The following is a 49,800-nucleotide window of genomic DNA, read 5'->3' on the forward strand; positions in this document are numbered from 1 at the left end:
AGCAGATGCTGGCGATCGCCCGCATCCTGCGCACCGGTGCCAGCCTGATCCTGCTGGACGAGCCGACCGAAGGGCTGGCTCCCGTCATCATCGAGCAGATCGGCGTGGCGGTGCGGGCGCTCAAGGCCCGCGGCTTCACCATCGTCCTGGTCGAACAGAATTTCCGCTTCGCCGCCACCATCGCCGACCGCCATTACGTCATGGAGGAAGGGCATGTGGTGGACATGATCCCCAACGACCGGCTCCACGCCAACATGGACAAGCTCCACACCTATCTCGGCGTGTGAGCGGGAGACGAGAGACCCACCATGTCCCATCTGCTCGGCATTCCGCCGCAGGCCCTGTTCGGCCAGCTGCTGCTCGGCCTGATCAACGGCTCCTTCTATGCGCTGCTCAGCCTCGGGCTGGCGGTGATCTTCGGCATGCTCAACGTCGTCAACATGGCGCATGGCGCCTTGTACATGGTCGGCGCCTTCGTGGCGTGGCTGCTGCTGAGCCATGCCGGCATCGGCTATTGGGGGGCGCTGGTGCTGGCGCCCCTGGTGGTCGGCGCCGTCGGGCTGGTGCTGGAACGCACGATGCTGCGCCGGCTCTACAAGGTCGACCATCTCTATGGGCTGCTGCTGACCTTCGGGCTGGCGCTGATCTTCGAGGGCGCCTTCCGCCACCAGTATGGCGTGTCGGGCCAGCCCTATCCGATCCCGGACCTGCTGAAGGGCGGCACCAACCTGGGCTTCATGTATCTGCCGACATATCGCGGCTGGGTGGTGGCGGCCTCGCTGCTGGTGTGCCTGGGCACCTGGTTCGCCATCGAGCGGACCAGGCTGGGGGCGTATCTGCGCGCGGCGACGGAGAACCCGACGCTGGTGCAGGCCTTCGGCATCAATGTGCCGGTGATGGTGTCGCTGACCTACGGCTTCGGGGTGGCGCTGGCCGGTCTGGCCGGGGTGCTGGCGGCGCCGATCTACCAGGTGTCGCCGCTGATGGGCTCCAACATCATCATCGTGGTGTTCGCGGTGGTGGTGATCGGCGGCATGGGCTCGATCCTCGGCGCCATCGTGACCGGGCTGGGGCTGGGGCTGCTGGAGGGGCTGACCAAGGTGGTCTACCCGGAGGCCTCCAACATCGTGGTGTTCGTGATCATGGCCGTGGTGCTGATGGTGAAGCCGGCCGGCCTGTTCGGACGGGAGAGATAAGCGATGAGCATGCAAACCCAGGCGCTGCCGCGGACGGGGATGGAGGCGGGGGCGCGCAAGGCGTTGCTGCTGGGGGGCGGGCTGCTGCTGGCGGTGCTGGCACCGTTCCTGCTGTATCCGGTGTTCCTGATGAAGGTGCTGTGCTTCGCGCTGTTCGCCTGCGCCTTCAACCTGCTGATCGGCTTCGCCGGCCTGTTGAGCTTCGGCCATGCCGCCTTCTTCGGATCGGCGGCCTACATCGCCGCCCACACGGTGAAGGAATGGGGCTGGGCGCCGGAGGCGGGCCTGCTCGCCGCCACCGCCGTCGCCGGGCTGATGGGGCTGGTCTTCGGGCTGATCGCGATCCGGCGGCAGGGCATCTACTTCGCCATGATCACGCTGGCCTTGAGCCAGATGGTGTTCTTCCTGGCGCTGCAGCTTCCCTTCACCCATGGCGAGGACGGCATCCAGGGCGTTCCGCGCGGCACGCTGTTCGGGCTGTTCGACCTCGGCCAGCCGCTGACGATGTATTATGTGGTGCTGGCGATCTTCCTCGGCGGCTTTGCGCTGGTGTGGCGCACGGTGCATTCGCCGTTCGGCCAGGTGCTGAAGGCGATCCGCGAGAACGAGCCGCGGGCGGTGTCGCTGGGCTACCGCACCGACCGCTACAAGCTGGTGGCCTTCGTGCTGTCGGCAAGCTTGGCGGGGCTGGCCGGCGGGACCAAGGCGCTGGTGTTCCAACTGGCCTCGCTGACCGACGTGACGTGGCAGATGTCGGGCGAGGTGGTGCTGATGACGCTGCTCGGCGGCATGGGCACCTTGTTCGGCCCGGTGGTGGGTGCGGCGCTGGTGGTGACGCTGGAAAGCTACCTCGCCGCCACCAGCCTGCCGGTGCCGGTCGTCATCGGCTGCATCTTCGTCGGATGCGTCCTCTTGTTCCGGCGGGGAATCGTCGGCGAGATCCTGCACCGGCTGCCCGGGAAAGGGAATCGCTGATATCCCGCCTCGCCGACATCAGAGCCGCATAAGGAGGTAAGCCATGAAACTCCTCGTCCCCGTCAAGCGGGTCGTCGACTACAATGTGAAGATCCGCGTGAAGGCGGATGGCAGCGGCGTCGAGACCGCCAACGTGAAGATGAGCATGAATCCCTTCGACGAGATCGCCGTCGAAGAGGCGGTGCGGCTGAAAGAGGCCGGCACGGCGACCGAGATCGTCGTCGTCTCCGTCGGTCCGGCCCAGGCCCAGGAGACGCTGCGCACTGCGCTGGCCATGGGGGCCGACCGCGCCATCCTGGTGCAGACCGACGGGACGACCGAACCGCTGGCGGTCGCCAAGGTGTTGAAGGCGCTGGTGGAGAAGGAGGCGCCGGGGATGGTGATCCTCGGCAAGCAGGCGATCGACGACGATTGCAACCAGACCGGCCAGATGCTGGCGGCGCTGCTCGGCTGGGGCCAGGGCACCTTCGCCTCGAAGGTCGCCGCTGGTGAGGGCACGGTCGCGGTGACGCGCGAGATCGACGGCGGGCTGGAGGTCGTGTCGCTCACGCTGCCGGCGGTGGTCACCGCCGATCTGCGGCTGAACGAACCGCGCTACGCCTCGCTGCCCAACATCATGAAGGCGAAGAAGAAGCCGCTGGAGACCGTCACGCCCGACGCGCTCGGCGTCGACGTGACGCCGCGGCTGACGACCTTGAAGGTGGTCGAGCCGCCCAAGCGCAAGGCCGGCGTCAAGGTGGCCGATGTCGCCGCCTTGGTCGACAAGTTGAAGACCGAAGCGCGCGTGATCTGAGGGGAGTGGTCGTCCCGTTTGCCCCCTCCCCATCCCTCCCCCGCTCCCGCGGGAGAGGGGGTAGGACGCTTGCCGGCGTGAATTGTTCGCGAAGCGGCGGCAGTCCCCTCTCCTGTGAAACGGGGGAGGGTTAGGGAGGGGGCATCCGCAGCCGACACTCCACCACCCGCTAAGCTCCGTTACCAAAGGACCAACCCCCATGCCCATCCTGATCCTCGCCGACCACGACAATGCGACCCTCAAGCCCGCCACCGCCCATGCGGTGACCGCCGCCGCCAAGCTTGGTTCTGACATCCATGTCCTGGTCGCCGGCCGCAACGCCGCGTCCGCCGCCGACGCAGCCTCCAGGCTGGACGGTGTCGCCAAGGTGCTGGTCGCCGACGATGCCGCCTATGAGCACGCCCTTGCCGAACCGCTGGCGGCGCTGCTGGTGTCGCTCGCCCCCGGCTACGGCCATATCCTCGCCGCCGCCACTTCGACGGGCAAGAACGTGCTGCCGCGGGTCGCGGCGCTGCTCGACGTGGCGATGATCTCCGACATCACCGCGGTGGTCTCCGCCGACAGCTTCGAGCGGCCGATCTATGCCGGCAACGCCATCGCCACCGTGCAGTCCGCCGACCCGGTGAAGATCCTCACCGTCCGCACCACCGCCTTCGAGGCGGCAGGCTCCGGCGGAAGCGCCCCGATCGAGCCCGTCGCCGCCCTGGCCGATCCCGGCCTGTCGGGCTTCGTCTCGGCCGAGCTGTCGAAGTCGGAGCGGCCGGAGCTGACCAGCGCGCGCATCATCGTGTCGGGCGGGCGCGGCATGCAGTCGGGCGAGAATTTCCCGATGCTGGAGGCGCTGGCCGACACGTTGGGCGCCGCGGTCGGTGCAAGCCGTGCCGCCGTCGACGCCGGCTTCGTGCCGAACGACTATCAGGTTGGGCAGACCGGCAAGATCGTGGCGCCGGACCTCTACATCGCCGTCGGCATCTCCGGCGCGATCCAGCATCTGGCCGGCATGAAGGACAGCAAGGTGATCGTCGCCATCAACAAGGACGAGGAGGCGCCGATCTTCCAGGTCGCCGATTACGGCCTCGTCGCCGACCTGTTCAAGGCCGTGCCGGAGCTGCAACAGGCGCTCTGATCGCAAGGCAACCGCTCGACGCGAAAAGGGCGGCCTCTATCGGGAGGCCGCCCTTTTCACTTCGGAACCTGCCCTTGTTACACCCGTTCCAGCAGCAGCGCGATGCCCTGGCCGACGCCGATGCACATGGTGCACAGGGCATACCGGCCGCCGCGCAGTTCCAGCTCGACCAGCGCGGTGGTCGCCAGCCGGGCGCCGGACATCCCCAGCGGATGACCGAGCGCGATGGCGCCGCCGTTGGGATTCACCCGAGGATCGTCGTCCGCCAGCCCCAGTTCGCGCAGGCAGGCAAGACCCTGTGCGGCGAACGCCTCGTTCAACTCGATCACGTCGATGCGGTCGAGCGGCAGGCCGGTGCGCTCGAGCAGGAGGCGCACAGCCGGGACCGGTCCGATGCCCATCACGCGCGGCTCGACCCCGGCGACCGCCGCGCCGACGATGCGGGCACGCGGCGTCAGCCCATGGCGCCTGGCCGCCGCCTCGCCGGCGACGATCAGCGCCGCCGCGCCGTCGTTGATGCCGGACGCATTGCCGGCGGTCACCGTACCGCCGGGACGCACCACCGGCTTCAGTGCCGCGAGCTGATCGAGCGTGGTGTCCGGCCGCGGATGCTCGTCGGCCGTCACCTCGGTGATCGCACCCTTGCGGCCGGCGACCGGCACGGCGACGATCTCCCGGGCAAAGCGTCCGCTGCGCTGGGCGGCTGCGGCGCGCTGCTGCGAGCGCAGGGCGAAGGAGTCCTGATCCTCGCGGGCGATGCCATACCGCTCGGCCACCGCCTCGGCGGTTTCCGGCATGCTGTCCACGCCATGCGACGCCTTCAGGCGCGGGTTGACGAAGCGCCAGCCCATCGTGGTGTCCTCCAACCGCATCGCGCGGGAGTAGGCGTCGTCGGCCTTGGCCATCACGAAGGGTGCGCGCGACATGCTCTCCGCCCCGCCGGCCAGGAGCAACGCCTGTTCGCCCGCCCGCACGCCGCGCGCCGCGAGCGCGATGGCGTCGAGCCCCGACCCGCATAGACGGTTCACCGTGGTGCCCGGCACCGTTTCGGGCAAGCCGGCAAGCAGGACCGCCATGCGCGCGATGTTGCGGTTGTCCTCCCCCGCCTGGTTGGCGCAGCCCAGGATCACGTCTTCGATCGCCGCCGGGTCCAGGGATGGATTGCGGTCGAGCAGCGCCCGTAAGGGAATGGCGGCGAGATCGTCGGCGCGCACCGTCGATAGCGCGCCGGCGTACCGTCCGATCGGCGTGCGCACGGCGTCGCACAGAAATGCTTCGGTCATGGACTGGGCCTTCCGGCTTGGGCTGGATGATGGCGGCGGAGCGTGGCGGCTGCGACGCGGCCGGCCGCGGCCCCGACTATCGGAAGCCGGGATGGATGCGGCAACTGACATAAACTTGGCGAAGCATAACCTGCGGTAATGGGCAGGCTGCCGGGCATCGCCGCCATGCGTCACCCGGCCGCTACCTGCTCCAGCAGCCAGTTGCGCACCTTCGCGATGCGGGCGCGGTCCTGGTGGTTGGGCGGCACCACGAAGTAATAGCCGAGATCGCGGCGCAGCGGCCGGTCGATCGGGCAGACCAGACTGCCGCTGCGCAATTCCGTCTCCAGCATGGCGGGTTGGCCCATGGCGATGCCAAGCCCGTCCAGGGCGGCCTGGTAGGTCAGCAACGAACTGGGGAACATCAGCGGTTCCTGCGTGTCCGCCATCGCCGCGCCGGCGGCTTCCAGCCAGTCGGGCCAGTCCCGCCGCCGGTAATGGGAGTGCAGCAACGGGTAGCGCAGCAGATCGGCCGAAGTTTTCACCGGCGGTCCGCCTGCCAGAAGGGCGGGACTGCACACCGGCAGGATTTCGTCGGCGAACAGGAAAACCGAGTCCATGCCCTGCCAATCGCCGGTGCCAAGCTGGATCGCCGCGTCGACATTGTCGCGGGCGAAGTCGACCGGCGTCACCGCGGTTCGGGTGCGCAACCGCAGATCGGGGTGGTTGGTCTGCAGCTGCGGCAAGCGCCGCATCAGCCATTTCGCCATGAAGGTCGCATAGACCTGCAGCTTCAGGGGAGCGGCGGCACGGGCGGACACCAGTTCGTCCGTCGCCTCCGCGATGCAGCGGAAGGCGGGAGCGATCTGCGATGCATACCGCTTGCCCTCGCCGGTCAGGGTCAGGCCGCGGGTTTCGCGGTGGAACAGCCGGACCCCCAGGTAATCCTCCAGCAAGGCGACCTGCCGGCTAACCGCCGGCTGGGTGACGCCCAGCTCTTCCGCCGCCTTGGTGAAGCTGCCGTGCCGGGCCGCGCATTCGAAGACGTGGAGCGGGTTGAGCGGGGGGATCGGACGCACCGTCTCAGGTCCATTACAAAAGGTTATGGAAGGCCAACAACTAGGAAGTTGTCGCTTGTTCGTCAATGCGATTGATTGACTGCAACGCAATTCGATAGCCCCCGTCGGAGCCCATGGACTTTCAACTCAACCAGGAACAGCGCGCCTTCGCCGACTCCGTGCGCCGCTTCGCCCGCGCCGAGCTGGCCGCTGACGCACTGAAGCGCGCCCACTCCCCCGCCTTTCCCTGGGACGTGGCCGCGAAACTGTCGGAGATGGGCCTGCTGGGCATCACGATGCGCGAGGAGGATGGCGGCGTCGGCGGCACGCTGATGGATGCGGTGATCGCCATCCAGGAACTGGCGCTGGTCTGCCCCAAGAGTGCCGACGTCGTCCAGGCCGGCAATTTCGGGCCGATCCGCACCTTTGCCGAATATGCCAGTGCAGAGCAGAAGGAGCGCTGGCTGGGCGACCTGCTCGCCGGGCGCAAGCTGCTGGCGCTGGGCATGAGCGAACCGGACGCCGGATCGGCGGTCACCGACCTGAAGACCAGCGCCCGCGAGGATGGCGATCATTACGTCATCAACGGGTCGAAGGTCTTTTCCACCCACAGCCCGGAAGCGACGCTGTTCCTGGTCTATGTCCGCTTTGCCCCCGGCGTCGGCGGCATCGGCTCGGTGCTGATCGAGCGCGGGACGCCGGGCTTCACCATCGGCCAGCCCTCCGCCTTCATGAGCGGCGAGGAATGGTGCCAGCTCTATTTCGAGGACTGCCGGGTTCCCAAGGCGAACGTCCTGCTGGGGCCGGGCGGCTTCAAGAAACAGATTGCCGGCTTCAACGTGGAGCGCATCGGCAACGCCTCGCGGGCGCTGGCGCTGGGCCGGCATGCCTTCAACCTCGCCAAGGATCATGCGGAGACGCGGGTCCAGTTCGGCCGCCCGCTGTGCGAGTTCCAGGGCCTGCAATGGAAATTCGCGGACATGGCGCTGAAGCTGGAAGGCGCGCAGCTGCTGCTCTACCGTGCCGCGACCAATGCCGACAACGGCCTGCCGTCGGCCTATGAAACCTCGATCGCCAAGCTGGCCTGCAACCTTGCCGGCTTCGAGGTCGCCAATGAAGCCCTGCAGATCATGGGCGGCACCGGGTACAGCCAGGAAGCGCTGGTCGAATACTGCGTGAAGCGGACACGCGGCTGGATGATCGCCGGCGGCTCAATCGAAATTTTGAAGAACCGCATTGCCGAGGAACTGTTCGAGCGTCGCTTCGATCAGCGTCCACCGCGGGAGGGCCGGTCGTGAGCGGCATGGTCAAGGGCTGCACCGGCTTCGCTCTGGCCGAGGCGCTGCTGCGGCCGCGGTCGGTGGCGCTGGTCGGGGTGTCGGACGACATCGCGAAGACCGCCGCCCGTCCGCTGCGCTTCCTGCGCCGTGCCGGCTATGGCGGCGAGGTCTACAGCGTCAATCCCACCCGCGCCACCGTGCAGGGTGAGCCGGCCTTCGCGTCGCTGTCGGCCCTGCCGGAACGGCCGGACCATGCCTTCATCCTGACCGGCACCGACGCGGCCATCGCCGCGCTGGAGGAGTGCGGGCGTCTGGGCGTTCCGGTCGCGACCATCCTGGCCGGCGGCTTTTCCGAGGCGGGCGGTGCCGGCGTCGAGCGCGAACGGCGGTTGGCGGAGATCGGGCGGTCCTACGGCGTGCGTGTGCTCGGCCCGTCCAGCATCGGTGTCGTCAACGTGCATGAGCGTCTGGTGCTGACCGCCAACGCCGCCTTTGCCGAACCCGACCTGCCGGAAGGCGGGGTGTTCGTCGCCTCGCACAGCGGAAGCCTGATCGGTGCCCTGTTGTCGCGGGGCAAGGCGCGCGGCGTGGGCTTCGCCGGGCTGGTGTCGGTCGGCGGCGAGGTGGATCTGTCGGTCGGCGAAATCTGCGAGGCGACGCTCGACGATCCGAAGATCGGCGGCTATCTGCTGTTCCTTGAATCGATGCGCAACGCCGACGCCCTGCGTCGCTTCGCGCTGGCGGCGGCGGCGCGCGGCAAGCCGGTGGCGGCCTACAAGCTGGGCCGCTCGGCGGAGGCGGCGGAGCTGGCGGTTTCCCACACCGGCGCGCTGGCCGGGGAGGACGACGTCGCCGACACCTTCCTGCGGGACTGCGGGATCGCCCGGGTGGAATCCTTCGACGGGCTGCTCGAGGTCATGCCGCTGCTCAACCGCATGCCACCCCGGATGCGGTCGAAGACCGGACGGCAACCCGCCGTCGGCGTCGTCACCACCACCGGCGGCGGTGCTGCCATGGCCATCGACCAGCTCGCCATCCGCGGCGTGCGGGTCGCCGCCCCGAGCGCGGAAACCGTGCGTCGTCTCGCCGAGGCCGGGATCGCGGCCGGGGAGGGGCGCTTGGTCGACCTGACGCTGGCCGGCACCCGCTACGACGTGATGAAGGCCGCGCTGGGGGTGATGCAGACCGCGCCGGAATTCGATCTCGTCCTGGCGACCGTCGGATCCTCCGCCCGTTTCCAGCCCGATCTGGCGGTGGCGCCGGTGATCGACAGCGCGCGCGAGCATGACAAGCCGTTGGCCGCCTTCATCGTGCCGGAGGCTCCGGAAGCGCTGCTGCGCCTGAACGCCGCCGGGGTTCCCTGTTTCCGCGCGCCGGAATCCTGCGGCGACGTGATCGCCGCCGCGCTCAACCGCCGGGCCCCGCGTCCCGAACTGGCGACGCCATCGCCGTCTCCTCATCCGGGAGCCGGGCGGACCATCGACGAGGCCGAGGCCTACCGTCTGTTTGCCCGCGTCGGCGTTCCCCATGCGCCGGTCGCGGTGCTGACGGTCGGCGAGCCGGTGCCGGAGCTTCCCTTCGCCTACCCGGTGGTCGCCAAGGTTCTGCATCCCGACATCGCCCACAAGACCGACCTGGGCGGCGTGGTGCTGAACATCGCCGACGCCGATGCGCTGTCCGCCGCCATGGCGGCGATCCGCGGCCGGGTCGAGGCCGCAAGGCCGGAGGTGGGCGTGCGGAACATCCTGGTCCAGCCGATGACTCGCGGCGTGGGCGAGGTGCTGGTCGGCCTGCGCCGCGACCCCCAGGTCGGGCCGGTGGTGATGCTGGCCGCCGGCGGGGTGCTGACCGAGATCTTCCGCGACCGTGCCCTGCGGCTGGCGCCGGTGGACCGCGATACCGCGCTGGAGATGATCGGCGAGGTGAAGGCGCTCCAGGCCCTGGCCGGCTATCGCGGCCGGACGGAGGGCGACCTCGGCGCCGTCGCCGACGCGCTGGTCGCCGTCTCCCGTCTTGCCCTGCTGGACGACGTGACCGTGCTGGAGGCGGAGATCAATCCGCTGATGGTGATGGCCGACGGGCAGGGGGCGCTGGCGGTCGATGCGCTGGTCCAACTCGCAACGGCGGACGCAACCGCCCAGTCCCAAGAAAACGATACCGAAAACCGTTCCGGGAGGAACCGATGATGCCCAGGCCGGATGTGCTCTCGCTGCCGGAGCTTGTGAACGCCAATGAGCGGCTCGTCCATCGCGGCCGGTTCCTGACCGCGGTGATGCGGCTGGACATCGGCGCCGACGCCTATCTGATCTCCATCGACCGCGGGCGGATCGCCGAGGTGCGCAAGGGTCCGTTCGTCATGCCGTCCTGGACCTTCGGCCTGTCCTGCGGGGCCGATGCGCTGGGGCGCTTCTGGCAGCCGCTGCCGCCGCCGGGTTTCCACGACCTGTTCGCCCTGCTGCGGCGGGGGGAGCTGACCCTGTCCGGCAACCTGCAACCCTTCATGGCCAACCTCCTCTACATCAAGGACGTGATGGCCAGCCTGCGCAGCCCGAAGGAAACCGCCTGATGCGTGCGACGATCGAATCCATCACCGGGCGTTACATGCGGCTGGATCACAAGGGCCGCGAGCACCGGATCTATTTCGAGGAGGCGGGGCAGGGCATACCGCTGGTCTGCCTGCACACCGCCGGATCGGACGGCCGCCAGTTCCGCGGCATCCTGAACGATCCGCGCATCACCCGCGATTTCCGCGTCATCGCCTTCGACCTGCCCTGGCACGGCAAATCCTCGCCGCCCGCCGGCTGGCAGGGCGGCGACTACCAGCTGACCAGCGCCGATTACACCGACATCATCCTGACGGTCTGCCGGGCGCTGGACCTTGACCGCCCGGTGGCGATGGGCTGTTCCATCGGCGGACGCATCGCGCTGCATCTGGCGATGGAGCATGCCGGGGAGTTCCGCGCCATCATCGGGCTGCAATCCTCCGCCCACGTCCATCCCTATTACGATACGACCTGGCTGCATCACCCGGACGTGAATGGCGGGGAGGTCTGTGCCGCCATCGCCGCCGGGCTGGTCGGGCCGAATGCCCCCGACGCCCACCGCTGGGAGACGGTCTGGCACTACATGCAGGGCGGTCCGGGCATCTTCAAGGGCGACCTCTATTTCTACAAGGTGGACGGCGACATCCGCCACCGGTTGGGCGAGATCGACACCAGCCGCTGCCCGCTCTATCTGCTGACCGGCGAATACGACTATTCCTGCTCTCCGGCCGACACGCTGGAGACCGCCGCCTGCATTCCCGGCGCCACCGTATCGATCATGCCGGGGCTGGGCCATTTCCCGATGAGCGAGGATCCGGAGGGCTTCATCGCCCATCTGCTGCCGGTCCTGAGCGAGATCGTCCACCGCTGAGCCCCGTTCCGACGGCAAGCGCTCCGGCGGCAAGCATTCCGACAATAACCGGCCGCCGACCGAAAGCAAGGCGGCGGCCATCAATTCCCCGGGGAGGGATCATTCATGCGTGCCATCACTGTTCGGGCGTCCGGCCTGCGGGCGCTGACAGCTACCTCCACTGCCACCGCCATCGCCGCGCTGATCATCGGTCTGGCCGGTGGAGCCGCCGCCGAGATTTCCGGCAAGACGGTGAAGATCGGCGTACTGACCGACATGTCCGGTCCCTATTCCGACAATGTCGGCGCCGGCGCCGTGCTGGCGGCCCAGATGGCGGCGGAGGATTTCGGCGGCAAGGTCAACGGCGCGGCGATCGAGATCGTCTCGGCCGACCATCAGAACAAGGCCGACATCGGCTCCGGCATCGCCCGGCGCTGGTATGACGTCGAGGGCGTCGATGCGATCACCGAGGTGGTGTCGTCCGCCGTGGCGCTCTCCGTCCAGGGCATCTCGCGCGACAAGAACCGCATGTTCCTGGCAACCGGCCCGGGGACGCCGGAACTGACCGGCAAGGCCTGCTCGCCCGTCGGCGTGCATTGGGCCTACGACAACTACGCCCTGCCGACCGTCGCCACCACTGCGCTGGTCAAGCGCGGCCTGAAGGACTGGTATTTCCTGACCGCCGACTACAGCTTCGGCCATGCGCTGGAAGGCGAGGCGACCCGCGTGGTCAAGGCCAACGGCGGCACCGTCGTCGGGGCGGTGCGGGCGCCGCTCAACACCGCGGACTTCTCGTCCTACCTGCTGCAGGCGCAGTCCTCGCCGGCCACCGTGATCGGTCTGGCGAATGCCGGGGCCGACATGATCAATGCGGTCAAACAGGCGGGCGAATTCGGCATCACCGCCGGCGGCAAGACGATGGCGGCGCTGCTGGTCAACCTGCCCGACATCCATGCCCTGGGGCTGGAGAGCGCGCAGGGTCTGACCTTCGCCGAAAGCTTCTATTGGGACATGAACGACGAGACGCGGGCCTGGAGCAAGCGCTTCATGGACCGTTTCAACGGCCGGGCGCCCGGCGGCCTGCAGGCGGCGGTCTATGGCGCCGTGACCCACTATCTGAAGGCGATCCAGGCGATCGACAGCGATGACGCCACCAAGCTGGCCGAACAGATGCGCAAGATGCCGATCAACGACTTCTACACCAGGAACGGCTCAATCCGTCCCGATGGCCGGGTGATCCGCGACATGTATCTGATGCAGGTGAAGAAGCCGTCGGAGTCCAAGGGGCCGTGGGATTATTACAAGGTCCTGGAGACGGTGCCCGGCGACAAGGCCTTCCGCCCGATGGACCAGGGCGGTTGCCCCCTGGTGGCGAAGTGAGCGGCGGCCGGCCCGGAGCCGTCACTTCCGGCGGACAGGTCCGGCTGGAACGGGACGGTGCGGTGGCGGTCATCGTCATTGACAACCCGCCGATCAACGCCGGCTCGGCCGGGGTGCGCCGCGGGCTGCTCGACGCCATCGCCGAGGTCGCAGCGGACCCTGGCGTCACGGCAGCGGTGTTGATCGGAGCCGGCAAGACCTTCATCGCCGGCTCCGACCTCCGGGAGTTTGGCCAGCCGCTGGAGGAACCGCAACTGCCGGCGGTGATCGCCGCCATCGAGGCCTGTCCGAAGCCGGTGGTCGCCGCCCTGCATGGGGCGGCGCTGGGCGGCGGGTTCGAACTGGCGCTGGGCTGCGACGCCCGCATCGCCGCTCCCGGCACGTTGGTGGGCCTGCCGGAAGTGACGCTGGGCATGATTCCCGGCGCCGGAGGCACCCAGCGCCTGCCGCGCCTGGTCGGCATCTCCACCGCCATCGGGATGATCTGCGAAGGCCGGCGGGTGGCCGCCGCCGACGCGCTGGCGCTCGGCCTGGTCGACGCCCTGGCGGAAGGAGAGGGGGCGGAGGCGTTGCGCGCCGCCGCCATCGCCCATGCGCAGGCGCTCTCGGGCAGCAAATGCCGGGTGGCCGACCGACCGGTCCCCGTCGAGCCGGCCGAGCGCATCGAGGCGGCTGCCGGGGCCGCCCTGCGCGCCGGCCGCAACCGCCCGCCGGTGGTGGAGGCGATCCGTGCCGTCCGTGCCGCCGCCGGGCGCCCGCTGAACGAGGCGCTGGCGGAGGAACGGGCTGTTTTCCAGCGCCTGCGCCTGGAAACGGAGGCGGCGGCCCGCCGCCACCTGTTCTTCGCCGAGCGGGAGTCGGCCCGCATTCCGGGGCTGGAGGGCGTGGCGCCCCGGCGGCTGGAGCGGGTCGGGGTGATCGGTGCCGGCACCATGGGCACCGGCATCGCCATCGCCGCGCTCGATGCCGGCCTTCCGGTGATCCTGCTCGAACGCGACGCCGGGGCGCTCGACACCGGGATGGCCCGACTGCGCGACCATTATGCCCGCCGGGTCGATGCCGGAAAGATGAGCGCCGAGGCGGCCGGGAAGCGGCTGGCCGCGCTCGACCCTGCCACCGACATGGGGGCGCTCGGCACCGCCGACCTGGTGATCGAGGCGGTGTTCGAGGACCTGCCGGTCAAGCAGGATCTGTTTCACCGGCTCGACGCCGTGCTGGCGCCCGGGGCGGTGCTGGCGTCGAACACGTCCTACCTCGACCTCGATGCCATCGCGGCGGCGACCGGCCGGCCCCAGGATGTGGTGGGCCTGCATTTCTTCAGTCCGGCCAACGTCATGCGCCTGCTGGAGGTGGTGCGCGGGACGAAAACCGCACCCGAGGTTCTGGCGACCGGCCTCGCGCTGGCCAAGCGGTTGGGCAAGCTGCCGGTGGTGGCGGGCAACGCCTTCGGCTTCATCGGCAACCGCATCTACGCCGCCTACCGCCGCCAGTGCGAATTCCTGATCGAGGAGGGCGCCCTGCCGGCCGGGATCGACGCGGCCCTGGAGCGGTTCGGCTTCGCCATGGGGCCGTTCGCCGTCGCCGATCTGTCGGGGCTGGACATCGCCTGGCGGATGCGTCGGCAGCAGGCGGCAACCCAAAGCCTGCTCGCTTGCCCGGCCGCCCGCTATGTCGAGATTCCCGACCGGCTGTGCGAGGCCGGGCGGCTCGGCCGCAAGACCGGCGCCGGCTACTACCGCTATCCGCCCGGTGCCAGGCGTGGCGAACCCGATCCGGAGGTGACCGCGTTGATCGAGGCGGCGTCGGCCGCCAAGGGCATCGTCCGCCGCGCCATTTCCGATGACGAGATCGTCATCCGCGTTCTGTTGACCATGGTCAACGAGGCCGCCTGCCTGCTGTCCGAGGGGGTTTCCGCCCGTGCATCGGACATCGACCTCGTGCTGGTCAACGGCTATGGCTTTCCGCCATGGGAGGGCGGGCCGCTGTTCTGGGCCGGCCGCCGCGACCCGGCCTGGCTCGGGGCCGAGCTGGCGAGGCTGGCGGAACTCAGCGGGCCGGGCTTCCGCTCCTGCGATACGGGCGTGCTGGCGACCGCCTGACTCTGTCCATTTGCCTGATCCCGTCCGTTTCAACGCACCGAGGCAACGATGACGAACGCCGCTTATCCCGACCTTCACCTGTGGATCGGTGGACGCCGGATCGAGGCCGGGGGCCGGACCACCGAAGCGGTGATCGACCCGGCGACCGGCACGACGCTGGGCCTGCTGCCCCACGCCACCACCGGAGATGTCGATGCGGCGGTGGCGGCGGCGGCGGACGGGTTCAAGGTGTGGCGGCGGACCAGCGCGATCGAACGATCAGCGCTGTTGCGCCGCACGGCCGACCTGATGCGGGCGGAGGCTGGCGGGCTCGCCGCCCTGATCACGCTGGAATTGGGCAAGCCGCTCCCCGAAGCCGCGCGCGAGGTGGAGACGGCGGCCGGCATGTTCGACTGGGCGGCGGAGGAATGCCGCCGCTCCTATGGCCGCATCATTCCATCCCGCACCCCCGGCCACCGGCTGATGGCATTGCGCGAGCCGGTCGGACCGGTGGCGGCCTTCAGCGGCTGGAACGCCCCGGCGATCACGCCGGCGCGCAAAATCGCGGGCGCGCTGGGTGCGGGCTGTTCCATCATCATCAAACCGTCCGAGGGGACGCCGGCGGCGGCGCTCTTCATCGCCCACATGCTGGCCGAAGCAGGATTGCCGGCCGGTGTCGCGAACATGCTGTTCGGCAATCCCGGCATGGTGGCGGACCGGCTGATGGAGGCCGACGCCATCCGCATGGTGTCCTTCACCGGCTCGATTCCCGTCGGCAAGCATCTGGCCGCCCTGGCGACGCGGACGATGAAAAGAGGGGTATTCGAACTGGGCGGCCATGCCCCGGTGCTGGTTTTCCCCGACGTGGATGTCGAGGCGGTGGCCCGCGGTGCCGCCGCCGCGAAGTTCCGCAGTTCAGGGCAGATTTGCACGTCGCCGACCCGTTTCTTTGTGCATGAGACGATCCATGACCGTTTCGCCGCCGCCTTCGCCGAGGCCGCGTCGGCGATTCGTGTCGGCGATCCCTTCGATCCGGCAACGCAGATGGGGCCGGTGCAAAATGCCCGGCGGCTGGAGGCCATCGATGCACTGGTTGAGGATGCCCGTCGCAACGGTGCCACCGTGATGGCCGGCGGCGCCCGCATCGACAGGCCGGGCTTCTTCTATCGGCCGACGGTGCTGGCCGGCGTCACGCCTTCCTGCCGGGCCGCGAACGAGGAACCGTTCGGGCCGCTGGCGCTGGTCGCCTCATTCCGTGACGCGGAGGAGGCTGTGGCGTTGGCGAACCGCCTGTCGCTTGGGCTGGCATCCTATGTCTTCACCCGCGATCTCGCCCTGGCCGACCGGCTTTCGGCGGAGATCGAGTGCGGCAACGTCGTGGTGAACCACTGGCTGGTATCCTATCCCGAGACACCTTTCGGAGGCGTCAAGGACAGCGGCATCGGTCTGGAGGGTGGAAGCGAGGGATTCCAGGCATTCGAGCAGGTGAAGTTCGTCAGTCTGGCCCCCCATTGATCGGGCAAGCCTGATTCTACACGGATCCGATGCGTTTGGACATGCCGTCACGTCGAAACACGAGAATGTCGAATCACAAAGCGCCGCTCTCCTGGGGCAGCGGCGCTTTGCGGATTCTGACTGGATGCCCCGAGGCAGGATGCCCGGGATACGGCCTCAGGCGGCGAGCCGCTCTTCCTGGAGCCGGCGGCTGCGGCGAAGGCGCTCGAACAGCTGCTGTACGCTGTCGCGGCTGATTCCGTCGCGTGCCATGACGGCGATCACGATCGGATCTTCCAGCAGTTCGGAAAGGGTCGGCGTCGTCTTGCGGTCCATGCGTCCCTCCCTTGATCCGGCCTCCCTGTACCGTGGCCGTCCCGGAAGAGGGATCGGCGGACGGTCGAAGCCGGCGATGGCGATTGGCCTAATCCCTGCTGCGTGTGCGTCCCGGCTTTCGGTACCCGGATGGTCGCCGGGGACATAGCCCCATTGATCCGGATTGTGCGTTGAAAATACAATTCAGCGACCATAACGCATGCCGGGTGGTATTGTCACCCGTCCTTTTGGCAATCCGCACTATATCTTTTCGAGATCCAGTATAGGAGGCATTTTGCACAAATGGCGCGGCGTCTACTCCTGCCCGGGACGGACACGGGTCAGGCTGGCCCCGACGGCGGGACCGCCCGGGGCGGGGGCGGGAATCGTGACGTCCACCTGGACGCGGCGCACCTTGGCGTGGGACAGGCAGAGGTCGGCGGCGCGGTCGGTCAGATAGTCCGGGCCGGGCACCCCGGATTCGGCGCACAGGCGGCGCAGGTCCTCGACGATGTCCTCATAGGACATGACGGCGGCGATGTCGTCGGGGAAGCCGGGGCCGGGGTGGGTGACGGTCAGCGTCAGGTCGAAGCGGACCTGCGGCCGGTCGGACCGGCCGGCCATGTCCACCGCGGCGGCGAAGCCGCGCACCAGGATGGTGTAGGTGAGCGGCGCGCCGCCCGGCTGGACCGTGACGGCCCGTTCTGCGTTGTGGTCCGACAACAGAGTCTCCCGGCCGGCGGCCCGGCACCGGCATTGCGTTCAGGCGCGCACTATAAGCGGTGGCGCCGCCGGCAAAAACGTCAAAACACGGTATGTCAGAGCGTTTCGGCGATCCGCAGCACGGTCTCGCGGCCCGGCACGGCGTCGCGCAGCGCGTCGATGCGCTGGCCGAGCAGCGGATGGACGGCATCGGCGGCGATGTCGGCCAGCGGGCAGAGGACGAAGGCGCGCTCCGCCATGCGCGGGTGCGGGATCTCCAGTTCCGGCGTCGCCATCACGGTGTCGGCATAGAGCAGGATATCGATGTCGATCGGGCGCGGGCCGAAGCGCAGGCCGCCCTGGTCCCGGCCGAGCGCCGCCTCGATCTCCTTGAGGGCGCTGAGAAGCGCCGGCGGGTCGAGGAGCGTGGTGCCGCGCACCGCCATGTTCAGGAAGGCCGGCTGGTCGGTCACATACATCGGCGCCGTCTCGTACAGCGCCGACTGCGCGTCGATCTCCACCGCCGTGCCAAGCCGCCGGATCGCTTCGGCCAGATTGGCGGCGCGGTCGCCCAGATTGCCGCCCAGCGCCAGATGGACGGTGATGGGGGGCCTGGGGGAAGGCTGGGGGGAAGGCGGAGAAGAAGGATGGGAGGGCGGCGGCGGAAGCTCGGCCATGGCGTTGGCGGTCCTGATGTGCTGGGATGGGCGGGTGGCGGAATTCCTAGCAAATCTCCGCACCCCCGTCATGCCCGCCCGTCGATCCGCCGCCGAACCGGCCCCAGGGAAGCGATGGCAGGGCGGAACGGAGCGGCAGCGGCGGGGTTTCAGCACTGTATCAACCGGTTGAGACGACCCCGGCGATGACAGGATATCCTGGTGAAGGACGAGACATGGAGGACGAGGCATGGACCTGCGCGCGGCGATGATCCTTCTCGGCGGCACGGCCGCCCTCCTGGCGGGCTGCGCCACCGGCCCCGATCCGGAGGTGGCCCGGCGCGCCCAGACCGCGATGATCGGCATGCCCAAGGCCGACCTGCTGGCCTGCGCCGGCGTGCCCGACCGGCAGGCGATGGCGTCCGGCCGGGAATATTACACCTATGTGGCGCGGCCTGCCGCCGCCTACAGCCCGGGCAGCAGCATCGGCATCGGCGCCGGAAGCTTCGGCGGCAGCGGCGGGGTGGGGCTCGGGCTCGGCTTCGGCGTGCCGGTCGGCAGCGGCAGCCCCGGCTGCGAGGCCACGGTGGTGGTCGGCCCGCGCGGCACAGTGGAGCAGGTCAGCTATCCGGCCGGCGCTTCGCTGTCGGCCTGCACGCCCATCGTCAGCAACTGCATGGCGCCGCAGGGCTGAGGGCGCCGAGCGAAGGGTGGTCCATAACACTTTGAGATGAGGCGGTCAGGGCTGTCGCGGCACCGGGCAATCCCGTATCCTCGACCGGAAACCGGCTTCAGCCAAGGGACCGTAGCCAAGAACCGCCAGGGAACCGGAGCCCGCAAAGGGCCGCATCAGGGTTGGAGGAACGACGAACCATGGACATGAGCGGAAGCCACCGGATCGAGGCCCCGCGCGCGACGGTGTGGGCGGCGCTGAACGATCCGGAGATCCTGCGCCAGTGCATCCCCGGCTGCGAGGAGGTGGTCAGGCAGTCCGACACCGAGATGACCGCCAAGGTCGTCGCCAAGGTCGGCCCGGTCAGCGCCAAGTTCGCCGGCAAGGTCACGCTGTCGGACCTAGACCCGCCCAACGGCTACACCATCAGCGGCGAGGGATCGGGCGGGGCGGCCGGCTTCGGCAAGGGCGGCGCCACGGTCACGCTGGCCGACGACGGCGGCGCCACCCTGCTGACCTACAGCGCCAAGGCCCAGGTCGGCGGCAAGCTGGCGCAGATCGGCTCCCGGCTGGTCGACGCCACCGCCCGCAAGATGGCGGAGGAGTTCTTCGCCCGTTTCACCCGGATCGTCGGCCCCCCGCCGGCCGAGGCGGAGCCGGCTGCCCTTCCTGCAGAAGCCGCCCCGGATGCGGATGCCACCATGCCGGTGGTATCCGCATCCGGGGCGAAGCCGCCGCCGGAAATCCCACTGCCGCTGCCGGTCGGCCATGGGGCCGGTGGCGGGGCCGGCGGGGGAATTGGCGGCGGAATCAGTGGTGGGATCGGGCTGGGGGGTAGTGGCTTCTACGTGCCGTGGGGAGCTCTTCTCGTGGTTGTGGTTCTGCTCGCGGCGCTTGCCTGGATTAATTAATGTGGCAGATTGTTCATTGGTCGTACGGCTGTATCAAAGGGGTTTGACGGATCCCCGGAATGTGTATGCTGCCGCGCGATTCCGGTCGGCACCGTCGGCCGGCCGATCCATCGGAAGGGAAGCCGAAGTATGAAGAAGCTGTTGATGGGCGTTGCCGCCGTTGCCGCCGTCGTCATGGGTGCCGGTGCCGCTCAGGCCGCCGACGCCGCCGCCGGCAAGGACGTGTTCAAGGTTTGCATGGCCTGCCACACCACCGAGCAGGGCAAGAACAAGGTCGGTCCGTCGCTGTTCGGCGTCGTCGGCCGGCCGGCCGCTTCGATCGAAGCCTTCAAATATTCGGCGCCGATGAAGGAAAAGGCCGCCGGCGGTCTCGTCTGGACCGCGGAGAACCTGGACGCCTACATCAAGGCTCCGAAGGAGATCGTTCCCGGCGGCACGATGGCCTTCGCCGGCCTGAAGGACGACACCAAGCGCGCCGACCTGATCGCCTTCCTGGGCGAGCAGAAGTAAGACCGTTTTTCCTTGGGCTTGCCCGGTCAGCCCAAGGGGCTTCGGACGGAGGAAGGGCCGGAGACGCGACGTCTCCGGCCTTTCGCGTTTCAACCCGGATTTTTGCTGTCGATCTTGTGCTGCCGATCGGTGCTTTCGGCTCAAGCCTTCCGGGCGGAGTCTCAGCCGGCAGCCTCCAGGCTCTTGCTTGCCACCTCGTAGACGTCCGGCGACAGGCCCGGCGTGGCGACGATCCGCTCCAACTGAGCCTTCATCAGCGCCTGGCGGGCCGCGTCATAGCGCCGCAGGCGGGAGAAGGGTCCCATCAAGCGGGATGCAACCTGAGGGTTCATAGGGTCCAGGCGAAGCACCTGATCGGCGAGGAAGCGGTATCCGGCACCGCCTGCGTCGTGGAAGCGCACCGGGTTGCCGTTGGCGAAGCCGCCGATCAGCGCATAGACCTTGTTCGGGTTCCGGATCTCGAAGGCCGGATGGCCGAGCAGGGCCGTCACCCGGTCCAGCGCGTCGGCGCGATTGGACATCGCCTGCACGCCGAACCATTTGTCGACCACCAGCGCCTCGCCCTTCCAGCGCTGGTAGAAGTCGGCCAGCGCGGCCTCCCCCTCCGGCGAGGCGGCATTGGACAGGAACTGCAGCGCCGCGATCTCGTCGGTCATGCCCTGGGCGGAGCGGTATTGCGTCAGGCAGAGGTCCAGCGCCTCGGCATCCTCCAACGCCATCAGATAGGCGAGGCACAAATTCTTCAGCGCTCGCCGGCCGATGGCCCCGGCATCGGCCGAGAAGGGCTCCTGGCTGCTGTTGCGGCGATAGAGGTCGAGGAACTGCGGGCGCAGCCGGCCGGCCAGCGTCTTGCGCGCGAACTCCCGCACCGCGTGGATGGCGTCGGGATCGACAACCGTCATCTGCGTGCCGAGATAGGCCTCGGTCGGCAGGACCAGCGCCTGGGCGGCGAAGGCCGGATCGCGGTCGGCATCGGCGAGGATGCGGGCGACGGCATCGACGTAGCCGTCGGGCAGGGCCGCCTCGCGCCCGGCCTGCCGTTCGGCGACCAGCCCCAGCAGGATGCGGGTGCCGAGAATTTGCCCGGCCTCCCACCGGTTGAAGGCGTCGCTGTCGTTCGCCATCAGGAAGGTCAGGTCGCCGTCGGTCAGGTCGGTCTTCAGCTTCACCGGGGCGGAGAAACCGCGCAGCAGCGACGGCACCGGGCGGGCCGGAATGTCGCGGAAGGTGAAGCTCTGGCTTTCCGCGGTGACATGCAGGATGCGGCTGGTGGCGCCCCCGGCCGCCGCATCCTCGTCCTCCAGCTGCAGCGGCAGGTCCCGCCCGTCGGGGCCGAGCAGGCCGACCGTCAGCGGGATGTGCATAGGCTGCTTGGCCGGCTGGCCGGGCGTCGGCGGCACGGTCTGCCTGACTGTCAGCGTGTAGGTTGCCGCCGCGGCGTCGTGGCTGCCGGCGATCTCCAGCTCCGGCGTGCCGGCCTGTCGGTACCACAGCTGGAACTGGGTCAGGTCGACGCCGCTGGCATCGGCCATGGCGGCGACGAAATCGTCGCAGGTGACCGCCTGCCCGTCATGGCGCTGGAAATAGAGGTCGATGCCCTTGCGGTAGTTCGCCGCCCCCAGCAGGGTGTGGATCATGCGGATGACTTCCGCACCCTTGTTGTAGACGGTCGGGGTGTAGAAGTTGTTGATCTCGACATAGGCGTCGGGGCGCACCGGATGGGCCATCGCGCCGGCATCCTCCTGGAACTGCACGGTGCGCAACCCCTGGACGTCGCCGATGCGCTTGACCGCGCGGGAATGCATGTCGGCCGAGAATTCCTGGTCGCGGAAGACGGTCAGCCCCTCCTTCAGCGACAGCTGGAACCAGTCGCGGCAGGTGACGCGGTTGCCGGTCCAGTTGTGGAAATACTCATGTGCGACCACCGCCTCGATGTTGAGGAAGTCGGTGTCGGTCGCGGTTTCCGGACGGGCCAGGATGTATTTGGTGTTGAAGACGTTGAGCGACTTGTTTTCCATCGCCCCCATGTTGAAGTCGCTGACCGCGACGATGTTGAAGATGTCCAGGTCGTATTCCAGGCCGTAGACCTCTTCGTCCCAGCGCATCGACTTGACCAGCGACAGCATGGCGTGGTCGATCTTGTCCTCGTTCCCCGGCTCGACATAGATGCGCAGCGTGACGTCACGCCCCGACGCGGTGCGGAAGCTGTCCTCGCCATGGACGAGGCGGCCGGCGACCAGCGCGAACAGGTAGCAGGGCTTGGGGAACGGATCCTCCCAGCGCGCCCAGTGGCGCCCATCCTCGAGATCGCCCGAGGCGGCGAGGTTGCCGTTGGACAGCAGCACCGGATAGCGCGCCTTGTCCGCAGTGATGGTGGTGCCGTAGCGCGCCATCACGTCCGGCCGGTCGATGAAATAGGTGATCTTGCGGAATCCCTCCGCCTCGCACTGGGTGCAGAAGTTGCCGGAGGATTTGTAGAGCCCCTCCAGCGCCGTGTTCTCCTGCGGCTTGATGCGGACGATCGTTTCCAGCGTGAAGCTGTCCGGCACCTTCGGCAGGGTCAGGTGGTCGGGCGTGACGATGAAGCCGTCCGGCCCCAGCGTCCGGCCGTCCAGCGCCACCGACACCAGCTCCAGCCGCTGCCCGTCGAGCGTGAGCGGTTCTGCCGCCGCGTCGGCGCGGGCCGGGTTGCGGCGGATCGCCATCACCGCGCGTACGGTGGTGGCGTCCTCGCCCAGATCGACGAACAGGTCCACCGTGTCGATCAGATGCGCCGGCGGGCGATAATCCTGGAGCCTGATGGCCTTCGGCGTGCCTTTGTCCATGTGCCTTGTCTCTGGTCTGTCGTACGGAACGGTCCTGCGGGACTGAGTCCGAGGGGACAGGAACTGTAGCAAGGCGGAACCGGGCTGTCTCGGGTGGGAATGGGGGTGGGAATCAGCGGAATGACGGCGGGAGCGGGCGCCGTCCTACCGCTTGACCTGCGCCACCTTCAGCAGGGTGAAGGCGCCCATGTTGTCGACATATTGCTGGTAGAAGAAGCGCCATTTCTTGCCGTTGCGCACCCCGACCAGCGTGACCTTGACCGCGTCGGTGCCGGGCACGTTCATGTATTGCGACTTGTGCAGGGTGGTGCCGTGCAGGCGCATGCCCTGGCGCAATCCTGCCTCGTCGATGCGGCCCTGGGCGGTCTGCAGGTTGCCGTGGGAGGCGGAATAGGTGCCGCCGCCATGGTCGCTGAAGCCGAAGGAGCAGCCGTCCATCGTCGGGGTGAACATCACGTCTGCCTCGTCCTCCAGCACGACGAGATGCTTGAAATCCTGGTCATAGGGCAGCCAGTAGGCGTTCCAGCTGCCCGGCAGGTTGCCCTGGTCGTAGCGCACCGACCAGACGGCGGCGTTCTTGGTCGAGAATTGCGAGATGACGCCGGTGCCCTTGCGGGTGCAGGTCATGCCGTCGTCGCTGAGGCTGAACCCCTTGACGCCGCCGACGCGGTAGTTGGGCTGGTAGGACTGGTACTGGACCAGCAGCAGGTTGTTCTTCAGGAAGCTTTCGGGATTGGCGGCCAGATCGGCGATGCTCGGCATATGCGGCGTCTCCTGCGGGTCGGGTCAGATGACACCGGTGACGGACCGCCGGAACCCGGCCTCCGTCTCGTTGCCGGCCAGGAACCAGTATGCCTTCATCAGCGCGAACTGCTGGTTGTCGTCGCGCAGCAGCACATAGGCGCAATAGACGGTGCCGTCGTCCGGCCGCAGGAAGGCGGAGATCCACGGGTTCTGCCGCGTGCCGATGTGGGCGGCATGGCCCAGTTTGCGCGTGATGTCGTTGCGGTAGCCGACCAGCGTTGCCGCATGCCCCTGGCGGAACGGCAGCGCCGACAACGCCTGATAATTCTGGAGAATGGTGGGATTGCCGTCCCCTTCCTCGGCGTACCATTGCGCCACTTCCATATACTCGTTGGCCCGCGCATTCGCCCGGTCGTAGCGCGCATGTTTCTGGCGGTCGGTATGGCCGGCGGCGGTCTTCTTCAGAAAGCTGATCAGTCCCATGGATGGTCCCTCCCGATATCCCTTTGGCGACGCTAGCAGAGCACCCGAGGCATCGCAAAAGGGTGTGGGTCATATAAGAGTATGACATTCGGGGGTGTTCATCCGTGTTGCGGATGGTTGCGGTGGCCTTGGTCACACCGTGCTTGGCAGGCGCTTGCCACCAGCAACGTTGCTGCCAGATCCCGACGTGCGTATCGGAAGTGGTGCCGGCACCGGGATCCGTGCGACCGCCTTACGGGGTGTCGATGCGGATCAGGCCGCGCCCTGCCCGTTCAACGCCGGACACGCTGACTGGGGACGGCTATCCGGCTGTGGAGATGCGGCAGGGATGGGAAACAATATAAAGACAGAGGCTTAGCGAAGTTTCATGGCGGAAGAGGTGGGATTCGAACCCACGGTAGGCTCACACCTACGGCGGTTTTCAAGACCGCTGCCTTAAACCACTCGGCCACTCTTCCTCCGGCCCACGGAAGTAGCGAATGCGCCGGGGCGGGTCAAGCGTCGCGCGCGGCGCTGCGTGTTTTGCCCGTTAGTTGCGGATCGGGCGACCCAGCGTGCGCAGGCGGCGGGTCGGTTTCGGCGGGGACGGGCTGTCGGAGAAGTCGGGGAGGCTGGGGGCGCGGGCGATGGTCTTGCGGATCAGGTCGGCCGTCGCGTCAAGGTCGTCCAGCAACTCCGGCGCGACGCGGCCGGCATAGCGCGGCCCCAGCAGGCGGCTGCGGGTCTCGTCGATGCTGCGAAGCTCCGGTTCGAACAGCTCGCGGGCGCCGATGGGCAGAACCTGGTCCTGGCGCATGCCGGAGAAATAATCGCGCATCGTCCGCGCCAGCATCCGCGTCAGCAGAAGGTCCATCCGCTCGAACTCGGCGCGCAGGTCGCTCAGCCGCGATTCGTCGATACCCCCCAGGCGATCCTCGGTCAGGACGAACAGCGCGCGGATCTCCTCCACCTTCCGGCGGAAATCGAGGAAGGAGGCGAAACGGTCCTCGCCCATGTCGCGCTGCGCCCGTCCGGCAAGCCGCGAGGCCTCGGCCGCCTGACGCTCCAGCGCCGCCAGCAGCCCCTTCACCTCGTCCCGGCTGTCGTCACGCCCCCAGGCCATGTCCCCCCGCCGCTCCCCAATGACCGCAAGCTCCCGGAGCATGCCGGGGCCTCGCGGTCATCCTAAAAGCAAGAGTTTTAACAAAATACTGTTGTTTCGCCGATTCCACGGGGTGGGCGCGGTCAGGCGTCGCGCAGCTCCAGCACCACCGGGGTATGGTCCGACGCCTTCTCCGCGCCGCGCGGGCGGCGGTCGATGCTGCAGCCGGCCAGACGGTCGGCGGCCTGCGGCGACAGCAGGAAATGGTCGATGCGCAAGCCATTGTCGCGGGGCCAGCTGCCGGCCTGATAATCCCAGAAGGTATAGGCGCGGTCGTCGTCATGCAGTGCGCGGTAGGCTTCGGTCAGGCCGAGATTCAGCAAGGCGCGGAATTTCGCCCGGGATTCCGGAAGGAACAGGGCGTCGCCGGCGAAAGCCTGCGGCGAGAAGACGTCGCGCGCCTCGGGGATGATGTTGTAGTCTCCGCCCAGCACCACCGGGATCTCCTGCGCCAGCAGGCCCTGGGCATGCCGGTACAGCCGGTCCATCCAGCGCAGCTTGTAGGCGTATTTCTCGCCCGGCACCGGATTGCCGTTGGGCAGGTAGATCGAGGCGATCCGCACGCCGGACACCGTGGCCTCAACATAGCGGGCCTGCCCGTCCTCGGGTTCGCCCGGAAGGCGCGTCAGCACATCCTCCGCCGGGGCCTTCGACAGCAGGGCGACGCCGTTGTAGGCCTTCTGCCCGACGGCATTGACGTGGTAGCCGAGCTCCTCGAACGCCGCGCGGGGGAAGGCCGCGGTCTCGCACTTGATTTCCTGGAAGAGCGCGACGTCCGGGGACACCGCGCGCAGCCAGTCGGTGATCAGCGGAAGGCGGGCCTTCGCCGAGTTGACGTTCCAGGTGGCGATCTTCACGAAAAAGGCCTGCCTTTTCTTATTTCTTTAAACGGCGAAGGAGTTGCCGCAGCCGCAGGACGCGGTCGCGTTGGGGTTCTTGATCTGGAACGCGGCGCCCATCAGGTCCTCCACGTAATCCAGCATGGAGCCGGCCAGCAGGTCGAGCGAGGCGTCGTCGGTGACGACCCTGGTGCCGTTCTTCTCGAAGACATGGTCCTCGTCGCCGGCGGTGTCGTCGAAGCCGAAGCCGTACTGGAAGCCGGAACAGCCGCCGCCGGACACGGTCAGGCGCAGCATCAGGTTGGGATTGCCCTCCTGCTCGATCAGGAAGGCGACGCGCTTGGCGGCGCTTTCGCTGACGGCAAGGATGCGGGGGGCGGTGTCGGCCGGGATGGCGGTGTCGGGCATGGGAAGGCACCTCTGGTGCGATGCGGGAGTTACCATGAATGTAAGGGGAATTGCCGCCCACGTCAAAGTGCGGGCTCCATTGCGCCGGCCACGGCGTGGTCCGTACCCCGCCGCCCCTTGCCGACCGTTGCGCATCTGGCACGGCCACCGGTGCTTCAACTTGGCGCGCCGGGGCATAGCACGCCTTCGCCGTTGCACCGGCGCCCCCCCGCCGGTAGTGTCCGCCCCATGACGGCGGACTGTTTTCATGATCGGCTGGCCCCCTATGCCTGCAACCCGGCGGACACGCGCGGGCGGCTGGTCGCGGAGCCGGAAAGCCCGACGCGCTCGTGCTTCCAGCGCGACCGCGACCGCATCGTGCATTCCGGGGCCTTCCGCCGGCTGAAGCACAAGACCCAGGTCTTCGTCTATCATGAGGGCGACTATTACCGCACCCGGCTGACCCACAGCCTGGAGGTGGCGCAGATCGCCCGCTCCATCGGCCGCACGCTGGGGCTGAACGAGGATCTGGCGGAGGCGGTGGCGCTCGCCCACGATCTCGGCCACACCCCCTTCGGCCATGCCGGCGAGGAGGCGCTGAACGCCTGCATGGAGCCGTTCGGCGGCTTCGCCCACAATGACCAGACGCTGCGCATCCTGACGCGGCTGGAGCGGCGCTATGCCGAGTTCGACGGGCTGAACCTGACCTGGGAAGCGCTGGAGGGGGTGGTCAAGCACAATGGCCCGCTGCTGCCGCTGCGGCCCGGCCATCGCCTGCCGACCACCATCGCCGCCTTCCAGGGCGACTGGGACCTGGAACTGGACACCAATCCGGGTGCCGAGGCCCAGGTGGCGTCGCTCGCCGACGACATAGCCTACAACAACCACGACATCGACGACGGCCTGCGCGCCGGGCTGTTCACGGTCGACGAGGTGGCGGAACTTCCGCTGGTCGGTCCGCTGGTGCGCGAGGTCTGCGACCGCTATCCGGGACTGGAGCGCTCGCGCCTGATCCACGAGACGGTGCGGCGGATGATCAACGCCATGGTCGTCGATCTGGTGACGGAGACGCGGCGGCGGCTGGCGGACCACAAGCCGGGCAGCGCGGCGGAGTTGCGCGCCCTGCCGGTGGCGATGGTCAGCTTCTCCGACGGGATGCTGGAGGTGCAGCGGCCGCTGCGCGCGTTCCTGCGCCAGCGCATGTACCGGCACTATCGCGTGAACCGCGAGATGAGCAAGTGCAAACGCGTGGTGCGCGCCCTGTTCCAGCTGTTCATGGACGAACCCAACACCCTGCCGACCGAATGGCAACGCGATATCGCCGGAAATGGGGGGGACGCCGATCTTGCGGTGCGCGCCCGCCATGTGGCCGACTATATCGCCGGCATGACCGACCGCTATGCGCTGGCCGAACATGACCGGCTGTTCGACCTGCATGTGAAAACCTGACCTGTGAAGACCTGAGCCGCCGGGCTCCTGTGACCTCCTGAAAAGACGACCCGAGACGATGAATATTTTCAAGGCCTTCGAGACCGATATCCGCAAGCTGCTGGACGAGCTGGCCGCGGAGGGCGCGATTCCCGCCGGGCTGGACGGCAGCCGTCTGACGGTCGAGCCGCCGCGCGAGGCCTCGCACGGCGACCTGTCCACCAACGCCGCCATGATCCTGGCGAAGCCGGCGAAGATGGCGCCGCGCGCCCTGGCCGAGCTGCTGGTTGCCAAGCTGAAGGGCCGTCCGGACGTGGCGTCGGTCGAGATCGCCGGTCCCGGCTTCGTCAACCTGCGCCTGACGCCGGATGTCTGGCGCGACCGCATCCGCGACGTGCTGAAGGCCGGCATCGCCTATGGCGACAGCGATCTCGGCGGCGGGACCGCGGTGAATGTCGAGTATGTGTCGGCCAACCCGACCGGTCCGCTGCATGCCGCCCATGGCCGCGGCGCGGTGTTCGGCGACGCGCTGGCGGCGCTGCTGGAGAAGGCGGGCTATGCCGTCACCCGCGAATATTACATCAACGATGCCGGCGCACAGGTCGACGTGCTGGGCCGCTCCACCTTCATCCGCTACCGCGAGGCGCTGGGCGAGGAGGTCGGCGAGATCCCGGCCGGCCTCTATCCCGGCGAATATCTGAAGGAGGTCGGTCAGGCGTTGGCGGAGCGCGACGGCAACCGCTGGGTCGGCGCCGACGAGTCCGACTGGCTGCCAGCCTGCCGTGAATTCGCCATTTCGATGATCATGGGCTGGATCCGCGAGGATCTGGGCGTGCTAGGCGTCACCATGGACGTCTACAGCAGCGAGCGTGCGCTGGTCGCCGCCGGGGCGGTCAACACGGCGCTGGCGGCACTGGAGGAGCGCGGCCTGATCTATACCGGCGTGCTGGAGCCCCCGAAGGGCAAGAAGCCCGAGGATTGGGAGCCGCGCCCGCAGACCCTGTTCAAGTCCAGCGACTTCGGCGACGACGTCGACCGGCCGCTGAAGAAGTCGGACGGCTCCTTCACCTATTTCGCCAACGACATCGCCTATCACTACGACAAGTACCGGCGCGGCGCCGCCGCCCTGATCGACGTGCTGGGCGCCGACCATGGCGGCTATGTCAAGCGCATGCAGGCGGCGACCCGGGCGATCTCGGGCGGCGCGGCGGAGCTGGACGTCAAGCTGTGCCAACTGGTCCACCTGATGCAGGATGGCCAGCCGGTGAAGATGTCCAAGCGCGCCGGCACCTTCGTGACGCTGCGCGATGTCATCGAGCAGGTTGGCCGCGACGTCGTCCGCTTCATCATGCTGACCCGCCGCAACGACCAGACGCTGGATTTCGACTTCGCCAAGGTGACGGAGCAGTCGAAGGACAATCCGGTCTTCTACGTGCAGTATGCCCATGCCCGCTGCCGCTCGGTCCTGCGCCACGCAGCCACGGCGCTGCCGCAACTGGACCAGGCGCCGGCCGCCCTGGCCGCTTCGGCGAACCTCGCCCGCCTCGACGCCGAGGAGGAGATGACGCTGGCCAAGCGCATGGCGACCTGGCCGCGCATGGTCGAGGCGGCGGCGGAGGCGCATGAGCCGCACCGCATCGCCTTCTTCCTCTACGACCTTGCCAGCGACTTCCACGCGCTGTGGAACCGCGGTCGCGACGATGCCTCGCTGCGCTTCCTGATCGAGGGCGACGCCGAGCTGACGACGGCCCGGCTGGCGCTGATCGCGGCGGTGGCGACGGTCATCGCCTCCGGCCTGAAGGTCATGGGTGTCGAACCAGTGGAGGAGCTGCGTTCATGAGGTATGACGGCGACGTCAACTACGCGGCCGATCCCTATGGGATGCCGCCCCGTCAGTCCGCCAGCAAACGCGGGCTGCTGGCGCTCGGCTTCGCCGTGGTCGGCGTCGTTGCCTTCGCCGGTGCGGCGGTCGTGGGCCTGCGCGGGCATGACCGCCTGTCGGGCGACGGCCCGCCGCTGTTGACCGCCGATCCGGGGCCGGTCAAGTCCCGGCCGGACCAGCCGGGCGGGCTGGAGGTGCCGCACCAGGACATCCTGGCCTATGAACGGCTGCGCGATCATGACGGCGGGCGCGGCACCCAGGTCGAGCGGCTGCTGCCGCCGCCGGAGGTGCCGCTGCCGCGCCCGGTGGTGACGCCGCAGATGCCGGCCGCGGTGCCGCTGCCGGCCATCCCCTCGGTGGCGCAGCTGCCGCCGGGCTCCACCGCCACCGTGCCGCGCGACAGCGTCGCCACCGCGATGGCCGCCGCCGGCCTGCCGGCCACGGTGGAACCGGCGCCGGGCCTGACCCCGGCCGTTCCCGCGGCGGTCATGCCCCCGGCCGTTCCGGTCCCGCCGCCCGCGGCGGCGGCGGCCAGGCCGCAGCCGGTACCCGCCGCGGCGGCCAAGCCGGCCCCGCCGCCCGCCGCCCCGTCGGTCGGTCAGCTGATCGCCAAGCTGGAAGCCGCCTCCCTTCCCGCCGCCGGGCCGAAGGTGGTGCCGCAGCCGGCCAAGGTCGCGTCCGTGGCACCCCCTGCGGTCACCGGCGGCAGCGGCAGCTGGCGCGTCCAACTGGCGTCGGTCCGCAGTGAGAGCGAGGCCGCGGCCGAATGGCGGCGTCTGGCTGGCCGCCACCCCGACGCGCTCGGCGGCCTGTCGATGCAGGTCGCAAAGGTCGATCTGGGGGACAAGGGCATCTTCTACCGGGTGCAGGGCTCCGGTGCCGACGAGGCGCGGGCCAAGTCGGTCTGCGCCCAGCTGCGCTCTCAGAATGTGGGGTGCGTGGTTGTCCGTCCATAATACCGTGGGTCTTGAGTCCGCGGGTTCCGCCCCTTCGGGAGCCTGTCCGCGCGCGGTCGTCTTCGGCTGCGCCGGTCCGGATCTGACGCCGGACGAGGCCGCCTTCTTCCGCGAGGCCGACCCGCTCGGCTTCATCCTGTTCCGCCGCAACTGCGTCGACCGCGACCAGATGCGCCGTCTGGTCGCGGATCTGCGCGCCAGCGTCGGCCGAGCGGATGCTCCCGTCCTGATCGACCAGGAAGGTGGCCGGGTCGCGCGCATGCGCCCGCCGCACTGGCCAGCCCATCCGCCGATGGGCGTGTTCGGCGATCTGGCCGCGCGCGATCCCGCCGCCGGGCGCGAGGCCGCCTGGATCAACGGCCGTCTGCTCGCCCATATGCTGGCGGAGGTCGGCATCACGGTGGATTGTGCGCCCGTGTGCGACGTGCCGGTGGAGGGCGCCCACGACATCATCGGCGACCGCGCCTTCTCGCGCGATCCCGCCATCGTTACCGCGCTGGCACGGGCCACCGCCGAGGGGCTGCTGGCCGGCGGCGTGTTGCCGGTGATCAAGCACATTCCCGGCCATGGCCGCGCCGGCACCGACAGCCATGCCGAGCTGCCGGTGGTGGAGGCCGGGCGCGCGGTGCTGGAGGCGACCGACTTCCTTCCCTTCCGCGCGCTGGCCGACCTGCCGTTGGCGATGGTGGCGCATGTGGTGCTGAAGGCGATCGATCCCGATGCGCCGGCCAGCACCTCGCCCATCGTGGTGCGGGAGGTGGTGCGCGGGCCGTCCATCGGCTTCGACGGGCTGCTGTTCAGCGACGACCTGTCGATGAACGCGCTGCGCGGCGAGCCGTATGCCCGGGCGCAGGCGGTGCTGGCGGCCGGGATGGATGTCGTGCTCCACTGCAACGGCGATCTCGACGAGATGCGGGCGCTGCTTGGTGCCGTGCCGGCGCTGGACAAGGTCGCGGCGGAACGCTGGGCGCGGGCAGAGGCGATGCGGCACGCACCGGACCCGGTGGATATCTCTGCAATGACAAACCGGCTGGCCGAGCTTCTCGGCACCGGCCAAGCCTGACGGACGGGAGCGGACGATGGAGGAATGGATCTTCCAGGTGACGGCCGTGGCCCTGCCGGCCATCATCGCCATCACCTTGCACGAGGCGGCGCATGGGTTCGTCGCCTGGCGGCTGGGCGACGACACCGCCTATCGGCTGGGGCGGGTGACCTTCAACCCGCTCCGCCACATCGACCCGTTCGGGACGGTGCTGCTGCCGGCGCTGATGTATTTCACCACCGGCTTCGTCTTCGGCTGGGCCAAGCCGGTGCCGGTCAATTTCGCCCGGCTGGACCATCCGCGCCGTGACATGGTGTGGGTGGCGCTGGCCGGGCCGGGGACCAACTTCCTGCTGGCGGTGGCCTCGGCAGTGATCTGGCGGCTGGTCGATCCGGAGAACGGCGTGGTCGAGCTGTGGATCCGGTCCGCCGCCGAGGTGTCGGTGCTGGTCAACGTCATCCTGATGGTCTTCAACCTGATCCCGCTGCCGCCGCTGGACGGCGGGCGCGTCGCCGTCGGCATCCTGCCCGATGTGCTGGCGGTGCCGTTGGCCCGGCTGGAGCGCTTCGGCCTGCTGATCCTGATGGCGGCCTTCTTCCTGCTGCCGATGCTGGGGCGCCAGATCGGCGTCGACCTCAGTGTCATGCATTGGGTGCTGGGGCCGCCGGTCGATGCGGTGATCGACTTCATCCGCATCCTGACCGGCAACGACTGAAGGCGATCGGATGGCCGATTTGGGGTCCGGTCTTGCGGTGGCGCCGCTCGGGGACGCGTCGCCGCTGCCGCCGTCTGAACAGCTGCTGCTGGTGCTCGACGGCTTCGAGGGGCCGTTGGACATGCTGCTCGCGCTCGGGCGTGACCAGAAGGTCGACCTGACGCGCATCTCGATCCTGGAACTGGCGGACCAGTATCTCGCCTTCGTCGCGGAGGCGCGCAAGGTCCGGCTGGAGCTGGCCGCCGACTATCTGGTGATGGCGGCGTGGCTGGCCTATCTGAAGTCGCGCCTGCTGCTGCCGGAACCGGAGGGGGAGGAGCCGTCGGGCGAGGACATGGCCGCCGCGCTCGCCTTCCAGCTCCAGCGGCTGGAGGCGATGAAGGAGGCCGCGGCCAAGCTGTTCGCCCGCCCGCGGCTGGGCATCGACGTCCATCCGCGCGGCGCGCCGGAGGATCTCGACCTGCACCGCAAGCCGGTCTACGAGGTTACGCTGTTCGACCTGCTGCGCGCCTATGGCGCCCAGCGCGCCCGCAAGGACTCTTCCGTCCTGCACATCGCCCCGATCCGGCTCTATTCGATGGAGGAGGCGGTGCAACGCCTATCGTCGCTGCTCGGCCGCATGCCGGATTGGGCGACGCTGGCGAGCTTCCTGCCGGGAGGGCAGGATGGGGGCGGGCAGGGTGGCGGGCTGCTGACCCGCTCCGCGCTCGCCGCGCATTTCGCCGCGACTCTGGAACTGGCGAAGGCCGGCCGGGTGGAACTGCGCCAGGAGGGCGCCTTCGCCCCGCTCTATGTCCGCAGCCGGCGCGAAGACGGGCCTGCGGACGGGCCCGCCGAACCACCGGAACAGTGAGAACATGATCAAGGAAGTCACCGACGCCCACGAGGCGGAGGCCCGCATCGGCAAGCTGCGCCTGCTGGAGGCCTTGCTGTTCGCCTCGGCCGAGCCGCTGGACGAGGAGACGCTGGCCGCCCGCGTCGGGCCGGAGGCCGGGCCGCTGCTGGAGGAACTGCGCGCCCATTACGCCCCGCGCGGCGTCATCCTGGTGCGCACCGGCGGCGGCTGGGCCTTCCGCACCGCGGAGGATCTCGCGCCGGAGTTGCGGCGGGAGGAGGAGGTGTCGCGCCGGCTGTCCCGCGCGGCGATCGAGACGCTGGCGATCATTGCCTATCACCAGCCGGTGACCAGGGGTGAGATCGAATCCATCCGTGGCGTCGCCACCAGCAAGGGCACGCTGGACCTGCTGATGGAGCATGGCTGGATCCGGCCGGGCAAGCGGCGGGAGACGCCGGGCCGACCGCTGACCTGGATCACCACCGACCGTTTCCTCGACCATTTCGGCCTGGACAGCCTGCGCGACCTGCCGAGCGTCGAGGATCTGCGTGCCGCCGGCCTGCTGGACAGCCGCCCGGTGCTGCTGGGGCTGGGGACGGCGGGCGACGGCGGTGCGCTTGCCGGGAATGGCGGGGAGGAGGAGGGCGGGGAGGATTGAGGCGATCTGTTTTTCCCGGGAGCCCGAGCGAATTCCCGTGAAACCTCAATGACAACCGTTTAAGGATGGTGGGGCGAACGTTGCGGGCTATTGGCCTTTCTGCCATAGTGCCGGCCCGCCGCAAAGGCCGTTCAACCGTGATAGGCGCGCCATGGGTTCTTTCAGCATCTGGCACTGGATCATCGTTCTTCTGATCGTTCTTCTGCTGTTCGGCGCGGGCAAGTTGCCGAAGGTGATGGGCGATCTCGCCAAGGGCGTGAAGTCCTTCAAGGCGGGATTGCAGGACGACAGCGACGACGCGGGCGCCAACCCGGGGGCCAACGCCAAGGTCATCCCGAACCAGCCGGCCAACACGGCCGAAACCGCGGCCAAGAAGGACGAGGCGGTCCGCAGCTGACCGGCGGGCGCAAAGGGAGCGGCCTTCGCGGGCCCCTTTGCGCGCGCCATCCTGCCCACCGCATTCGTGAAGCCGGAAGAACATGTTCGACATCGCTTGGTCCGAACTGATGGTGATCGCCGTCATCGCCCTCGTGGTCATCGGGCCCAAGGATCTGCCCAAGGCGATCTTCGCGCTCGGCAAATGGGTGCGGAAGGCGAGAGGCGTCGCGCGCGAGTTCCAGACCCACATCGACGACATGATGCGGGAGACGGAGTTGGATGAGCTCCGCAAGGAAGCGCTGAAGACCCGCGACCTGAACATCAAGAAGATGATGGAAGACACCATCGACCCGAAGGGGGAGGTGGGCAAGGCCTTCGACCCCAAGGCGTTCGACGTCGGCCTGACCGGCCATGCCGGCAGCACGCCGGAACCGGAGCCGGACCTGCCGCAGGCGCCAACCCCGGCGGCCCCGGCCCCGGCACCGGCACCGGCCCCGGCCCCGGCCCCGCAGGCGGAGGCGGCGCCGCCGGCCGTGACCGACAGCGCGCCGCCGTCGGCGGCCCCGTCGCCCATCACCATCGAACCGCCGCAACCGGCAGCGGCGGTCTCCGCCCAGCCGATCGACAAGCAGACGTGAGTCAAGACGGGCCATGACCGGCGAAACCCAGCAGGACGACCTCGAAGACAGCAAGATGCCGCTGATCGATCACCTGATCGAGCTGCGAAACCGGTTGATGTGGTCGATCGGTGCGATCCTGATCGCCTTCCTGCTGTGCTATGCCGTGTCGGACAGGATCTATAATTTCCTGGTCCAACCGCTGGCCGATCTGCTGGCGGGGCAGGGGCGGCGGATGATCTACACCGGCCTGACCGAAGCCTTCTTCACCTATGTGAAGGTGGCATTCTGGGGCGGCTGCTTCATCTCCTTCCCGATCATCGCCACCCAGATCTGGATGTTCGTCGCGCCCGGCCTGTACAAGCACGAGCGCCGCGCCTTCCTGCCCTTCCTGGTGGCGACTCCGGTGATGTTCCTGCTTGGCGCCGGCATCGTCTATTACTTCATCTTCCCGATGGCCTGGCGCTTCTTCCTGGGCTTCGAATTCCATCCCGGCGGCGACGGCAACGCCCTGCCCATCGAGTTCGAGGCGCGCGTCGGCGAATACCTGCATCTGGTGATGTCGCTGATCTTCGCCTTCGGCATCGCCTTCCAGTTGCCGGTGCTGCTGACCCTGCTGGTCCGTGTCGGCATCGTCAGCACCGACGCGCTGGCGTCGAAGCGGCGCTACGCCATCGTCGGCGCCTTCGTCGCCGCGGCGATCCTGACCCCGCCCGACGTCATCAGCCAGGTCAGCCTGGCGCTGCCGCTGATCGCGCTCTATGAAATCGCGATCATCGTCGGCCGCCGCATCGAAAAGGCGCGGGCCAAGGAAGAGGCGCAGGCGGAGTAGACGGGGCCCCGGCGGCCCCGCCCGCACTCTCCGTCCGGATCCGGGGCAACTGCCACAGGGTAATAATCCGTCCGTCGTGGACATGCCGCCATTCTCGCGCTAAAAGCACGGTTCGGCCGATGGAAGGCCGTAGCCGCGCACCCGGAGCCTTGACCGTATGCAGACCGCCAACGACATCCGTCGCACGTTCCTGGATTTCTTCGCCAAGCAGGGACATCAGATCGTCGACTCGTCGCCGCTCGTGCCGCGCAACGACCCGACGCTGATGTTCACCAACGCCGGCATGGTCCAGTTCAAGAACGTCTTCACCGGTGCCGAGACGCGGCCTTACCGGCGCGCGACCACCTCGCAGAAATGCGTACGCGCCGGCGGCAAGCACAACGACCTGGACAATGTCGGCTACACGGCCCGGCACCATACCTTCTTCGAGATGCTGGGGAACTTCTCCTTCGGCGATTATTTCAAGGACGACGCCATCGCGTTCGCCTGGAACCTGATCACCAAGGAGTACGGGCTGCCGGCCGACAAGCTGCTGGTGACCGTCCACACCTCGGACGAGGATGCGGCGGCGATCTGGCGCAAGGTCGCCGGCCTGCCGGACGGGCGGATCATCCGCATCCCGACCGACGATAATTTCTGGCGGATGGGCGACACCGGCCCCTGCGGCCCGTGTTCGGAGATCTTCTTCGACCATGGCCCGTCGATCGCCGGCGGCCCGCCGGGCAGCCCGGACCAGGACGGCGACCGCTTCATCGAGATCTGGAACCTCGTGTTCATGCAGTATGAACAGCTGGGTCCGGACAATCTTGTGCCGTTGCCCAAGCCGTCGATCGACACCGGCATGGGGCTGGAGCGTCTGGCCGCCGTGCTCCAGGGCAAGCACGACAATTACGACATCGACCTGATGCGGGCGCTGATCATGGCGTCGGCCGAGGCGACCAAGAGCGCGCCGGACGGCGCCCATGCCGTGTCGCACCGCGTCATCGCCGACCATCTGCGCTCGACCTCCTTCCTGATCGCCGACGGCGTGCTGCCGTCGAACGAGGGCCGCGGCTATGTGCTGCGCCGCATCATGCGCCGGGCCATGCGCCACGCCCACATGATCGGCGCGCGCGAGCCGCTGATGCACCGTCTGGTCCCGGCGCTGATCCAGCAGATGGGCGACGCCTATCCGGAGCTGAACCGCGCCCGCGCCCTGATCGTCGAGACGCTGAAGCTGGAGGAGACCCGCTTCAAGCAGACGCTGGAGCGCGGCCTGCGCCTGCTGGAGGACGAGGTCGGCCATCTGGGCGAGGGCCAGCCGCTGGCCGGCGACGTCGCCTTCAAGCTGTACGACACCTTCGGCTTCCCGCTCGACCTGACGCAGGACGTGCTGCGCGGCCAGGGCCGCGGCGTCGACGAGGCCGGCTTCAAGGCCGCGATGGACGAGCAGCGCCGCAAGGCCCGCGAATCCTGGGCCGGCTCGGGCGAGGTCGGCACCGAGAAGCTGTGGTACGAGATCAAGGACGAGTTGGGCGCCACCGAGTTCTTCGGCTACGACGCCGAAATGGCCGAGGGCAAGGTGACGGCCATCGTCAAGGGCGATGCCCGCGTCGAGACCGCCGCCGCCGGCGACCAGGTGCTGGTCGTCGTCAACCAGACACCCTTCTATGGAGAATCGGGCGGTCAGGTCGGCGATTCCGGCGTGATCTTCTCCGCCACCGGCGCCGAACTGGTGGTGTCCGACACGCTGAAGAAGCTGGGCGCGGTGTGGGCCCATGTCGGCACCGTCACCAAGGGCAGCCTCTCGGTCGGCGACGTGGTCGAACTGCGGGTCGACGGCACCCGCCGCTCGGCCATCCGCGCCAACCACTCGGCCACCCACCTGCTGCACGAGGCGCTGCGCCACCGTCTGGGCGACCATGTCACCCAGAAGGGCTCGCTGGTGGCGCCGGAGCGGCTGCGCTTCGACATCAGCCAGCCGACCGGCCTCAGCGCCGCCGACATCGCGGTGATCGAGGACGAGGTCAACCGCCGCATCCTTGCCAACAGCGACGTCGTCACCCGGCTGATGTCGCCGGACGAGGCCCGCGCCCAGGGCGCCATGGCGCTGTTCGGCGAAAAGTACGGCGACGAGGTCCGCGTCGTCTCGATGGGCGGGCCGCATGGCGAGCTGGACCGTGATTACTCCATCGAGCTGTGCGGCGGCACCCATGTCCGCCGCACCGGCGACATCGGCGTGTTCAAGATCGTCTCCGAAGGCGCCGTTGCCGCCGGCGTCCGCCGCATCGAGGCGCTGACCGGCACCGGTGCCAAGGCCTGGCTGTCCGAGCGCGACCATCTGCTGACCGAGGCGGCGAGCGTCCTGAAGGTGAAGCCCGACGAGGTTCCGGCCCGTGTGGCCGTGCTGGTCGAGGAGCGACGCAAGATGGAGCGCGAACTGGCAGAGCTGCGCCGGCAGGTTGCCATGGGTGGTGGTGCCAAGGCCGAGGGCGGCGGCGAGGCCAAGGATGTGGCCGGCGTCAAGGTCGCGTCCCGCGTGGTCGAGGGCCTGCCGGCCAAGGATCTGAAGCCGATGGCCGACGAGCTGAAGAAGCAGGTCGGCTCCGGTGTCGTCGTGCTGATCGCGGCGAACGAGGGCAAGGCCTCCATCGTCATCGGCGTGACCGACGACCTGACGGGCAGCCTCAGCGCCGTCGATCTGGTGCGCGTTGGCGCCGAGGCGCTGGGCGGCAAGGGCGGCGGCGGCCGGCCCGACATGGCCCAGGCCGGCGGCCCCGACGCCTCGCTGGCTCCGGCGGCGGTCGAGGCCATCGAAAAGGCGATTGCGGCCAGGACGGCCTCCTGATCGCTGAGCGACCCGGCCCCCGGATGCATGCGGGGGCCGTTTTTCCGTTCATGCCGTTTTCGTAAGGTCCGGCGATGGAACTCCCGACTCTTCCCTTCACCGTGACCGACTGGGCCGGCGTGCCGGTCACCGAACATCCGGGCGAGACCGGCAAGGCGCTGTGGCGGACCTTCCGCACCGGCGAGCTTCGGGTGCGGCTGGTCGAATACACGCCGGGCTATCTGGCCGACCATTGGTGCGACCGCGGCCATGTCCTGTTCGTGGTCAGCGGTGAGCTGGTCACCGAGTTGAAGGACGGCCGGCGCTTCGTGCTGACCGCCGGCATGAGCTATCAGGTGTCCGATTTCGGCGACCATCCGCACCGGTCCTCGACCGAAATCGGCGCCACCCTGTTCATCGTCGACTGAGCGGCCGGAAATCGGGCCTGTCAATCCGAGCCGGTCAATCCGGGGAGGTCATGCCGAGAAACTCCCCGATCATCCGCCGCAGGTCGCCGGATTGAAGCAGGGTCGTGATGACCGCATGGTCGCTGACCCCCGGCAGGATGTGCCGGTCGATGCCGGGAAGGTCGGCCAGCATCGCTGCCGAGCGCAGATCGGCCGCATTGTCGCCGCCGCAGACGATCCGGGCGCGCGGGTGCCGCTCCCGGCCGGCATAGAGATGCCGCAGGTCGACCTCCTCCCCACCGACCGGACGGCCGAGCAGCTGGGAGATGCGTGCCAATGGCCGCGGCCGCATGACCTGCCAGATCATCGGCGAGAAGGCGAGGACCGCTTCGGCGCCGAGGTCCAGCCCATAGCGCAGCGCGCCGTAGCCGCCGGTGGATTGGCCGAGGCAATAGAGCGTCCTGGTGCCGAAGCCGTCGCACAGCCGGCGCAGCAACTCGACCGTCGGCTCCATCCCGGTCCAGCCTCCGCCGATGCCGCCGATATAGAAGCTGTCGGCCGGATCGAACAGATAGATGACGTTGACGCCGAAGGGCTCCAGGATCCGCTGCATCAGATAGACGGAAACCGACAGCCGCCTGGCCCGCCCGGTGAAGGCGAGAAGGGTGGTGGTGGAGCCGGCTGGCACCATCCAATAATTCCCGGCTGCCGGATCGCGGGCCAGCGTCGCCGGAATCGCCGCGGGAGCGGTCAGGTCGCAATCCCACAGGATCCGGCAAAGCGCAACCAGCTGTTCAGCCCGTTCGGCGACCTCGGGGATCCGGCACAGCGCTTCTGCATGCGGCAGGGTCCAGTGGACGACGCCGTTCTGGATCAGGGACTGGCAGGCGTTCAGGCGCTGTTCGGCACCGGCCGCCGGATCCGCCAGGGTGGCCAGCGACCCGGCGGGAGGCTGGTTGGACGCATGGATCCAGGCAGGGATATCCGTTGCCATCAGACTGGCGGCGAACCGGCGTTCCGGCCCGCCAGGGTGTCGGCGATGGCCGAGACCGAATTGCGGCTCTCCAGGAAGGTTTCCGGGTCGAGGGCGATTCCGAACGCCTTTTCCATTTCCAGCGCCATTTCGACGGCATCGACGGAATCCAGATCGTAGCCGGCCAAGGGCTGGCCGGGGTCCATGGCGTCGGCCGCAAACCCGCAGATGGTCGCCAGATAGGCCATCATCCACTGTTGCAGGGCATCGCGGTCGGGGGGGACGGTTGCGGTCATCGGTTACTCTTCGCAGGATGTTGCGGGTGGGGCGGAGGCTGTCGCGGCGCCCTGCTCCAGGAAATTCAGGATCGCCCCGGCGACGTCCTGCGCTTCGCCGCGCCAAGGGAAATGGTAGGGCGTGATGCCGGGATTGCGGTTCAGCTCCAGAATCCAATAATTGCCGCGCTGCGCCGGCAGCGAGGGATCCCGGATCATCACGTCGGCCGCCGTCAGGTTCAGGCCGGGCACCGCGTTGCAGGCCGCCGCGATCACGTCGCTGTAGGAAGGATGAAGATCCGAGCGGCAGTCGATGCTGTCCGCCCCGGTGGCGCCGTTGGAGGTGCCGCGCAGGAAGACGCGTTCCGACGGCGCCGGTACGTCGTCCAGGCTGCGGCCGGTCATCGCCAGGAAGTCACGGAGATCGTCGTCGACCTGGATGTCGGAATGGCCGGGCACCGCCCGCCGGCGGCGCAGCTCGTTCTTGGCGTCAATCAGCCGCGCGATGCCGGCGGACCCGTCGCCGACGATGCTGGCCGGCCGGCTCAGCTTGATCGCGACCACCTTGGGCCGCACGTAGAAGAAGCGGATCAGCTGCCCGCTCACGCTCTCCTCGACCAGGATCTTCTGGTGCCGTGCCGCGACCCGCCGGATCGCCCGCTCATAGCGCACCCGGTCGCCGATGCCCGGAAAGACCAACTCCCCCTTGGCGCCCTGGTTGGGCTTGACGCAGACCGGAGTTGCAAAGGATGGGAAGGCGTCCAGGGCCGCGGAGAGGTCGGTGCGGCGGAACACCCGCCCCGCCGGCGTGCCGAACCCCTGCGCTTCGAGAAACTCCTTCGCCCTCTGCTTGTCGCGGGTGAGAAGGGTCGCCCCCTCGTTGATGTGCAGGCCGAGGCCGCGCCACGGGTCGGCCCCTTCGATCAACAACATGCCGGACGCGAACAGATAGCTCCGCCCACCGATTTCGACCCGGAGCCAGCGTGACGGATAGGGCTGGAAGCGGCTGTAGACACCCTGGACGTAGCGCGTCGCCCATCCGTGGGCATGGGCAGTGGCTCGCAGGCAGATCGCGTGAAAATCGTCGGGCGAGTCGGTCTGGTCGTCCATGGTCCACTCGTCGTCAAAGGAGCGGGAGGCTGGGGCCGGCAGGATGTCCTGCCCATCCGTTCGGGGGTTCGCAGGCGGGCAGCGTCCGCCTCTTCGCGTCGAGCGGCGTCAGGGCCACTTTTGGGAGAAGACCCCATTTCATTTCGTTGCAATTTTCCAATCTGGAAAATTCAGTGTTCGATATAAAGTCGACGGTGTATGACGTACGCTATCATAGTGTTCAGAGCCGAGGCAACGCAATATCTAAGATTGACGACTGGGAAGAGAGCTGTCGAAAATGATGCAGATCGGCTTTATATCTTACAAAAATCAGCCGCGCGATCTGTTTCCCCAACCGAGGCTTCGGGCATTGCTTGCGGAGGCTGCCTTGCAGGGCGCCGAACTGCTGCTGCTCGACAGATCGTCCTGGGACCGGCAGCGGGAACTGATCGCGGGGGAGCGCTGGACGCCCGCCGGCTGGAGCTCCGGCTGGTTCTCCCTGCCGGACGTGGTCGTGATGAAGAGCGGGGCGGATGTCGATTGGCAGGAACTGGACGGTTGGATTCGCCGAAGCCGTCCGGTCATCGCCGACTCCAGCCTCGACAAGCTGGCCTTTCACGAACTCCTGTGCGCCGGCAACCTGCTGCCGCACGCCATTCCCACCATCGGGATTCCGTCCGATGCCATCGACGCCACGCTGACGGCCGCCTTCCTGGAACAGGGGAACGCCGTCGTGAAGCCGGTCGACGGCCGCCGCGGCTTCGGCATCCAGTTCATCCACCGGGAAACCGGCGGCGGGGAGGCCGGCAGCGGGCAAGGCTGGCTGCTCCAGCATGCCGGCGGCACGATCCGCGGCACATTGGGGGAGGTGGTCGGCCATGTCCGCGCGCGCATCGCCGGGCGCCTGCGGTATCGCCGCTATCTGGTGCAGCGCTTCATCCGTTCGGCGGCGGTCGATGGCCGGTCCGCCGATCTCCGGGTCCATGTGCAGCGGCGGGCCGATGGCGAGTGGGGCGTGACCCGCGCCTATGTCCGGCTGGCCGAGGCGGGACGCTTCCTGACCAACATCAGCCAGGGCGGCTACCAGGGGCCGATCGACGGCTTCCTGGCCGTGCGGCGGAACGCGGTGGAGGCGGAAGAGCTCGGAAACCGGATCGTCGCCCTGGCGATGGAGATCGCCAAGCTGGTCGATGCGACCAAGCCGCTGCCGCTGTCGGAACTGGGCATCGATCTGGCCCTGGACGAGGAGGACCGGCTGTGGGCGATCGAGGCCAACGCCTTTCCGCAGAGCAGCCTGCACGAACATGCCCGCGCCGAGCATATGATCGGCTATGCCATGGCGGTCGCCCGCGGGACGGCGGGTCATGAGCGCGTGGCCGCGGACAGGGTCCGATAGGTCCGGCGGCCGACCTCGGTCCAGTCAAACCTTGCGGCATAGCGGCATGCCGCCTCGGGGTCGCCGCGGGGCCGGTCGACCGCCCGCAACATGCTGGCGGCGAGCGCCGGCTCGGACGACAGGTCGGCCGGCATGATCCAGCCGTCGCATTGCAGTTCAGCCAACCCCGCCCTGCTGCTGCTCAGCACCGGCGTGCCGCAGGCCAGCGCCTCGATGACCGGCAATCCGAACCCTTCGGCGGCGGAGGGGCAGACCAGCAGGGCCGCGTCGCGGTAGAGCCGGCGCAGGCTGTCGTCGGGCACGGCGACATGGAAGCGGACATGCCCGGCAATCCCCAGCGCGCGGCAATGGGCCTGCGCCTGATCGATCAGCGCATCCGACGACATCACGATCTCCAGCCCCATCCCGGCATGGCGGGTCGAGGCGGCCAGCCGCAGGAAATGATGGTAAGCCGTCAGCGCGAAGCCCAGATTCTTGCGCCTGTCCGTCAGGTTCGAGATCATCAGCATATATGGCCGGGCGTTCGCCGGGGCTTGGTCGGCCGCCGACGCCGTCGGGGCGAGAAAGACCGGATCGACCCCTTCGCCGGTGACGCAGAGCGTCATCCCGGCTCGTGGGCTGGCGTGGCGGTGGAACTCCTCGGCGCTGGCATGCGACGGGAAGAACAGGACGTCGGCCGTTTGCGCCAAATGGAGGAGACGCCTCACATATTCGGCCTTCAACGGGGCCGGCCACCGGTCGAGATAGGCCGAGCGGAAGCTCAGCGGCACCAGATCATGGATCATCGCCGCATGACCCAGCCGCCTGGGCGCGAAGAAGCTCTTGTACATGGCGAAGGGATTCGGATCGAAATAGACGGTCGCCCCCCTGGCGATCAGGTCGTCTTCCAGGGCCTCGGGAGTTTCGCGGCGCCCCGCCTGTCTTGCGGCTCCGTCGGACGGGAGGCCGGGAATCAGCGGCTGGAACAGATGGGCCTGGACGTCGTTCGCGACCGTCTCCGCAAGCAGCGGCGCATGCGCCAACCGCCCGAGCGTCACGATGAGACGGGCGCCCTCGTCGGCATGGATGCGTGCCAGGCAACGGGCCATGTTGCGGACGTAACGGCCGATGCCGGTCATGGCCTCCGGCCCGTGAAAGGTCGTTCCTTCCATCGCGACGACGGTCGTGGAGGCGGGCAGCAGGGCGGGCGCGGCCGGAACGGCGGACATGCTACGCCTCATAGCCGAAATGCGCCATGTAGGGCGCCATCCGCGCGACCACCGCCGCCTGCCTCGTCCGGTCGAGGAGCTTGGCATATTTGCCGATCAGGCGGTCGCCGACATGGCCGGGGTGCCATTGCGTCGAAGGATCGGCGGTTTCGCCGGCGGGCAACCCCTTGGGAAAACGGTTCTGCCGCTCGGCCTCGGCAATGGCGGCTTGCACGGCGTCGGGCCGCAGCCGCCGGAACAGCACCTCCATCTCCGCAGCCGAAGGCCGGAGGGAGAGATGGCCGGCGATCAGGTCGATGGTCGTGGCTTGATCCATGAAACCGCCCTCGTACCGCAGCAGCAGGCTTCCCGGCTGGCGTGCCGCGCCGACGATCCCGGCGGCCCCCTGGGCGGCATAGGCCAGGGCATGGTCGAAGCCGTAATCGAAGCGCTGCATCAGCGACACCACGGCATCACGCGGATCCCGGATGGTGACGAGGCAGTGCGTGTCCGGATGGCGGTCGAGGAAGGCGGCCGGATCGCCCCAGCCATGGGTCTTCAGTACCAGCACCGTTCCGGCCGGCGGTATGGGCAACCGTGTTTCGCCATCCAGATTTGCGGCGAAGGCGACGTGACAGGGAGTGGTCAGGCGAAGAAGATCAACTGCGGCATTGAATGCCCAGGTTGAAGCGCTGCTGAACATTCCGCAGACAAGAACGATGCGATTGTCTATCAATGATCCACGGCTCCGTTACTCCGTGTCATGCAACTCGAAAACTTCAGATGCAGGACTCGTTCATGCAAATCTTGCAGATCTTGTTTTCCGGAGTTCCTCCGCCGCGATCATTGAGCAAGTGTTCTCCTTCTCTTCGATCAAATGGAGGCGATTGGCAAGGGTGATGGTGAAACGAAAAGAAACGGGACGGTCCGGCGGAGACTGGGCGCAGCGGAGCGTCAGGTTCGGCGGGGCTTGCCAGCCGGAACGGGAATGGCAAGACTGTCGGGCACGCGAAAGGACGAGGACATCGAAATGCGTTTTGCCGGCACCGACCGCTATGTCGCCACCGACGATCTGATGGTGGCGGTCAACGCCGCGATCACGCTGGAGCGCCCGCTTCTGGTGAAGGGGGAGCCGGGGACCGGCAAGACCGTTCTGGCGGTGGAGATCGCCCGCGCGTTGAACAAGCCGCTGCTGTCCTGGCATGTGAAATCGACCACCAAGGCGCAGCAGGGCCTGTACGAATACGACGCGGTCAGCCGGTTGCGCGACAGCCAGCTGGGCGAGGCCAAGGTCCACGACATCGCCAACTACATCGTCCGCGGCAAGCTGTGGGAGGCCTTCGAGGCGCCGGAGCCTCCGGTGCTGCTGATCGACGAGATCGACAAGGCCGACATCGAGTTCCCCAACGACCTGCTGCTGGAGCTCGACCGCATGGAGTTCCACGTCTACGAGACGCGGCAGACGGTCACGGCGGCAAGGCGGCCCATCGTCATCATCACCTCGAACAACGAGAAGGAGCTGCCGGACGCCTTCCTGCGCCGCTGCTTCTTCCACTACATCCGCTTTCCCGAGCGCGAGACGATGGAACGCATCGTCGAGGTCCATTATCCCGGCCTGAAGGCCGCGCTGCTGCGCGAGGCGCTGAACCTGTTCTACGACCTGCGCGAGGTGCCGGGCCTGAAGAAGAAGCCCTCCACGTCGGAGCTTCTGGACTGGATCAAGCTGCTGATGGTCGAGGACGTCGATCCGGAAACCCTGCGCGCCAAGGATGCCCGCACCCTGATCCCGCCGCTGTGCGGCGCCCTGCTGAAGAACGAGCAGGACGTCCACACGCTGGAACGGCTGGCCTTCCTGGCCAAGCGGGGGCGCTGAGCGCCGGCCGCCATCAAGCCTCTGCCAGCGCCACCCCCGGCACGCCGGCCGGTGACAGCACCGTCACCCGGCTGCGCCCGCCGCCCAGCGGCACCACGCGGATCTGCGTGCCGATGCGTTCGACCATCGCCGGGACGTGGCTGATGACGCCGACCTGACGGCCGCCGGCCTGCAAGGCTTCCAGGCAGGACAGGGCGACGTCCAGGCTGTCGGGATCCAGCGTGCCGAAGCCCTCATCGATGAACAGCGTGCCGATGCCGCCTGAGGCGCCGGCCGCCATCGCCGACAGGCCCAGCGCCAGGGCCAGCGATACCAGGAACAGCTCGCCGCCCGACAGGCTGTGGACGCCGCGCCGCTCGTCGCCCATCTCGCGGTCGACCACCTGTATTTCCAGGTCGGCCCCGGCCACCCGCTCCAGCCGGTAGCGGCGGGCGAGATCCTCCAGATGCCGGTTGGCGTGGGTCAGCAGCAGGTCGAGGCTCAGGCTCTGGGCGAAGTTGCGCATCTTCTGCCCGTTCGCCGAGCCGATCAGTTGCGCCATCTTGCCCCACAGGGTGCAGCGTGCCCGCTGGGCCTCCATCGCCGCGCTCAGCCCGGCCAGCCGCAGCCGATTGGCGTCGTCGGCCTCCAGCCGGCCGCGGGCCGAGCCGAGCCGGTCGCGGTCGTGCTCCAGGATCACGCCTGTTCCATCGGCCGCGGCGGCCGCCTCTTCGGCGGTCTGCGCCGGACGGCCGGCGGCATGGTGGGCATCCCGCTGCCGCCGCCGCTCGTCGACCACCAGCAGCGCATCGCCGCGCGCGCGCTCCAGCGCCGCCAGCGCCCGCTCCTCGGCCTCCAGCCCGGCGTCCGGGGCCGCCAGCAGCCGGCGGATCTCCTCCAGGCCGGTGGAGCGTTCGGCAGCCGCCCGTTCCAGCCGCTCCCTGGCCACCGCCGCCTTGTCGGCGCACAGGCGAGTCGCCTCGCCGCGGGTCTCCCGCTCCCGCTCCGCCGCCGACAGGCGGGCGGCGGCGTCCTGGCGAACGATCGTGGCCTTCTCCACCAGCGCTTCTGCGGCCTGCCGCTCGTCGGCCAGCGCCCTGCGCACCGCCACCACCGCCCGTCCGCCGAGCAGCGCGTTGCGTGCCATCCGGGCGTCGGCCTGCCTGCCGGCCAGATCGGCGGCCCGCTGGCGTGCCTCCTCCTCCGCCCTCAGCGCCGCATCCAGCTCCGCCGACTGCACCGCGCGCTCGCCGCTTGCCCGTTCGACCTCGCGGCCGGCGCGGGCCAATGTATCTCTCTTCCCCTGGTATTCGGAGACCCGTTCCGCCAACGCGCTGCGGAACCCTCCCGGACCCCGTTCCAGCCGCGTGCGCCAATCGGCTTCGCCGGCCAGCCCTTCCGCCAGTTCCGCCAGCGCGGCGTCGCGGTCGCCCTCCGCCCGTTCCAGCGCCGCCGCAGCCAGGGCCGCCGCCTGCCGCCCCTCGGCCAACCGCTGCCGGGCCGCCTCGCTCTCCGTCGCCAGCGCCGCAGCGGCGGCTTCCAGCCGGCGCTGGTCCTGCTGTGCCGCGTCGAGCCGCCGGCGGTGATCCAGCGCATGCTCCTCGTCGGCGGCGATGCCCGCCAACCGCTGTTCCACGGCGTCGAGCGCCGCCGCGATGCCGTCCAGCGCGTCGCAATCGCTGCTCCATCCGGCCGCTGCCGCCTGCGCCGTCCAGCGCGCCGTCAACTCATCGGCCTCTTGCGCCATCGCCGCCAGCCGTGCCGCCAGCCCGTCGGCCCCGGTCCGCGCGGCCTGTGCCGCCGCCTCGAGCGCCGCATGGCGGGCCACCATGGCGGCCAGTTCCTCCCGCAGGTCGGCGAGACGCGCTTCCTGCTCCCGGGTCACCCGGTCCAGCGGCGTGGCGTCGGTTCCCGCCCAGGGGTGGGAGTCCGATCCGCAGACCGGGCAGGGCTCGCCCTCCTCCAGCCGTCCGCGCAGGCTCTTCACATCCTCCCGCCGGGCCAGCAGCAGGCGTTGCAGCGTCCGTTCCGCCTCGTCGGCGGCCGCACGCCGTTCGTTGCGGCGCTCGGCAAGTTTCCGCGCCGCCGCGCCGTCGCGCTCCGCTTCGGCCAGCAGCCGCACCCGGTCGGTCTCCGCCGCCGTCCGGTCGGCCGACAGGCGCCGCCGCATCTCGCCGGTGGCGAGCAGGGCCCGCAGGCCGTCGCGGCGGCGCCCCGCCTCCGCCCGCTCCGTCCGGGCATCGTCGAGCGACGGCACCGCCTCGGCCCGCAGTGCCTCCAGCACCGTCTCGGCCGCGATGCAGCGGTCCCGCGCCTCGGTCGAGCGGCTTTCCGCCGTTTCGACGGCAGCGGTCAGGACGGCAACTTCACGTTCCCGGGCCATCCTTTCCCGGCGGGCGGCGTCTCCGGTGCGGGCCGCCGCCTGGTGCCGGTCCAACAGCCGGTCCCAGCGCTCCCAATCGGCCGCGACCGGCTCGAAGCCCGCCTGTGCGCGCAGCCAGGACTCCAGCCTTGCGGACTCGGTCTGTGCCGCCGACAGGGCGGTCCCGATATCCTGCACCGCCTTGCGTGCCTTGGCGCTCCGTTGCATGGCGGCCTGTGCCGCAGCCTCGGCGGCGTCGCCTTCACCGGCCAACGCCGCGATCCGACCATCGAGATCAGCGGCACGCTCCAGGTCGGGTTCGGCTCCGGCCTGTGCCGTGCAGGCGGCCTCGAAGCGGCGCCGGGCCTCGCCATGGCGGCCGGTCGACTCCTCCACCGCAAGCCGGGCGCTTTCCCATGCCGCCGTCGCGCGATCCACCGCCGCCGCGGCCGCGGCCGCATCTCCCGCCGTCCGGTCGGCATCCTCCAGAAACGGACGCATCGGCAGCAGACTGCGCAGCCGGGCCGCCGCGCCGCGCCGGGGCTCCGCTCCGGCCCAGGCCTCTTCGGCGGTTCGGGCCGCTGCCAGCGCCTGCTCCTCCGTCGCGGCGAGCTGCGCATCGCGCTCGTGCCAGGCCATGGCCGCCCGGGCGAGTGCCAGCGCCTGTTCGCCCGCCTGGACCGCGCGGGCCGCATCGGCGGCGTCCGCTTGCAGGGCGGCGCGATCCTCGTCGGCGAGGACGCCGATGCCGCCGCCCTGCGCCACCAGCGTGTCGAGCGTCTGCCGCTCCGCACCCGCCCGTTCATGGGCGGCGACCGACAGCCGCGAATAGACCTCCGTGCCGGTCAGCAACTCCAGCAGGGCGGAGCGTTCGCGTGGCGGCGCCTTCAGGAAGGTGGCGAAGTCGCCCTGCGCCAGCAGGACGGCGCGGCGGAACTGCTCGAAGCTCAGGCCCAGCCGCCGTTCGATCTCGTCGAGCACGCTCTTCTTACCGTCGCCGTAGCGCCGCTCGCCGTCGAGGCTGCACAACGACATGCTCTGCAGTTGCAGGGCGCCCTGCGCCTTCTGGCGGGCTCGCCGCACCTCCCACCGCGCCCGGTAGGCATCCCCGTCGATCCCGATGAAATCCACTTCCGCCCAGCCGGATCCGGCGCCGCGCCGCAGGATGCTGCGCACATCGGTGGTGCGGATGCCGTTGGGGTCGCCGTCCGCTCCCAGCATCTCGCCGCGTCCTTCCGGCAGCCGCGGCATGCGGTCGAACAGCGCCAGGCACAGCGCGTCCAGGATGGTGCTCTTGCCGGCCCCGGTCGGCCCGGTGATGGCGAACAGGCCGGCGCGTCGCAGCGGCTCGCGGTCGAAATCGATGGCGAACGTCCCGTCGAGGCTGGTCAGATTGGCGCCGCGTACTGCGAGGATCCGCATCACGCCGCCTCCTGCACGGTGGTCAGCAACTCGTGGAAGGCCGCCACCAGCTCCAGGTCGGGGTCGCCGTCGTGGCTGCGGCGGTAGAGGCGGCGGAACACCTCTTCCGGCTCCAGCGAGGCGAGGTCGGTTGGCGGCGCGCCGTCGGCCAGCGTCTGGCCGCTGCCGGTCAGACGCACCACCAGCTTCAACAGCCGGACCGGCCGGCCGGCCAGCACGGCCTCGACCTCGTCGCGCAGGGCGGGGCGCGGCTCTGGCAGGGTGACCGTCACCTCCAGGAAGGGCCAGGCATCCCGCGCCAGCGTTTCGTCGAACGCCAGCCGCTTCAGGCGCTCCAGCGCCGCTTCGGGGGTCTCCGCGACGATCCGGTGGATCGCGACATGGCGCGGCACCCGCAGCGCCTCGTGGCCGACCAGCCGGCCCGCCGCGAACTCGGCCAGCACCACCTGATGGGGGTAGGGCTCCTC

At 69.0% G+C, this 49,800-nt stretch carries 47 protein-coding genes and 1 tRNA gene (2 of these 48 cut by a window edge); 29 read left to right on the forward strand and 19 right to left on the reverse strand.

Annotated elements, in window-relative coordinates:
• From AL072_RS22395 to AL072_RS22415, 5 genes are all read left to right on the forward strand, one after another.
• Positions 1-287, forward strand: partial view of an ABC transporter ATP-binding protein gene (locus tag AL072_RS22395; protein ID WP_045583156.1) — the end only. It extends 451 nt beyond the left edge of the window; 287 of the gene's 738 nt are visible here — the last part of the coding sequence; its start codon lies off the left edge, out of view; it ends in the stop codon at positions 285-287.
• A 21-nt stretch (positions 288-308) separates the two neighbouring features.
• On the forward strand, positions 309-1,196 hold the full coding sequence (locus AL072_RS22400; protein WP_045582802.1) for a branched-chain amino acid ABC transporter permease: 888 nt from the start codon (positions 309-311) through the stop codon (positions 1,194-1,196).
• Positions 1,197-1,235: 39 nt separating this feature from the next.
• Positions 1,236-2,171 (forward strand): branched-chain amino acid ABC transporter permease, encoded by a 936-nt coding sequence (locus AL072_RS22405; protein ID WP_425388610.1) that lies wholly within the window; start codon positions 1,236-1,238, stop codon positions 2,169-2,171.
• A gap of 43 nt (positions 2,172-2,214) precedes the next feature.
• On the forward strand, positions 2,215-2,964 hold the full coding sequence (locus AL072_RS22410; RefSeq protein WP_045584387.1) for an electron transfer flavoprotein subunit beta/FixA family protein: 750 nt from the start codon (positions 2,215-2,217) through the stop codon (positions 2,962-2,964).
• A 199-nt stretch (positions 2,965-3,163) separates the two neighbouring features.
• The gene (locus AL072_RS22415) at positions 3,164-4,090 is read left to right on the forward strand and encodes an electron transfer flavoprotein subunit alpha/FixB family protein (RefSeq protein WP_045584388.1); all 927 of its coding nucleotides are present in this window, start codon (positions 3,164-3,166) and stop codon (positions 4,088-4,090) included.
• Between the two features lie 77 nt (positions 4,091-4,167).
• On the opposite strand, the gene pcaF is transcribed toward AL072_RS22415, so the two are convergent.
• Together pcaF and gcvA are read right to left on the reverse strand one after the other, a co-directional pair.
• Entirely contained in the window at positions 4,168-5,373 is a 1,206-nt protein-coding gene (pcaF, locus tag AL072_RS22420; RefSeq protein ID WP_045584389.1) for a 3-oxoadipyl-CoA thiolase, read from the reverse strand.
• Positions 5,374-5,543: 170 nt separating this feature from the next.
• A complete protein-coding gene (gene gcvA, locus AL072_RS22425; protein WP_052710264.1) occupies positions 5,544-6,431 on the reverse strand; it encodes a transcriptional regulator GcvA in 888 nt (295 codons plus the stop codon).
• A gap of 113 nt (positions 6,432-6,544) precedes the next feature.
• Here gcvA and AL072_RS22430 point away from each other — a divergent pair, with 113 nt between their 5' ends.
• From AL072_RS22430 to AL072_RS22460, 7 genes are all read left to right on the forward strand, one after another.
• On the forward strand, positions 6,545-7,708 hold the full coding sequence (locus tag AL072_RS22430) for an acyl-CoA dehydrogenase family protein (RefSeq protein ID WP_045584390.1): 1,164 nt from the start codon (positions 6,545-6,547) through the stop codon (positions 7,706-7,708).
• Between the two features lie 5 nt (positions 7,709-7,713).
• Positions 7,714-9,876, forward strand: a complete 2,163-nt coding sequence (locus AL072_RS22435; protein ID WP_045584682.1) for an acetate--CoA ligase family protein — start codon at positions 7,714-7,716, stop codon at positions 9,874-9,876.
• Positions 9,873-10,256 carry a hypothetical protein gene (locus tag AL072_RS22440; RefSeq protein ID WP_144428340.1) on the forward strand — a complete coding sequence of 128 codons (384 nt, stop codon included), beginning with the start codon at positions 9,873-9,875 and terminating at the stop codon, positions 10,254-10,256. Before AL072_RS22435 ends, AL072_RS22440 begins: the two co-directional genes overlap by 4 nt.
• Complete coding sequence (locus AL072_RS22445) at positions 10,256-11,104, forward strand: alpha/beta fold hydrolase (RefSeq protein WP_045584391.1); 849 nt, start codon at positions 10,256-10,258, stop codon at positions 11,102-11,104. The genes AL072_RS22440 and AL072_RS22445 overlap by 1 nt, the downstream gene beginning before the upstream one ends.
• 105 nt (positions 11,105-11,209) lie before the next feature.
• Positions 11,210-12,463, forward strand: a complete 1,254-nt coding sequence (locus AL072_RS22450; protein ID WP_045584392.1) for an ABC transporter substrate-binding protein — start codon at positions 11,210-11,212, stop codon at positions 12,461-12,463.
• The gene (locus AL072_RS22455) at positions 12,460-14,562 is read left to right on the forward strand and encodes a 3-hydroxyacyl-CoA dehydrogenase NAD-binding domain-containing protein (RefSeq protein ID WP_082109204.1); all 2,103 of its coding nucleotides are present in this window, start codon (positions 12,460-12,462) and stop codon (positions 14,560-14,562) included. Before AL072_RS22450 ends, AL072_RS22455 begins: the two co-directional genes overlap by 4 nt.
• Before the next feature lie 48 nt (positions 14,563-14,610).
• The gene (locus AL072_RS22460; RefSeq protein ID WP_045584393.1) at positions 14,611-16,056 is read left to right on the forward strand and encodes an NAD-dependent succinate-semialdehyde dehydrogenase; all 1,446 of its coding nucleotides are present in this window, start codon (positions 14,611-14,613) and stop codon (positions 16,054-16,056) included.
• 156 nt (positions 16,057-16,212) lie between these two features.
• Here the strand turns inward: AL072_RS22460 and AL072_RS35235 are convergent, their stop codons facing one another.
• From AL072_RS35235 to folK, 3 genes are all read right to left on the reverse strand, one after another.
• A complete protein-coding gene (locus tag AL072_RS35235; RefSeq protein WP_167543396.1) occupies positions 16,213-16,371 on the reverse strand; it encodes a hypothetical protein in 159 nt (52 codons plus the stop codon).
• Positions 16,372-16,665: 294 nt separating this feature from the next.
• Positions 16,666-17,073 (reverse strand): dihydroneopterin aldolase, encoded by a 408-nt coding sequence (locus tag AL072_RS22465; RefSeq protein WP_045584394.1) that lies wholly within the window; start codon positions 17,071-17,073, stop codon positions 16,666-16,668.
• A 95-nt stretch (positions 17,074-17,168) separates the two neighbouring features.
• Entirely contained in the window at positions 17,169-17,729 is a 561-nt protein-coding gene (folK, locus tag AL072_RS22470) for a 2-amino-4-hydroxy-6-hydroxymethyldihydropteridine diphosphokinase (protein ID WP_082109205.1), read from the reverse strand.
• A 229-nt stretch (positions 17,730-17,958) separates the two neighbouring features.
• On the opposite strand from folK, the gene AL072_RS22475 reads away from it, so the two are divergent.
• The 3 genes from AL072_RS22475 (at position 17,959) to AL072_RS22485 (ending at position 19,802) form a co-directional block, all read left to right on the forward strand.
• A complete protein-coding gene (locus AL072_RS22475) occupies positions 17,959-18,402 on the forward strand; it encodes a hypothetical protein (protein WP_052710265.1) in 444 nt (147 codons plus the stop codon).
• Positions 18,403-18,581: 179 nt separating this feature from the next.
• The gene (locus AL072_RS22480) at positions 18,582-19,292 is read left to right on the forward strand and encodes an SRPBCC family protein (protein ID WP_045584395.1); all 711 of its coding nucleotides are present in this window, start codon (positions 18,582-18,584) and stop codon (positions 19,290-19,292) included.
• A gap of 129 nt (positions 19,293-19,421) precedes the next feature.
• Entirely contained in the window at positions 19,422-19,802 is a 381-nt protein-coding gene (locus AL072_RS22485; RefSeq protein WP_045584396.1) for a c-type cytochrome, read from the forward strand.
• Between the two features lie 161 nt (positions 19,803-19,963).
• On the opposite strand, the gene pepN is transcribed toward AL072_RS22485, so the two are convergent.
• The 7 genes from pepN to erpA all read right to left on the reverse strand — a co-directional run bounded on the left by pepN (position 19,964) and on the right by erpA (position 26,242).
• The gene (gene pepN, locus AL072_RS22490) at positions 19,964-22,627 is read right to left on the reverse strand and encodes an aminopeptidase N (RefSeq protein ID WP_045584397.1); all 2,664 of its coding nucleotides are present in this window, start codon (positions 22,625-22,627) and stop codon (positions 19,964-19,966) included.
• A 144-nt stretch (positions 22,628-22,771) separates the two neighbouring features.
• Positions 22,772-23,389 (reverse strand): hypothetical protein, encoded by a 618-nt coding sequence (locus AL072_RS22495; RefSeq protein WP_045584398.1) that lies wholly within the window; start codon positions 23,387-23,389, stop codon positions 22,772-22,774.
• A 24-nt stretch (positions 23,390-23,413) separates the two neighbouring features.
• Positions 23,414-23,854: a hypothetical protein gene (locus AL072_RS22500; protein WP_045584399.1), complete on the reverse strand. Its 441-nt coding sequence runs from the start codon at positions 23,852-23,854 to the stop codon at positions 23,414-23,416.
• Between the two features lie 368 nt (positions 23,855-24,222).
• Positions 24,223-24,312 (reverse strand) — tRNA-Ser (locus tag AL072_RS22505).
• A gap of 71 nt (positions 24,313-24,383) precedes the next feature.
• Positions 24,384-24,956, reverse strand: coding sequence for a hypothetical protein (locus AL072_RS22510; RefSeq protein WP_045584400.1), 573 nt, complete (start codon positions 24,954-24,956; stop codon positions 24,384-24,386).
• Positions 24,957-25,078: 122 nt separating this feature from the next.
• A complete protein-coding gene (gene xth, locus AL072_RS22515) occupies positions 25,079-25,852 on the reverse strand; it encodes an exodeoxyribonuclease III (RefSeq protein ID WP_045584401.1) in 774 nt (257 codons plus the stop codon).
• Positions 25,853-25,879: 27 nt separating this feature from the next.
• Positions 25,880-26,242 (reverse strand): iron-sulfur cluster insertion protein ErpA, encoded by a 363-nt coding sequence (gene erpA, locus AL072_RS22520; RefSeq protein WP_045584402.1) that lies wholly within the window; start codon positions 26,240-26,242, stop codon positions 25,880-25,882.
• 228 nt (positions 26,243-26,470) lie between these two features.
• Between erpA and AL072_RS22525 the strand changes: the two genes are divergently transcribed.
• The 12 genes from AL072_RS22525 (at position 26,471) to AL072_RS22580 (ending at position 38,798) form a co-directional block, all read left to right on the forward strand.
• On the forward strand, positions 26,471-27,670 hold the full coding sequence (locus AL072_RS22525) for a deoxyguanosinetriphosphate triphosphohydrolase (protein ID WP_045584403.1): 1,200 nt from the start codon (positions 26,471-26,473) through the stop codon (positions 27,668-27,670).
• A 58-nt stretch (positions 27,671-27,728) separates the two neighbouring features.
• Complete coding sequence (gene argS, locus AL072_RS22530) at positions 27,729-29,489, forward strand: arginine--tRNA ligase (protein ID WP_045584404.1); 1,761 nt, start codon at positions 27,729-27,731, stop codon at positions 29,487-29,489.
• Positions 29,486-30,487 carry an SPOR domain-containing protein gene (locus AL072_RS22535; RefSeq protein WP_045584405.1) on the forward strand — a complete coding sequence of 334 codons (1,002 nt, stop codon included), beginning with the start codon at positions 29,486-29,488 and terminating at the stop codon, positions 30,485-30,487. The genes argS and AL072_RS22535 overlap by 4 nt, the downstream gene beginning before the upstream one ends.
• A 4-nt stretch (positions 30,488-30,491) precedes the next feature.
• Positions 30,492-31,550: a beta-N-acetylhexosaminidase gene (nagZ, locus tag AL072_RS22540; protein ID WP_052710266.1), complete on the forward strand. Its 1,059-nt coding sequence runs from the start codon at positions 30,492-30,494 to the stop codon at positions 31,548-31,550.
• A gap of 16 nt (positions 31,551-31,566) precedes the next feature.
• Entirely contained in the window at positions 31,567-32,244 is a 678-nt protein-coding gene (locus AL072_RS22545) for a site-2 protease family protein (RefSeq protein ID WP_045584407.1), read from the forward strand.
• Between the two features lie 10 nt (positions 32,245-32,254).
• The gene (locus AL072_RS22550) at positions 32,255-33,097 is read left to right on the forward strand and encodes a segregation and condensation protein A (protein ID WP_082109206.1); all 843 of its coding nucleotides are present in this window, start codon (positions 32,255-32,257) and stop codon (positions 33,095-33,097) included.
• 4 nt (positions 33,098-33,101) lie between these two features.
• Positions 33,102-33,737, forward strand: coding sequence for an SMC-Scp complex subunit ScpB (gene scpB / locus AL072_RS22555; protein ID WP_045584408.1), 636 nt, complete (start codon positions 33,102-33,104; stop codon positions 33,735-33,737).
• Between the two features lie 151 nt (positions 33,738-33,888).
• Positions 33,889-34,134 (forward strand): twin-arginine translocase TatA/TatE family subunit, encoded by a 246-nt coding sequence (locus AL072_RS22560; protein ID WP_045584409.1) that lies wholly within the window; start codon positions 33,889-33,891, stop codon positions 34,132-34,134.
• A gap of 82 nt (positions 34,135-34,216) precedes the next feature.
• Entirely contained in the window at positions 34,217-34,753 is a 537-nt protein-coding gene (gene tatB / locus AL072_RS36025; RefSeq protein WP_045584410.1) for a Sec-independent protein translocase protein TatB, read from the forward strand.
• A 13-nt stretch (positions 34,754-34,766) separates the two neighbouring features.
• Entirely contained in the window at positions 34,767-35,564 is a 798-nt protein-coding gene (gene tatC, locus AL072_RS22570) for a twin-arginine translocase subunit TatC (protein ID WP_045584411.1), read from the forward strand.
• 157 nt (positions 35,565-35,721) lie between these two features.
• Positions 35,722-38,391, forward strand: coding sequence for an alanine--tRNA ligase (gene alaS, locus AL072_RS22575; RefSeq protein ID WP_045584412.1), 2,670 nt, complete (start codon positions 35,722-35,724; stop codon positions 38,389-38,391).
• A gap of 74 nt (positions 38,392-38,465) precedes the next feature.
• Positions 38,466-38,798 carry a DHCW motif cupin fold protein gene (locus AL072_RS22580; RefSeq protein WP_045584413.1) on the forward strand — a complete coding sequence of 111 codons (333 nt, stop codon included), beginning with the start codon at positions 38,466-38,468 and terminating at the stop codon, positions 38,796-38,798.
• Between the two features lie 34 nt (positions 38,799-38,832).
• Here the strand turns inward: AL072_RS22580 and AL072_RS22585 are convergent, their stop codons facing one another.
• Genes AL072_RS22585 through AL072_RS22595 form a run of 3 tightly spaced genes read right to left on the reverse strand, consistent with a single transcriptional unit; the run spans position 38,833 to position 41,135 of the window.
• Positions 38,833-39,771, reverse strand: coding sequence for a hypothetical protein (locus tag AL072_RS22585; protein WP_045584414.1), 939 nt, complete (start codon positions 39,769-39,771; stop codon positions 38,833-38,835).
• A complete protein-coding gene (locus tag AL072_RS22590) occupies positions 39,771-40,046 on the reverse strand; it encodes an acyl carrier protein (protein ID WP_045584415.1) in 276 nt (91 codons plus the stop codon). Before AL072_RS22590 ends, AL072_RS22585 begins: the two co-directional genes overlap by 1 nt.
• Before the next feature lie 3 nt (positions 40,047-40,049).
• The gene (locus AL072_RS22595; RefSeq protein WP_045584416.1) at positions 40,050-41,135 is read right to left on the reverse strand and encodes a hypothetical protein; all 1,086 of its coding nucleotides are present in this window, start codon (positions 41,133-41,135) and stop codon (positions 40,050-40,052) included.
• Positions 41,136-41,502: 367 nt separating this feature from the next.
• Between AL072_RS22595 and AL072_RS22600 the strand changes: the two genes are divergently transcribed.
• Positions 41,503-42,510 carry a YheC/YheD family protein gene (locus tag AL072_RS22600; protein ID WP_045584417.1) on the forward strand — a complete coding sequence of 336 codons (1,008 nt, stop codon included), beginning with the start codon at positions 41,503-41,505 and terminating at the stop codon, positions 42,508-42,510.
• Here the strand turns inward: AL072_RS22600 and AL072_RS22605 are convergent.
• Entirely contained in the window at positions 42,477-43,718 is a 1,242-nt protein-coding gene (locus AL072_RS22605; RefSeq protein WP_045584418.1) for a glycosyltransferase, read from the reverse strand. The two genes, AL072_RS22600 and AL072_RS22605, sit on opposite strands and share 34 nt — an antisense overlap.
• A gap of 1 nt (position 43,719) precedes the next feature.
• A complete protein-coding gene (locus AL072_RS22610; protein WP_245636922.1) occupies positions 43,720-44,292 on the reverse strand; it encodes a hypothetical protein in 573 nt (190 codons plus the stop codon).
• A 435-nt stretch (positions 44,293-44,727) separates the two neighbouring features.
• On the opposite strand from AL072_RS22610, the gene AL072_RS22615 reads away from it, so the two are divergent.
• Positions 44,728-45,570: an AAA family ATPase gene (locus AL072_RS22615; RefSeq protein ID WP_045584688.1), complete on the forward strand. Its 843-nt coding sequence runs from the start codon at positions 44,728-44,730 to the stop codon at positions 45,568-45,570.
• 13 nt (positions 45,571-45,583) lie between these two features.
• Here AL072_RS22615 and AL072_RS22620 read toward each other — a convergent pair whose 3' ends face one another.
• Together AL072_RS22620 and AL072_RS22625 are read right to left on the reverse strand one after the other, a co-directional pair.
• Positions 45,584-49,333, reverse strand: coding sequence for an AAA family ATPase (locus AL072_RS22620; RefSeq protein WP_045584420.1), 3,750 nt, complete (start codon positions 49,331-49,333; stop codon positions 45,584-45,586).
• Positions 49,333-49,800 carry the end of an exonuclease SbcCD subunit D C-terminal domain-containing protein gene (locus tag AL072_RS22625; protein ID WP_045584421.1) on the reverse strand. Its footprint extends 777 nt past the window's final position, so 468 of the gene's 1,245 nt are visible here — the last part of the coding sequence; its start codon lies beyond the right edge, outside the window; it ends in the stop codon at positions 49,333-49,335. The genes AL072_RS22620 and AL072_RS22625 overlap by 1 nt, the downstream gene beginning before the upstream one ends.

Origin of the sequence: Azospirillum thiophilum (assembly GCF_001305595.1) — a bacterium.
Classification (GTDB): Bacteria; Pseudomonadota; Alphaproteobacteria; order Azospirillales; family Azospirillaceae; genus Azospirillum; species Azospirillum thiophilum.

What these genes read in the sequence shown, in the direction of transcription:
- AL072_RS22430 (WP_045584390.1), top strand. Translation starts at nt 6,545, where the DNA reads ATGGACTTTCAACTCAACCAGGAACAGCGCGCCTTCGCCGACTCCGTG.
- AL072_RS22450 (WP_045584392.1), top strand. Translation starts at nt 11,210, where the DNA reads ATGCGTGCCATCACTGTTCGGGCGTCCGGCCTGCGGGCGCTGACAGCT.
- folK (WP_082109205.1), bottom strand. Translation starts at nt 17,729, where the DNA reads ATGGCCGAGCTTCCGCCGCCGCCCTCCCATCCTTCTTCTCCGCCTTCC.
- AL072_RS22560 (WP_045584409.1), top strand. Translation starts at nt 33,889, where the DNA reads ATGGGTTCTTTCAGCATCTGGCACTGGATCATCGTTCTTCTGATCGTT.
- AL072_RS22550 (WP_082109206.1), top strand. Translation starts at nt 32,255, where the DNA reads ATGGCCGATTTGGGGTCCGGTCTTGCGGTGGCGCCGCTCGGGGACGCG.
- AL072_RS35235 (WP_167543396.1), bottom strand. Translation starts at nt 16,371, where the DNA reads ATGGACCGCAAGACGACGCCGACCCTTTCCGAACTGCTGGAAGATCCG.
- alaS (WP_045584412.1), top strand. Translation starts at nt 35,722, where the DNA reads ATGCAGACCGCCAACGACATCCGTCGCACGTTCCTGGATTTCTTCGCC.
- AL072_RS22500 (WP_045584399.1), bottom strand. Translation starts at nt 23,854, where the DNA reads ATGGGACTGATCAGCTTTCTGAAGAAGACCGCCGCCGGCCATACCGAC.
- AL072_RS22475 (WP_052710265.1), top strand. Translation starts at nt 17,959, where the DNA reads ATGGACCTGCGCGCGGCGATGATCCTTCTCGGCGGCACGGCCGCCCTC.
- pepN (WP_045584397.1), bottom strand. Translation starts at nt 22,627, where the DNA reads ATGGACAAAGGCACGCCGAAGGCCATCAGGCTCCAGGATTATCGCCCG.
- AL072_RS22435 (WP_045584682.1), top strand. Translation starts at nt 7,714, where the DNA reads ATGGTCAAGGGCTGCACCGGCTTCGCTCTGGCCGAGGCGCTGCTGCGG.
- AL072_RS22445 (WP_045584391.1), top strand. Translation starts at nt 10,256, where the DNA reads ATGCGTGCGACGATCGAATCCATCACCGGGCGTTACATGCGGCTGGAT.
- AL072_RS22580 (WP_045584413.1), top strand. Translation starts at nt 38,466, where the DNA reads ATGGAACTCCCGACTCTTCCCTTCACCGTGACCGACTGGGCCGGCGTG.
- AL072_RS22535 (WP_045584405.1), top strand. Translation starts at nt 29,486, where the DNA reads ATGAGGTATGACGGCGACGTCAACTACGCGGCCGATCCCTATGGGATG.
- AL072_RS22590 (WP_045584415.1), bottom strand. Translation starts at nt 40,046, where the DNA reads ATGACCGCAACCGTCCCCCCCGACCGCGATGCCCTGCAACAGTGGATG.
- AL072_RS22460 (WP_045584393.1), top strand. Translation starts at nt 14,611, where the DNA reads ATGACGAACGCCGCTTATCCCGACCTTCACCTGTGGATCGGTGGACGC.
- AL072_RS22525 (WP_045584403.1), top strand. Translation starts at nt 26,471, where the DNA reads ATGACGGCGGACTGTTTTCATGATCGGCTGGCCCCCTATGCCTGCAAC.
- AL072_RS22605 (WP_045584418.1), bottom strand. Translation starts at nt 43,718, where the DNA reads ATGTCCGCCGTTCCGGCCGCGCCCGCCCTGCTGCCCGCCTCCACGACC.
- AL072_RS22485 (WP_045584396.1), top strand. Translation starts at nt 19,422, where the DNA reads ATGAAGAAGCTGTTGATGGGCGTTGCCGCCGTTGCCGCCGTCGTCATG.
- AL072_RS22545 (WP_045584407.1), top strand. Translation starts at nt 31,567, where the DNA reads ATGGAGGAATGGATCTTCCAGGTGACGGCCGTGGCCCTGCCGGCCATC.
- scpB (WP_045584408.1), top strand. Translation starts at nt 33,102, where the DNA reads ATGATCAAGGAAGTCACCGACGCCCACGAGGCGGAGGCCCGCATCGGC.
- AL072_RS22415 (WP_045584388.1), top strand. Translation starts at nt 3,164, where the DNA reads ATGCCCATCCTGATCCTCGCCGACCACGACAATGCGACCCTCAAGCCC.
- AL072_RS22620 (WP_045584420.1), bottom strand. Translation starts at nt 49,333, where the DNA reads ATGCGGATCCTCGCAGTACGCGGCGCCAATCTGACCAGCCTCGACGGG.
- AL072_RS22495 (WP_045584398.1), bottom strand. Translation starts at nt 23,389, where the DNA reads ATGCCGAGCATCGCCGATCTGGCCGCCAATCCCGAAAGCTTCCTGAAG.
- AL072_RS22510 (WP_045584400.1), bottom strand. Translation starts at nt 24,956, where the DNA reads ATGGCCTGGGGGCGTGACGACAGCCGGGACGAGGTGAAGGGGCTGCTG.
- AL072_RS22405 (WP_425388610.1), top strand. Translation starts at nt 1,236, where the DNA reads ATGGAGGCGGGGGCGCGCAAGGCGTTGCTGCTGGGGGGCGGGCTGCTG.
- pcaF (WP_045584389.1), bottom strand. Translation starts at nt 5,373, where the DNA reads ATGACCGAAGCATTTCTGTGCGACGCCGTGCGCACGCCGATCGGACGG.
- AL072_RS22585 (WP_045584414.1), bottom strand. Translation starts at nt 39,771, where the DNA reads ATGGCAACGGATATCCCTGCCTGGATCCATGCGTCCAACCAGCCTCCC.
- AL072_RS22615 (WP_045584688.1), top strand. Translation starts at nt 44,728, where the DNA reads ATGCGTTTTGCCGGCACCGACCGCTATGTCGCCACCGACGATCTGATG.
- AL072_RS22410 (WP_045584387.1), top strand. Translation starts at nt 2,215, where the DNA reads ATGAAACTCCTCGTCCCCGTCAAGCGGGTCGTCGACTACAATGTGAAG.
- erpA (WP_045584402.1), bottom strand. Translation starts at nt 26,242, where the DNA reads ATGCCCGACACCGCCATCCCGGCCGACACCGCCCCCCGCATCCTTGCC.
- AL072_RS22400 (WP_045582802.1), top strand. Translation starts at nt 309, where the DNA reads ATGTCCCATCTGCTCGGCATTCCGCCGCAGGCCCTGTTCGGCCAGCTG.
- AL072_RS22480 (WP_045584395.1), top strand. Translation starts at nt 18,582, where the DNA reads ATGGACATGAGCGGAAGCCACCGGATCGAGGCCCCGCGCGCGACGGTG.
- tatB (WP_045584410.1), top strand. Translation starts at nt 34,217, where the DNA reads ATGTTCGACATCGCTTGGTCCGAACTGATGGTGATCGCCGTCATCGCC.
- tatC (WP_045584411.1), top strand. Translation starts at nt 34,767, where the DNA reads ATGACCGGCGAAACCCAGCAGGACGACCTCGAAGACAGCAAGATGCCG.
- AL072_RS22595 (WP_045584416.1), bottom strand. Translation starts at nt 41,135, where the DNA reads ATGGACGACCAGACCGACTCGCCCGACGATTTTCACGCGATCTGCCTG.
- AL072_RS22440 (WP_144428340.1), top strand. Translation starts at nt 9,873, where the DNA reads ATGATGCCCAGGCCGGATGTGCTCTCGCTGCCGGAGCTTGTGAACGCC.
- argS (WP_045584404.1), top strand. Translation starts at nt 27,729, where the DNA reads ATGAATATTTTCAAGGCCTTCGAGACCGATATCCGCAAGCTGCTGGAC.